We start from the raw sequence: 55,537 nt of genomic DNA, 5'->3' as shown, positions 1-55,537 counted from the left end.
CGCCTGGTCGAGGACGGACAGCCCATCATTCCGGGTCGCCGCGTCCGACAGAAGGATGTGCCCGTACGCGGTGTCCAACCGCACTCGCTGCATCGGGGAGTCGACAGTGCCGGTGGTACGCGCGATGTCGATGTAGTGCAGGGCCTGTTTCAGGTCGCCGACGCCGCGGTGGGCCAGGGCGAGTTTCTGGTGTGCCACGGACCAGTCCTCCGGCTCACCGAGTTCCTCGAACTCGCGGGTGGCAGCAGCCATGACGTCGGTGGCGTACTCGTTGTTGCCCTCCTTGCTCAGAGCCGTGCCGATCCACAACCGGGCCCGGGCTCGGTCCCGTCGGCAGAGCCGCTGGTCGGCAGCGAGTTGCTCGTACCATCGGGCGGAGGCGTCCAGCTGACCTGACATCTCCTGCACGACGGCGAGGGACAGCTCGATCTGGGCGACCCGGCGCGGGATGGCGAGTTGGGAGAACATGTCGCGCGCGGTCAGGTAGGACTGCCGGGCGGACAGCGGGCCGAGGATCGCGCCCTGGTCTCGTTGCACATCACCGAGCAGGACAAGCGAACGCCCGTACAGATAAAGGCCCTTGTCATCCAGGCCGTGCGCGTCACGGCTCGCCAACCAGCGGTTCAACAAGGTCGCGGCGAAGGGGAAGTCCTGGCGGCTGACGCAGACTACGGCGCGCTCGATGTCCTCGGTCCAGGTCTCGTAGTCCGCCGGCCGCACGCTCTTCCGATCCGGGAACAACACCGCCTCGAACCGGGCATGGGCGGCAGCGTCGGCACGAGCGAGCGCGGTGTCGAGGATCGCCTGGGTATCAGGTCGGGGCTGGGTTTCGGCTCCCAGACTCTCCCACTTGGCCACCGTACGCAGCGCGACACCCAGGTGCTCGGCGAAGGCCCGCATGCTCATTCGCAGAGCAGCGCGCAGAACGCTCGCTTCCCGGCCCGTCCACTGCCGCACGCTGACCACGGATTACCTCCCTCCGTCACGTATGGAAGCACTCTCGGTGACGACGTGGGGCGGGAAGTGCAACGGAAGTACAACAGCAGGTCATTTCAAGGCCGTTCACGCCAGCCGACGCTGTGGACATGGACGACGAACTCATCACGGAACGCCGACGCGTCGCCTTCCCTCAGGTCCTCGGCTACCTACGACACGTCACCGGCGGCCTGGTCCGCCATGCGGCGCTAGTCGACTGCCTGACCGATTACTGCCGTCGGCACGAACTGGACCTCTGCGGCGTCTTCACCGACCGCGACGCCACGCTGGCCATCCGCTCCCCCGCCTTCATCGGGCTGGTCGACACCCTCGAACTACCCGACACCTACGGCGCCGTGGTCCCCGCCCTCAGCCACCTGGGCCCCAGGAGCATCGGCAACGAACGGAAGCGACAGATAACGGCAACGGGCACCCGTCTGATCGTGGTCCGCTCCCTCAAGTCGACCACGGAGTCCGGGCCTTCCCGCAGCACGAGCCCCAACCTCCAGCCCCAGGGGGACACATGATGTCCGTGCGCGACGCGCTGCGCAGCGCACCCATGGTCAGCGACGTGCCCGGACTGCGTCTGCTGAAGGTCGGCAACGGCTGGGACCTCGTGCGCACCTCTGCCAAGACCGGTCTCCTGGCCCTGGCCCACCTGCGCGGCACCGGTGCGTCGATCGGCCCCGTGCTCTACGACGGGCCCAACGAGCGCCTCTACTACGCCATCGCGACCGGCACCGCCGACCGCTGGGACGACCTGCCGGTACGGCACCTCTCCACCAACTCCTGGCTCGTCGCACCCGGCGTGGAGCGGCTCGACGACTGGTTCGGCGGCTGGTGCGAACTACCCGACGACAACACCCTCACCGACCCAGACGCCCTCCGCACCGCACTCCAACACCCGTACGTCGCCGGTGCCCAGGATGAAGCGCGCTCTGACGCCGGTATCTAGGGCCGGGCACCTCCCACCAAGCCACGGCAACACCTACCTCCGTCCGACCTGACCGCAAGGGGACATCCGTGACGCCCCACCTCGTATCACCGAACACCGTCCTCGCCAACGCCCTTCTGCGCGCCGAGGACGTCCTGACACCACGCATCCTGGCCGCTCCGCCCGAGCGGATCGTGCTGGTCGTCGGCACCCAGATCAACGGCGCTCCGCATATCGGCACCTCGCTCGTCCAGGCACTCTCCTTCGCCATGGCCGCCCGCCTGCGAGACCGCTTCGGCATCCCCACCGAGGTCCTCTTCAGCGCCCTCGACAACGCCCCGTACGAACTGTCCACAGACCCGGCCAGCGGCCACCGCTACCAACGCGCCTACGCCCAGGCCCTCGGCAACCAGGCCCTGACCGACCTCGTCGCCGCCCTGCACCAACCCCTGTTCACGGCTCTCTCCCGGCGCCTGGGCATTCCCCACCTCGTCGAGACCTACACCCAGCAGCAAGCTGGCGAACACTTCCGCCGCACCTGGCTGCGGCTACTGCCCCGACTCGACTCCGCCCGCTGGTGGCTCGCCCCCTCCACCGGCACCCCACATCTTCGAATCCCCTGCCCGCACCCCGGCTGCGGCTGGTCCGAGAAGCACGCCGAACGCACGCGCGTGCACCTCATCGACCGAGAAGGTGCCGAGGTCGATGCCGTCTGCCTCCACCACGGCCCTTACCAGGTCACCATCACGCCTACCGCCGGCGCCTACCTCGACTTGGCCACCCTGTACCGCAACCTCGTCAAGGAACTCGCCCTCACCAGCACGGGGGCGGGTGGAACTCTGCACGTCATGGTCAAGGGCGGCGACTGGGTCTTCGGCTCCCTCCTCGTCGACGAAGCCCTCCAAGCCGTCGGCCTCACCCGTGCCCAACTCCCCGCCCGCCTGTTCTGCCCGCAAGTCGTCACCGACACCGGCGCGAAACTCTCCAAGTCCCTCATCCGCGACGGCCACGCCCCTTTGCCCGAAGGCGCCGCCGACTGGATGCTCGACACCCGACAATGGCCTGGCACTGTCACCGAGTACGCCGACCAACTGCTGGCCATAGCCGAGACGATGCTGTCCGACCCCCGCCACTTCTTCCGCTCGTACTCCGCAGCCGAGGTCGGCCGCCTGATCACCGCACCAGCACTCAGGAGCATTCCCGCCCCATGAGCAACACCACTCCGCGCGTCCGCGAACTCAATCTCTACCGCCAGTACTTCGACCTCGTCGCCACCGGCACCAAGACCATCGAGGTACGGGTCAAATACCCACACCTCGCCGACCTCGTTGCTGGTGACATCATCCGGTTCCACATCAAGGGCACGGACGAGACCTGTGAGGTCGAGGTCAAGCGCGTGACCGAGTACACCGACTTCGAGGCCCTACTCGCCGGCGAGGGGCCAGCCAACGTCAACCCCACCGCCACCCGCGACGAACAACTCGCCAACATCCGGGCCATCTACCCGCCCGAGAAGGAGGCTCTCGGTGCCCTTGCTATCCGGATAGAGCTCATCGGCTAACGCACTTCGACCAGCCCCTTGGCGGGCCACAGCCCCGCTCCTTCCGCCCAGCACCACCACCTACACAGCAGACACTCACCGTCGGTGTGGCTGCCACTGAACGAGCACTCGCATTCGGCACCTTGGACGCACTCTCGACGAGGAGTGACGTTGTGTTTACTGTGAGTTGAGGAACATGCGGGGGGTGTGCTGGCCTCGGGGGGGCAGGATGCAGCGCAAGGACCAGTTTCGGAGCATCGTCAGCGACTTCGGTGCGACGTGTAAACAGGCACTGCTGCACGGGCAGAAGCAAGCCGCGATCCGCCGGGCAGTAGAAACCCTTCTGGTCGACGCGGCAGGGGTATGGGGATTAAAGGCCGTCCTCCATGCCGAGGTGGCCATCACAGCGCACCGGATACGCCCTGACCTGGCAGTGCGGATCGGAAAGTTGCCACGCTGCATCAACAGCTGCTAGCGGAGGCAAAGTTGGAGATCGCGGCACTGATGGTATCGCTGGTTGCACTGACGGTAAGCGGAGTCGTCTCGCTTCGACAATTGCGGCTGACCGAGCATGCCAACACGCTGCCGGTTCTTGTGGATCTCTTCCGCGAGCATCGAAGTGTGCGGCTGGCGCAGGCACGGCAGGTCGTGCACGAACGGCTGCCGGCCTGTGACCTGTCAGCCGGACTGGCCGGGTTACCGGACGATGACCGGGATCTGGTCCGTGAACTGGCCTGGTTCTACGACAATCTCGGGGCTCTCGTCGCTCACGGAGTGGTGGACATCGAACCGGTCTCCGGATACCTCGGAGGTTCCGTCATCTCCGTCTGGGAGGGCATGCAACCGCTGGTGCAGGCGGAGCGTGCGAAGCGCGCCCAGAACGCCATGCCAGATCCGAACCGCTGGCAGGAGTACTTCGAGAACCTGTACCACCTCGTCCGCGAGACTCCTGCGGACCGAGCCCGGGCAGCGACGCATCTGTGGCGGCTTCCACACCCCTGACCATTTCCACCTGCATCGAAGATGACTGGCCCTCCGCCCCACCCTGCGAGGGCACATGCAGGGCACACGAGCTTGGGAAACGGCGTCGGCCAGTGAGAACTACGGAGAGGAGTTTCCTCTGGTCGGGGCGCATCCCACCAAGGGGATTCGCTTGGTGCGGGCGGGGGCTTTCGGGTCCCGCCTTTGTCATGTGTCCGGAGCGGCTCCGTTTCGGACTGCTCCTGCGCTCGCCATGAGCGCCCTCTCGCACCGATTCGCCCCCAGTGGATGAACCGGTGATCGGCGGGATACTGGCTGTGTGAGGTCACCGCACGCCGCCTCGTCGGCAGTGGGCGGCCCGGTGGACCGTGCGAGGAGGAGCCATGACCGTTTCGCGTGGTCCGGCACCGCATTCCGGACCGGAGTCGCAACCCGGCGGGGCGATCCCGGGAACGACAGGCGACGCCGCCGATGTCCTGACCGCCCTGGGACGCTCTTGGACGTGGATCCTCGGTTCCGCCGTCGCCACGCTCGTGCCCGGCATCCTGGTGCTGGTCTGGCCGGACGAGACGCTGCACGTTCTTGCGGTTCTCATCGGCCTGTATCTGCTCGTGACCGGTGTGTTCCGGTTCGTCGCCCTCTTCGCCCGCGAGGACCACGGCGAACGGCTGGCCGGGCTCTTCCTGGCGGTGCTCTACGTCCTCGCCGGGGTGCTGTGCCTGCGCAATCCGCTGCAGACGATCGCCGCGCTCTCGCTGATCGTCGGCGTGCTGTGGCTGGTGTCCGGCATCCTCATGCTCTACCCGGTCATCGCCGCCAGGGACCTGCCGCACCGCGGGTTCGTCCTCGCCGCCGCACTGCTCGGTATCGTCGCGGGAATCGTCGTGCTCGCCCTGCCCACCGAGTCGGCCCTGGCCCTGACCCGGCTGCTCGGCCTGTGGCTCGTCCTGCTGGGCCTGGCCGAGACGGCGGTCGCCTTCGCCTGGCGGGCCGCGCTGCATCGGGCGGGGGTCACGGGGCCGTGACTTCGGGTCCCCCGGCGGGATTGTTCTGGCCAGGTGGACCAGAGGCATCAGCGGTATTCTCTTTGTACAAATGACCGCGTCAGCCACGGGTGTGACAGCCCGGACGGCTGCGCGATGGGGCACTTGGTCGTATCGGCCCCAGCCTGTGGTCGCCGGCCATCTGCTGCCAGGCGGTCACCGCACCGCCGCGCTATCGCGGTTGGCACCGCGGAGCGCCCCCGGGCCCGCCCCCTTTCACATGTGAGGCGGCCTCAGATTCCTGTGCACACCGAAGACGACATGGAACGGGCGTCGCCCGGGACCGACTTCGGGTGGGGGCAGGGAACGGAGGAGAGATGAGCGGTCAGACGTATCTCGCGTACGACTATCCACTGCTGGACGTCTTCTGGACCATGCTGGTGTTCTTCCTGTGGATCATGTGGTTCGTCCTGCTGTTCCGAATCGTCGTCGACATCTTCCGCGACGACGGCCTCGGCGGCTGGGCCAAGGCGGGCTGGCTGGTGTTCTGCCTCGTTCTGCCGTTCCTGGGTGTGTTCGTCTACGTGATCGCCCGGGGGAAGAACATGGGCCGCCGGGAGACCGCGCAGGCGCGGGCACAGCAGAAACAGTTCGAGGACTACGTCCGCGAGACCGCGCAGAGTTCCGGTGGCTCCTCCAGCAGTGCGGACGAACTCCTCAGGCTGTCCGAGATCAAGGCCCACGGCGACATCACCGAGGAGGAGTTCCAGCGGGCCAAGCAGCTGGTCCTGAGCGACTACGGCCCCCCGGTCCGCCGCTGAGCCGGTTCCCCGACACCGAAGGACACCGAAGCCATGACCACGTCGCACGCTTCTCACGTACACGCTCACCCGGGTACCGCCAAGCGGCACTGGGCCGAGGGACTCACGGCCTTCGCCGCCGTCACGCTCATGATCGCCGGGGTGCTCGACATCTTCCGCGGGATCATGGGGATCGCCAAGGACGACGTCTTCCTCACGACACGCAGTTACGTCTTCGAGTTCGACCTCACCGGCTGGGGCTGGATCCACCTGGCCCTCGGCGCGGTCGCGGTCATCGTCAGCCTGGGGCTGTTCCAGTCCGCGCTCTGGGCCCGGGTCGCCGGCGTGGCCGTCGCCGGGTTCATCATCATCGCCAACTTCCTCTCCCTGCCGTACTACCCGGTGTGGTCGGTCGTGATGATCGCCTTCTCCGGGTTCATCATCTGGGCGCTGTGCGTGGCCCGGCCCACTGATCAGTGATGTCGGACGAACGGGCCAGGCGCATCGCGGAGTTCATCGAGCCACTGCGGGTGGAACCGGGGGCGAAGGTGCGGCTGCGCCGGGACTTCGACCCTCGGGACAAGGCCGGTCTGAAGAAGCGGGACGGGGCCGCGCTGCTGCGGACCGGAGTCGAACTGCTGGCGGAGTACCAGGAACGGCTCGCCGCCCAGGACACGCACGGCGTGCTGCTGTGCCTTCAGGCGCTCGACGCCGGCGGCAAGGACGGCACGATCCGGCATGTGATGAGCGGCGTCAATCCGCAGGGCGTGCGGGTGAGCAGCTTCAAGGTGCCGTCCGCCGAGGAACTGGACCACGACTACCTGTGGCGTTACGCGCAGCGGCTGCCCGAGCGCGGCGGGATCGCCATCTTCAACCGCTCGCACTACGAGGAGGTCCTCGTCGTCCGTGTGCACCCCGAACTCCTCCTGCGGCAGAAGCTGCCGGACCACGCGCGCGGACGGGGTGTGTGGAAGCGGCGCTACCGCGAGATCAACGACTGGGAGCGGTATCTCACGGACAACGGGTTCAAGGTGGTGAAGATCTTCCTGAACCTGTCGAAGGAGGAGCAGCGCACCCGCTTCCTGAAGCGGCTCGACCTGCCGGAGAAGAACTGGAAGTTCTCCGCGGCCGACGTCCGGGAGCGACGCCACTGGGACGAGTACCAGCGGGCCTTCTCCCACATGCTGTCGGCGACGAGCACGGCGTGGGCCCCCTGGTACGTGGTGCCGGCGGACCGGAAGTGGTTCGCGCGGATCTGTACGGCGGCGATCCTGGCGCACACCCTGATCGGCATCGATCCCCGGTACCCGGAGGTCGGCGACGCGGCGCGGAAGGATCTGCTCACCGCCCGGCGGGAGTTGGAGCAGGAGGCCCCCGAGGGTCTGCCCGCCGACCCCTACGCGGCCCGGCATCCTTCGGCGGCCGGCAAGAAGCGCCGTTAGGCCGGTCAGGCAGCGGGCGAGGTGCGAGGAGCGGCCAGGATCGGAGGCAGGAGCGATGACGGTGCAGCCGGATTCCGTGAGCACACAGCCGGAGGCCGCGGAGGGCGACGACTGGTACGCGCGGCCACCGGGCGAGGTCGTGACCGCCCTCGGCGTCGACCCGGCGATCGGGCTCGGCGCCGAGCGGGCCGCCGAACTGCGGGCCGCACACGGGCCGAACGCACTGCCCGAGGAGAGCCGGACTCCGGCCTGGCGCAGGTTCCTCGGTCAGTACCGCAGCTACATGCAGCTCGTCCTGGTGGCCGCGGCGGTGGTCTCGCTGCTCATCCGGGAGTGGACCACCGCGATCCTGCTGCTCGTACTGACCCTGCTCAACGCGGTGGTGGGCCTGCGTCAGGAGGGCAAGGCGGAGAGCGCGATGAACGCGCTGAAGTCGATGATGGAGGCCACGGCGCGGGTGCGCAGGGACGGTACGGAGGCCGAGATCCCCGCGGAGCAGCTCGTCGTCGGCGACATCGTGCTCGTCTCGGCCGGTGACCAGGTGCCCGCGGACGGGCGCATCATCGAGGCCAGCGCGCTGCAGATCGACGAGTCGGCGCTCACCGGTGAGAGCGTGCCCGCGGCGAAGGACACCGGCGCGCTGCCCGGCGGGCGCCGGCCGCCGCCGGGCGACCGGACCAACACGGCGTTCATGAACACGCCGGTCACCCACGGCAGCGGTGTTCTCGTGGTGACCGCCATCGGGGCGGACACCGAGCTGGGGAAGATCTCCGGGATGCTGGCGGCCACCGAGAAGGAAGTGCCGCCGCTCACGCGGGAACTCGACAGGCTGACGCTGTGGATCACGGGGGCGGCCGCCCTCACCATGATCGTGATGTTCGTCCTGGGCCGCGGCCGGGACCAGGCATGGGACGTGCTGTTCGTCAGCGCGGTCTCCCTGGCCATCGCGGCCATTCCCGAGGCCCTGCCGACCGTGACGCAGGCGATCCTCTCCGTCGGGAGCCTCAACCTGGCGAAACGGAACGCCATCGTGAAGGAACTCCCGTCGGTCGAGACCCTCGCGTTCACCTCGGCGATCAACTCGGACAAGACCGGCACGCTGACGATGAACCAGATGACGGCCGTAGAAGTGCTCACGCCCACCGACAAGTACACCGTCTCCGGCACGGGCTACGGCCTGGAGGGGAAGGTCCACCACGCGGCCGGGTCCGCCGCGGGCATCGAGGACGCGATCCTGCCGTATGTCGTGGCCTGTGACGCCAAGTTGGTGGACGGCGAGGTGGTGGGCGACCCCACGGAGGGCGCGCTGCTGGTGCTCGGCCACAAGGCGGGACTCGACACGGACGCCACCAGGGAGCGTCTCCCGCGGCTCGCGACCCTGCCGTTCGACCCGGCGTACAAGCTGATGGCCACCTTCCACTCGGCGGCCGACGCCGACGGCCGGCCGGCCGTGCGGTGTTTCGTCAAGGGCGCGGCGCCGGCGGTACTGGCGCGGGCCGCCACCGCGCTCGCGGCGGGTGCGACCGTGCCCTGGGACACCGGTCTGCGGCACCGGGCCGAGGCGGCGGCCGAGCGGATGGGCGGCGAGGGGCGCCGGGTGATGGCCGCGGCCACCCGGGACCTCGACCCGGCCGGCTTCGACGCGGACGGCGACCTGCTCGCGTACGTCACCGAGTTGCGGCTGACCAGTCTCGTCGGCATGGTCGACCCGCCCCGCGCGGAGTCGAAGGCCGCCGTGGCCGCCGCGCGGGCGGCGCACATCCGGGTCCGCCTCGTGACGGGCGACGACATCACCACCGGGGCGGCGATCGCCCGGCAGATCGGCATCCCCGGCGAGGCCGTCCTCGGCGCCGACTTCGCCGCGATGGGGGAGCCGGAGCGGCTGGCCCGCATCGACGACATCGGGGTCGTGGGACGGGTCGCGCCGGAGCACAAGGTGCTGCTGGCCGACACGCTCAAGAAGAAGGGCGACGTCGTGGCGATGACCGGGGACGGCGTCAACGACGCACCCGCCATCAAGGCCGCCGACATCGGCATCGCCATGGGCAGCGGCACGGACGTGGCGAAGAACGCCGGCCGCATGATCCTCTCCGACGACGACTTCGCCACCATCGTCTACGCCGTCGAGCAGGGGCGGACGATCTACGACAACCTCACCAAGTACATCCGGTTCGTCCTGCTTCTGCTGGTCACCTTCGTCCTGACGTTCCTCGGGGCCACCGTCCTGAACATCGCGGCGGGCGAGCCGTTCACGCCGCCGCAGGTGCTGTGGATCCACTTCGTGGTCAACGCGTCCTTCGGCTTCGCACTCGGCTTCGACCAGGAGAACCCGGGGCTCATGAGCCGCACGCCGCGTCCTCGCGGAGAATCGGTGCTCACCCGGCCCGTGCTGGTCACGGTCGGGCTCGGCGGCCTCGCGATCACCTGCGGACTGCTCGGCCTGATCAAGCTCGGCCAGGCCCACTTCGGCAGTGTCGAGACCGGTCAGTCGATCGCCTTCACCGCCTTCGCGCTCTGCCTGATCGTGGCCGCGTTCGAATGCCGCAGCGAAACGGACTCGGTGCTGGTGCTCGCCACCTTCGACAGCAGGCAGATGAACTGGGTGGCCCTGGCCCAGCTGGTCCTCGCGGTGGCGGTGACCCAACTGGACGGATTCCGCCGCATGTTGGGCACGACCGAGATCAACGCGCGGGAGTTCGGCTGGGCCCTGCTGGCCGCCGTGGCACTGCTGCTCGTCTGGGAACTGGGCAAGCTGCTGGTCCGACGGTCGCGGGCGGGTGGGGTGAGCGTGAGTGCCGGATGAGGCGCGGGGCCGGCACGCGGTGCTGTCCCGGCTCCGGGCCGTTCCGGGAATCCGCGCGCTGTCGGCCTACCGGCGCGCATGGCTGGTCAGGGATCTGACGGCAGGGGTCGTCCTGACCACCCTGCTGGTGCCCCAGGGCATGGCGTACGCCGAACTGGCGGGGCTGCCGGCCATCACCGGCCTGTACACGACGATCCTCTGTCTGCTCGGCTACGCCGTGTGCGGGCCGTCCCGCATCCTGGTGCTGGGCCCGGACTCCTCACTGGGGCCGATGATCGCCGCCACCGTGCTCCCCCTGGTCGCGTCGGGCGGGGACGCCGACCGGGCGGTCGCGCTCGCCTCGATGCTCGCGCTGATGGTGGCGGCGATCATGATCCTGGCGTCGGTGGCGAAGCTCGGCTTCATCGCCGACCTGATCTCCAAACCGACGATGATCGGCTACATGAACGGGCTGGCCCTCACCATCCTGATCGGCCAACTGCCCAAACTGCTCGGCTTCAAGGTCGACGCGGACAACCTGATCGGGGAATGCGTCGGCCTCGTGGAGAAGATCGCCGACGGGGCCGTGGTGCCGGCCGCAGCCGCGGTCGGCGTCGGCGGGATCCTGCTGGTCCTGGTGGTCCAGCGGTGGCTGCCGAAGGTCCCCGCGGTGCTCGTGATGGTGGTCCTGGCGATCACCGCGGTCGCCGTCCTCGATCTCGGCGGGCACGGCGTCGACCTGGTCGGCGAACTGCCCGAGGGCTTCCCGCCGTTCACAGTCCCCGACATCCGTGCCTCCGACCTGGTGCCGCTGTTCGGCGGTGCGCTCGGCATCGCCCTGGTGTCCCTCGCCGACACGATCTCCAACGCGTCGGCGTTCGCGGCACGTGGCGGACAGGAGGTCCAGGGCAATCAGGAGATGGCCGCGGTCGGTGCGGCGAACCTGGCGGCCGGTCTGTTCCAGGGCTTCCCGGTCAGCGCCAGTGGATCCCGTACGGCGGTGGCGGAGCGGGCCGGCGCCAGGAGCCAGCTCACCGGAGTCGTCGGGGCCGCGCTCATCGTCCTCATGCTGGTGCTGGCTCCGGGAATCTTCCGCAACCTGCCCCAGCCTGCCCTCGCCGCCGTCGTCATCACCGCCTCGCTGTCCCTGGCCGACCTGCCGGGGACGGTACGGCTCTGGCGGCAGCGCCGGACGGAGTTCCTGCTGTCGGTCGCCGCGTTCCTGGGGGTGGCCCTGCTCGGTGTCCTGGAGGGGATCGCCATCGCCGTGGCCCTGTCCGTCCTCAACGTCTTCCGGCGCGCCTGGTGGCCGTACAACACGGTGCTGGGGCGGGTGCAGGGCCTGGAGGGATACCACGACATCCGTTCCCATCCGCAGGCCGAACAGCTGCCGGGCCTGGTGATCCACCGGTTCGACGCACCCCTTTTCTTCGCCAACGCCAAGGCTTTCCGGGACGAGATCAGACGGCTGGCCCGCACCACGCCGAAGCCGCGCTGGATCGTGATAGCCGCGGAGCCGATGACCGACGTGGACACCACCGCCTCGGACGTCCTGGAGGAACTTGACCTGGAACTCAACGCCGAACACATCCACCTCGTGTTCGCCGAACTCAAGGACCCCGTGCGCCGCAAGATCGAACGGTACGAACTCACCCGCACCATCGACCCACGCCATTTCTTCCCCACCGTGGAGGCCGCCGTCGCCGCCTTCCGACGCGCGTCACCGCTCGATGATGCCTAGGCTTGACGGGTCACCACAACCGAACCGGAAGGCAGTCCTCTCATGGCTACTGCACCTGAGTTCGACACTCCCGTTCTCGACACGATCGCCGCGATGACGATCGACTCCATCGAGCATTGCCGGATGGACGAGCGCACGCTCATCCTCAGCCGCATCGCCGCACTCGTGGCCATGGACGCACCCGCGATCTCCTACCTGGCCCACATCAATCCGGCGATCAAAGCCCAGTTCACCGTCGAGCAGCTGCAGGACCTCCTCGTCGCGATCGCACCCGTGGTGGGAACGGCGCGCGTCATGTCCGCGGCCGGCCACATCGCCGAGGCCTTCGGTGTCGCGATCGCCCTGGCCGACAGCGAGGCCGAAGCCATCGCCCGAGCCGAGGCCGACAGCCGCACCACCGGCTGAACCTCCTGCTGTCGGCCCCCTCCGTGTTTCGTCACCTCCGCCGAGCGGATGACGGGCGGCTCCCGTTCGACGGGGCAGGCGAGGCCCGCGCTTGGGAGGTCGCATGGACACGGCCGCACGAACGAGGAGACGCCTCGCTCCACGCTGGGCAGCTCGGCTGGCCCTCGCCGAGGGAACGGCGGCCGCCGCGGTCCTGCTGCTGTTCGCCGGGCTCCGGAGCGTCCTGCTGTTGGGGCTGGGACTGGCAGGGACCGTGGTCACGGTCGTGGGCCTGTGGTGGGCGTTGTCGCGCAGAGGCCCGGCCCGGGCGCTGGGCGCCGTACTGGCGTGCGCCGCGCCCCTCACCGTCGTGGTGCTCTACGCACTGGCCGGACTGTTGTGGGTCGCGCTCGTCTCGCTCGCCCTGTGGGTGCTGGCCGTCAGCTGCGGCAGAGGTGCGATGGCGGCTGCCGATCGCGGACAGGCGGTGGGCGCGGAGCACACGGTCGCCCCGCCCCGACGGCCCTTCCTGATCATGAACCCGTCCTCGGGCGGCGGAAAGGTCGGTAGGTTCCACCTGGTGGAGAAGGCGACGGCGCTCGGCGCTCAGGTCGCCGTCCTGGACCCGGCCCACCGGCAGGACGTGGCCGCGCTCGCCCGGCAGGCCGCGGACGAGGGTGCCGATCTGCTCGGCGTCGCCGGGGGCGACGGGACCCAGGCCCTGGTCGCGGGAGTGGCGGCCGAGCGCGGGCTTCCGTTCATGGTCGTCTGCGCCGGGACCCGCAACCACTTCGCCCTGGACCTCGGCCTGGAGAGGGCGGACCCCTCGCGATGTCTGGACGCGCTCACCGACGGCGTCGAACTCCGCGTCGACCTGGGCCGCGTCGGCGACCGCGTCTTCGTGAACAACGCCTCTTTCGGCGCCTACGCGGCCGTCGTCCAGAGTCCCGCCTACCGCGACGACAAAGCCGGTACCGCCCTCCAGCTCCTCCCGGACCTGCTGACCCACCACACCGGTCCACGACTCCTCGTGCACACTCCGGGTGCTGCGGACATCGAGGCTCCGCAGGCCGTGCTGGTGAGCAACAACCCCTACCTGACGGGCGACCCGGCAGGGCTGGGCCGTCGTGCCCGGCTGGACTCCGGTGCCCTCGGGGTGCTCGGCATCAGGGTCGACAACGCGGCACAGGCAGCGGAGATGATCCGCGGCGGACACTCACGCGTCCTCGTCTCGCTGACCGCCCGTGACGTCGTCGTGGACGCCGATGCTCCCGCTGTCGCCGTGGGCGTCGACGGCGAGGCTCTCGTCCTGCCCACGCCCGTCCACTGCCGGAGCGAGCCGGGAGCCCTCCGCGTACGCGTGCCCCGCCACCGTCCCGGTGTCCCGCGCGAGCGCCCCATGGACTGGCGCCGGGTGGGACGGCTGGCCTGGACGAGGGGACGGAGCACGCCGGAACATCACGGGGGCTGACGGCACCGGCGACGCCGCGGGCGCTGACCGGGCAGGCGAACTCATCACCGACCACGACGCCACGGTGGCCATCCGAACAGGCAAACCATGCGTACCCGTTCCGGACTCGCACGTCGCGGGCCGGCCTCAGGAGGCGGTCTTGTCGCGTCGGCCAGAGAATCGAGTGAGAGGGCCCGCTCACGGCCCGCGACGCGAGATCGGACAGCGCGGTCTGGAGGTCGTCGGACATGGAAGGCGTGACGTCCCGGAACGGAGCAGGAGGCCCGCCCCGCACGGCGAGCCGGAAGAGCGGAGGGCAGGGAGAGCCGGGCGCTCCGGCCCGGCTGCGGCAGAGCCGCACGGCCATGACCGTCGATGAGGAGCTGCGGCCCCTCGGCGCGTCGCGTCCCGTCGAAGTCGTCCACCGCGCGCCCGGTCCCGTGGCGCGCGCGGAGCCCGAAGCGCCGCCCGATCCACCGCCCCTCAGCCTTCAGGAGGAAGTCCTGGCCGTCCGGGACATCGTGGCGCGGCTGCGGGGCGCGTGGCCCATGGTCGCCGAGCCCGTGGTCGAGGCCACGGTCAGGTCCGCGTACGAGTCGTTCCGCCGGGCCAGGGTCAGGGCCTACGTTCCGATCCTGGTCGAACGCCGGGCCCGGCGGGTGCTCGGCGCAGCCGCCCGCGACTCGTCCCCGGGGGAGACCCCGGATTCCTCCCGGCACGCGGCAGGCCACGCCACACCTGAATGACGGCTGCCGGACGATCCTGTCGAGGAAGTCCCCAACGCCCGTTGCGACAGGGCCGCGACCTATCTCTGGGCGAAGGGTGCTGCCGGGCGGGCAGCCCCCAGTTCTCGCGAGATGGCCTGAGCACAGTTCCGGACGGCCGAGACCAGCGCCCCGCACACTTCACCATCCACGCAGATGCGCTCCGCGGCCCCCGTGATGCTCACCGCGGCGACGGCCGTCCGGCTGTCATGGATCGGCGCGGCCAGGGAGAACAAGCCGGACCACGCCGGTTCCGGGGCGCAGGTCCAGGCCCGTTCCCGGGGAGCCAGGGCCGAGCCGAGCGCCGTTCCCTCCACCGGCACCACCGTGCCGGTCTGGAGCAACTGCCGTGTGTCGTCGGGGCGGAGGGCGTGGTGGACGATCAGGACCCCGGAGCTGTGCGGGACGCCCACGCGGACCGTTTCGCCCGTGGTGCGGGCCAGGTCGTCGGCCCAGGGGAGGGCGCGGGCGCGTAGCTCGTGGCGCTGGAGGTAGCTGCCTCCCAGCCTCGCCAGTTCGGCGCCCAGGCGGTACCGGCCGGATGTCGCGTCCTGCTCCACGAGGCCCTCGACCTGGAGTGTGCGCAGGATTCCGTGGACCGTGGCCTTCGGCAGGCCGAGGGACGCGGCGGTGTCGGAGAGGCCGAACTCGCAGGGGCCCGTGGCGAAGAGCCGCAGTACGGCCGCGGCTCGGGACACGGACTGGATGGGACCTGGACTTGTACCTGCACCCGGACCTGGACCTGGACCTGGCATGCGGCCACCTCCGCTGATGACTTGGCACCGACGCCCGCCCATGACACCGCGCATCTGCATGTGCCGTGCACTCAACCAGTCGAACTCGGCCAAATATCGACACCATCTGTCGCCCGCCTACCTGTTGGCCGACAGCGTCATCGTCGGCCACTACGTCGGCATCGGCGGCCTCGCCGCCGTCGGTGCCGCTCAGCCGAGCTTCTACCTGGTCAACGCCGTCTTCCTCGGGCTGGTCAGCGGCTTCGCCATCCGGTTCGCGAGGATGACCGGATCCGGCCGGGCCGAACAGCGGCAGGACGCGGTGATCGGCCTGGCCGCCTTCACCGCCACGCCTCCGTGCGCGCGATCGTCGGCTCCTACGTCCTCATGACGTACCCCTTCTTCCATCATCTGGGCGGTGCCGATCACCTGGTTCGTGGGCCTGGCCTACACCGCGTTCGCCGTGCGCCGGTACATCCGCGACGCCGGGCGGCACATCCCCGTGCGGAAGGCCCCCGAGCCGGTGACGGGCATGTCAGGATGATGATCTGACAGCCACTCACCAAGACGGAGCCCGGCCTCATGACCTCTCCCAGCGGGGACGGCAGTGGCGCCCAGCCACTGATCATCGACACCAGCAAGCCCCACCCTGCCCGGATGTACGACTACTTCCTCGGCGGCAAGGACAACTACGAGGTCGACCGGGAGGCCGGCGAGCAGTTCATCAAGGCGGCGCCGGAGGTGCGGGAGGGGGTCCGGGCCAACCGGCGCTTCATGCACCGGGCCGTCCGGCATGTCGTCGAGGAGGGCGGGGTGCGGCAGATCCTCGACATCGGCACCGGGCTGCCCACCGAGCCGAACGTGCACCAGATCGCGCACGCCATCGCCCCGGACACCCGGATCGTCTACGTCGACAACGACCCGATCGTCAGCACCCACTCGATGGCCCTCATGGAGGACACCGACACCTCCGTCATCCTGGCCGACCTGCGCGATCCCCGCGCCATCCTCGACCATCCCGAGGTCCGCAAGGCCATCGACTTCGACCGGCCGGTCGCGGTACTCCTGGTGGCCGTCGTGCACTTCCTGTCCGACGACGGGGAGCCGTACGGCATCGTCGCCACCCTGCGCGACGCGCTGCCCGCCGGTTCCTATCTCGTCCTGTCGCACGCCACGGGTGACGTCCACGAGGACCACCGCGAGGAGGCGGCGTCCGTCTACAACCGGGCCAGCGCCACCCTGAACCTCCGCACACACGCCCAAGTCCTGGACTTCTTCGGCGACTTCACCCTCGTCGACCCGGGCCTGGTCCGCGTCACCCACTGGCGCCCCGAGGAGACTCCCGACCCGGACGCCGCGCCGATCGGCATCTACGGCGGGGTGGCACGGAAGGACGGCTAGGAGTTTCGTGGTTCGTCTGGATCAGTCGGTCGTTTCGTTGGTCCGGGTTGGCCGTCAACTGATGTGCGGTGGACGCGAATTGGGCCGCACCTGGCCTGCCGGAACCTTGTCGGGCCGTCCCGCGCGCGCGTAGCGTCTGTCATGGCCTGGTGCCTGGGAGGTGTCGCCAGGGCGGCGCGGACGAAGGGGCTGGCCGGTCAGGGGGGAAGTGCCGACTGTGTGCGCGTCTGATCGCCGGGGGTTGCCGTGGTGACGTTCAGACTTCTCGGGCCCGTCGAGGTGGTGGGCCGCGGCCCGGTCGACGTGGGTCCTCCGCAGCGGCGGAGCGTGATGGCGGCGCTCGCGGTGGACGCCGGGCGGGCAGTGCCGCTCGAGACATTGATGAGCCGTGTGTGGGGCGAGGATCCACCGGAGGGCGCGCGTCAGGCGCTGTACGCGCATGTGGCCCGGATCCGGCAGGTGTTGGCAGCCGCTGGGGCGGTCCGCGGGCCGGTCCTGATTCGGCGGGACGGTGGCTACGTACTGAACGCCGACTCCGAGGACGTGGACCTCCACCGGTTTCATCGCCTGGTCGCCGACGCCCGCAGGGCCGGCCGGGGCGTCGCCGAACAGGTGACGATCCTCCGTGAGGCTCTGGACCTGTGGCGCGGCGAGCCGCTCGCCGGACTGTCCGGGGAGTGGGCGTCGCGGATGCGCGACACCTGGCAGCGGCAACGGCTGGACGCGGTCACGGCGTGGGCCGATGCGGAGACGGCGGTGGGCAACCACGCGGTGGTGATCGGCCGACTGCCCGAGCTGATCGGCGAACACCCGCTCGTCGAGCCGCTGGTGGCCGTGCTGATGCGGGCGCTGTACGAGGCGGGGCGCGGTTCCGAGGCTTTGGAGTGCTTCGCCGAGGCCCGCAAACGGCTGGCCGATGAGCTGGGCGCCGATCCGGGGGCCGAGCTCCGGCGAATCCACCAGGCGATCCTGCAAGGGACCCTGGAACCGGCCGAGGCCACGGATCCGCCGCCTGCCGCGCTTTCCATGAGGCCCCGGCCCACGCCGATGCCGGCGCGTCTGCCCCTGGACGTACCGGCTTTCACCGGCCGCGAGGAGGATCTGGCCCAGCTCGACAAGTTCCTCGCGGAGGGTATCGGCGGCCCCACGGTGGCAGTGGTCTCGACCCTCTCCGGGACCGCGGGCGTAGGGAAGACCGCTGTGGCCGTCCACTGGGCGCACCGGGTGGCCGACTGGTTCGAGGACGGCCAGATCTATCTGAACCTCCATGGGTTCGAGCCTTCGCGGCCGCCCGTGACCCCGGCGGAAGCACTGCCCCGGCTGCTGGAGGCGCTGGGCGTGCTCCCCCAGCACATGCCGGTGAGCCCGGAGGCGCAGGCCGGGCTGTACCGGGGCATGCTGGCGGGGCGGCGGATGCTGGTGGTGCTCGACAACGCCCGCGACGCCGAACAGGTGCGGGCGTTCCTGCCCGGCAGTCCAGGGTGCTTCACCCTGGTGACCAGCCGGAACCGGCTCTCCGGCCTGATCGCCCTGGAAGGCGCCCGGAGCCTTGTCCTGGATGTGCTGCCCGCGGCGGAGTGCCGGCGACTGCTCGCCCGCCGATTAGGGGCCGAGCGTGTGATGGCCGAACCGCTGGCGGTGGACGAGATCGTGAGCCGCTGCGCGCGGCTGCCGCTGGCCCTCGTGATCGTGGCGGCCCGCGCGGCGATCGAGCCACAGCTCGGCCTGGCCCGGCTCGCCGCAGAACTCCGCGACGCCCAGGACTCCCCCGACGGGCTGGACACTTTCGGCGACGAGGACACCCGGGCGGACATACGGGCCGTGTTCTCCTGGTCGTACGGCACCCTGAGCCCTCAGGCCGCCCGGATGTTCCGGCTGCTCGGCGTGCACCCCGGCCCGGACATCAGCGTGGCCGCCGCCGCGAGCCTGGCCGGGCTCCCCGTCGAGCAGGCAGGCCGGCTGCTGACGATGCTGGCCGACAGCAACCTGGTCACCGAGTACTCGCGCGGCAGATACGTGCTCCACGACCTGCTGCGGATGTACGCCGCCGAACTCGCCGGCAGTGCGGACGCCATCGACGAGTCGCGAGCGGCCGGGGACCGGGTATTCGGCCACTACCTGCACTCGGCCCACGCCGCCGACCGCATGCTGGATCCGCACCGCGACCCGATCGCACTGCCGCCCGTGGTCCCCGGCGTCTCCCCCGAGCACGCCGCGGACCACGGAGCGGCCCTTGCCTGGTGCACTGCCGAACATCCGGTACTCCTCGCGGTGGTGCACCGGTCGGGCACCGCCACGCGGGCACCGGATGCCCCGATCTGGCAGCTGACCCGCGCCCTGAGCACGTTCCTGCAGCGCCGCGGCCACTGGTCCGACTGGGCCGCGGCACAAGAGGCCGCGCTGGACGCCGCTCTGCGCTCGGCCTCCCCCGCCGGGGAAGCCGAGGCCCACAGCGGCCTGGGCCGGGCCTGCACCCGCCTGATGCGACTGGACGAGGCGCTCACCCATCTCACCCGCGCCCTGGATCTGCACAAAGCCCTCGGCGACGGTACCGAGTTGGCCCACACCCATCTCGACCTGGCCCGCCTGCACGCCCGGCGGGACGCCTACCCCGAAGCCCTGGTCTGTGCCCAGGAGGCGCTCGACCAGTACACCGCGTCAGGCCACCGGGCCGGACAGGCCCGCGCCCTGAACTCGGTCGGCTGGTATCACGCGCAGCTCGGCGACCACCGCCGGTGCGTGGCGTTGTGCGGGCAGGCGCTGGAACTCTTCACCCAACTCGGCGTCCGCGACGGGCAGGCGGACACCTGGGACAGCCTCGGCTACGCGCACCAGCACCTCGGCGACCACCGCCGGGCCGCGGACTGCTACGGCAACGCCGTCGCGCTGTTCCACGGTCTCGGGGACCGCTACTTCGAGGCCGACGTGCTGGCCCACCTCGGCGAGAGCCACCTGGCCGCCGGCGAGGCCCGAGCGGCCCGGCGGGCCGCCCGGCGCGCGGCGGACATCCTCGACGAACTCGGCGTGCCGGACACGGACGGCGTCCGCGCCCGGCTGCGCCGCCTCGGCCTGTCAGCCGCTCCGGGTCAGAAGCCGCAGTAGTAGTTGGAGCCGTTGTTGGGCAGCAGGGAATCGCTCACCCATCCGTACGTCTGGTCGGTGACGTTGTACAGGTACGTCCAGGTGGCTCCAGCGGCGTTGACGGTGTAGCAGTAGTAGTTCAGGACGTCCTGGTTGTTCGCGTAGTGGTTGTTGTAGGGGCAGGCGGTGGTGGACCCTGTACGCATGTTCGCGGAGACGCCCGCCGTCTGCCTCACAAGGGCGCTCGGGTCGAGGTTGGGGCCGGTCGTGCCGCAGGCCGCCGCCGCGGACGCGGGCGCGGCCGTTCCGAGCACGGCCGCCGGAACGGCGAGTGCGGCCACCGCGGCGGACGCGAGACCGTACCTCGCCAGCCTGGAGCTGAAGTTCCTGTTCATGTTTCCTCCCCTGTGCGCGGATGTGCTGTTCGGTCCAGACGACGATGGGCAGGGCACCTTGTTCGAACCTTGCCGGAATCTTGCCGCCCGTCCGCGACGGTGGAGCCCGCTACACCCCTGATCGGGCAGCGCACCCCCTCGTGACGGCGGGTCGCCGGCGGGATCGTTGATCTCACAAGGTCGACGATCCGCCGTCACCGACTGGCCCAAAGGAAGCGTGGGACCGACATGCAGCACAGCGCCGTCTCCCTCACCAAGGAAGCCCGTACCGCCAAGGTGTCCACTCCCGGCGCCGCCCGCCGAGCCCCGAGCACCACCCCCCGCGTCATCCCCCTCTGGCAGGCGATGGCCCACCTGTTCGCCCCGGACGAGAGCGCGGTACGGCCGTAGGGCTGTTGTGGCCTGACGACCGTACGGCCGGCCGAAAGCGTCAGTGCACCCGGTGTTCACGTCCTCCGCGAACCATGCGCCTCATGAGACGTGTCACCGCCCCCGCCCTGGTCCTCGGCATGGCCGGCCTGCTGGCCACGCCGTTCTCCGCCCAGGCCGCAGCCGGCAACAGCAGCTCCCACACCGACAGTTACGGCACGAAGGCCGTGTACCAGCCGGAGCAGAACTCCCGCTCGTACCAGAAGGCCCCAGCCGGGTTCACCCCCGTCTTCACCGAGAACGTGTCCCGGCACGGATCGCGTTCCGCGACCGACGATTCGGACGGCGACCTGATCCTCGCGCTGTGGACCAAGGCGCAGGCCGAGGGTCAACTCACCGCGAAGGGGCGGGAGTTCGGGCCAAAGGCACAGGCCCTCGAAGCCGCCATGAGCACGATCGGGTACGGCAACCTCAGCGCGCGCGGCAAGACAGAGATCCAGAGCACCGCCACCCGGATGGCGAAGCGGCTGCCCACTCTCTTCGCGTCGATCGCGAAGAACAAGGAGCCCATCGACGTCGTCAGTTCGGGTCAGGGGCGTGCCGTCGACAGCGCCAACCTCTACGGCGCCGCGCTCGCGCAGACCGACCCCGACCTCACCTCGCTGATCGGTGCGACCCGGACCGACAAGGACCTGCTCTACTTCCACAAGGCCGACGGCGGCGCCGCGTACCGCGACTACATCGCGGGCGACCAGCGGCTCGCGACGACCCTCAAGACCATCACGGACCAGCCGAGGACCCACAGCGCCGCCCGCGACGTACTGAAGAAGCTCTTCAAGCCGGCGTTCGTGGACCGGATCACGGCGGGCGAGTTCGCGTCGATCGGTACGGACGTCGAGGCCGCCACCGCCGTCTACAACCTGTACGCCATCGCCCCCGCGATGAGCGAGGAGAGCCCGGGCGGCAAGGGCTGGGGCATGGACCGGTACATCTCGGCGCGGGACGCCGACTGGTTCGGGTACCTGTCCGACGCGGAGGACTTCTACGAGAAGGGGCCGGGCTTCGCGGACAGCGACATCACGTACAAGATGGCGGACGTCCTGCTCGACGACTTCTTCAAGAAGGTCGAGGCCAAGCGGGACGGCACCAGCGACCTGGGCGCCGAACTCCGGTTCACGCACGCCGAGGAGATCATCCCGCTGGCCGCGCTGATGGGCCTGCCGGGCAGTACGCAGGGGGTCACGGTCGAGCGGCCGTACACCTACGCGAGCAACGCGTGGCGCGGCGCGGCGGTGGCGCCGCTGGGCTCCAACATCCAGTGGGACGTCTACCGCAAGGGCAGCACATACCTCGTGCGCATGCTCTACAACGAGAAGGAGACGGCGTTCAAGGCGGGCTGCCGTCCCGTCTCGAAGGGCAGCAAGTTCTACGACCTCGACGAGCTGGAGCGCTGCTTCGGCCGCACCGGCTCGAACGGCTGATCAACGCCGGGGCCCCGCGCTCCCCCAGGCGCGGGCCGCCGCCGCGAACATCCGCCCGCTCATCCCGGCCCGCCGGTACGCGCCGATCGCGGCCGTGTTGTCCGAGTCCACCATCAGCGCGGCACGCCCGTGCTCCCGCACGAGCGCGTCGACGACGAACCGTGAGACGGCCGCGCCAAGGCCCCGCCCCCGGGCCTCCGGTCGGGTCACGACCCCGGCCAGGAAGCCGCACCCGGCCCCGGACCACGCGTCCGCGGCCACCGCGAGCAGCGCGCCGCCGCCGTCCAGGCCGTAGCAACCCGCCCAGCGCCGCACTCCGGGGCGGCCGGGCCGGGCGTACGAGTCGGGAAAGCCGTCGCCGAAGAGACCGGCCGCCTCCCGCTCCCCCTCGACGTCGAGCCACACCACGCCCGGCGGGACATCGGATGGCCGTTCCATCGTCTCCATCCACAGGAATCCGGGACCGTCGGCGGCCACCAGCTCGGGGGTCCCGCGCACCAGCGCGGCGATCAACTCCGCGTCCCCGAACGGCCGGTAGCCCGGTCCGGTCTCCGCGAGAACCTCGTCCCGTACGAGAACGAGCACGTCGTCCGCCTCCCCGTGGACCGCGATCCGGTCCCGCCCGGACAGACCGGGGCTGACCACGGCGGTCGCCGAACCGTGGCGGAAGACGCGCACACCGGGCCCGAGGCGGCCGTCGGCGCGCAGCCGCGCGGCCCAGAGCAGATGCCCGACACCGCCGACGTGGAGCCGGTCAGCCTCGGCCACGCGGACCCGCCCCCGAACGCGGGTCGACCACACCCCCCACCGTGAACCCGATCACCGAACCCCCACCCTCCCGCCGTAGCGCGAAGGGTGCTCCGCCGTGGGCCAGGGAGACCTCTCGGACGATCGAGAGGCCGAGGCCCGAGCCGGGGAGGGAGCGGGCGTCCGCCGCGCGGTAGAAGCGGTCGAAGATGCGGAAGAGGTCGGTTTCGGAGACTCCGGGGCCTCGGTCGAGGACTTCTACGCGGATCGTGCCGGGGCGGGCGGGGCCGGAGACCGCGATCTCGATGGGGGTCTGGCCCGCGCGGTCGAACTTGGCCGCGTTCTCGACCAGGTTGGAGATCGCGCGCTGGAGCATGCCGGGGCGGCCGTCGGTCGTCGTGTCGCCGCTCGCGCGGACGGTGATGTCGCGTCCGGTGCGGCGGCGGGCGAGGACCGCCACGTCCTCGGCGATGTCGGCGAGGTCGACCTGCTGGGGCGGCTCGGTGTCGGACTGGCCGGCCGCCAGATCCACCAACTCGTTGACCAGGTCGGTGAGTTCGCGGGCCTCCTGGGAGAGGTCGGCGACCAGTTCCTCGCGGGTGCCGGGCGGCAGTTCGTCCATGCGGCGGAGCAGCGAGATGTTGGTGCGCAACGACGTGAGCGGGGTACGGAGTTCGTGGCCCGCGTCCTGGATCAGCCGCCGCTGGTCCTCCTCCGACTGCGCGAGCCGGCCGAGCATCCGGTCGAAGGCGCGGCCCAGCCGGCCCACCTCGTCGTAGCCGGTGACCGGGACCTCGACGCCGAGCCGGCGGGTACGGGCCACGTCCTCGGCCGCCGCCGTGAGAATGATCAGGCGCCGGGTGATCCGCCGGGCCAGCCACCAGCCGCACAGCCCGGCGAGCACCACGACCGCCGCCATCAGCACGAACGTCCGCTGCTGCAACGCCCGCAGCAGATCCTCCGTGTCGCTGAACTCCTGCGCGACCTGCACCGCGCCCCGCCCGTCGCCGAGCGAGACGGTCGCGATGCGGTACACGTCCTCGGCGACGGCGACGTCCTTGTGCTCCTCCGTCGTACCCGCCACCTTCGCGCCCGCGACCGCCCGGTCGCGGGCGGTGACGGGCAGCGCCGGGCTGCCGCTGTCGACGACACCGCCGTCCGGCCCGAGCACCTGTACGTCCGTACGGGCCGGCCGCACGATGTCGTGGCCGGGCGCGGAGGAGGAGAAGTCGTCGGGCGTCATCTGGTGCGTCCGCACCTCGTCCTGGAGATCCTGGACGACCTGGTCGAACACGGACTCCTGGTCGACGCGGACCAGCCGGGCCGCCGCGCCGTACGACAGCACACCGACGAGCAGGGTGACGACCGCGGTCACGGCCGCGAAGGACACCACGAACGTGGTGCGGAGCGAGACCAGTCTCGGCCGCCGGGCGACGACCAGCCGCCGCAGGCGGCCCACTCAGTCCTCCCGCAGCACGTAACCCACGCCACGCACCGTGTGGATCAACTGCGGTGCGCCAGGCTCGTCGAGCTTGCGGCGCAGATAGCCGACGTAGACGGCGAGGTTCTTGGAGCCCGGGCCGAAGTCGTAGCCCCAGATGCGGTCGTAGATGGTGGAGTGGTCGAGGACGATGCCCGCGTTGCGCACCAGCAGTTCGAGGAGTTCGAACTCGGTCCGGGTCAGCTCCAGTTCGCGCTCGGCGCGCCAGACGCGGCGGGCCTGGAGGTCCATGCGCAGGCCGGCCGCGGAGATCTGCTTGTCGGACGCCTGCGGCTCCTCCTTCAGTACGTCCGCGGCGGCCGGAGCGGAGCCGCCGCCGAACACCGGCACCGGGCTGGTGCGGCGGAGCAGGGCGCGCAGCCTCGCGAAGACCTCCTCGACGTCGAAGGGCTTCACCACGTAGTCGTCGGCGCCCGCGTCCAGGCCCGCGATGCGGTCGGCGGTCTCCACGAGGGCGGTCAGCATGAGGATCGGGGTGCTGTTGCCCTCGGCACGCAGCACCCGGCAGACCTGGAGGCCGTCGATGCCGGGCATCATCACGTCGAGAAGCAGCACGTCCGGTGGGGTGCGGTGGGCCTGCGCGAGCGCCTCGACACCGTCGGCGACCGCGGTCACCTGGTAGCCCTCCAGGGTCAGGGCCCGCTCCAGGGCATGACGGATGGCACGGTCGTCTTCGGCGAGCAGCACAGTCTGGGGCACGGCACCCAGTGTGCCAAGGCCTCCGGCGGTGGGGCGGTGGGGGCGGGTCTACGATCACCCTTTTTACCTGGCTCTCACCGTGGTGGGCGCAACCCGGGTGTACCTCCTACCGTCTTCTCACGGTCGGCTGCCCCTGGGGGCTGCGCCCCCAGACCCCCCTTCGGCCCTGAAGGGGCCTCGTCCTCAAACGCCGGACGGGCTGGGTGATGCCGGCCGGTGTTGGGGGGTGCGGCCTCAGACGCCGGACGGGCTGGGTGATGCCGAACGTGTGGGAGAGAGTGCCGCGAGCTGTTCCGCGAACGGTATGACCGTCTGCTTCCCCCTCGGCCGTGCTGTCGACAGGCCCTTCATCAGCGCCCCCAGCTCCCCCGCCGCCCGCTCGATCCGCTCAGGCAGCCCCTCCGCGCCCCAGTCCTCCGAAGCCGCGTAGACCCCGGTCGGGACGACCACGGCGCGCAGGTAGGAGAACAGCGGGCGCAGGGCGTGGTCCAGGACCAGTGAGTGGCGGGCGGTGCCGCCCGTCGCCGCGATCAGGACCGGCTTGCCGGCGAGGGCGTCCTTCTCCAGGACGTCGAAGAACGACTTGAAGAGTCCGCTGTACGACGCCGAGAACACCGGGGTGACGACGATCAGGCCGTCCGCCTCCGTCACCGCGTCCAGCGCGGCGGCGAGAGAACGGCCCGGGAAGCCATTGGTGAAGTTGTGCGCTATCTCGACGGCCAGGTCGCGCAGCTCTACGACCTGGATGTCGACGGGGGTGTGCCGGTCCACCGCCGCCGCCAGCCGGTCGGCCAGCAGCCTGGTGGACGAGGGCACGCTCAGCCCCGCCGAGACGACTACGAGCTTCATGCGACGGTCACCCCTTCCGATGCGGCGGCCCGCAGCGACTCGTGGGTCGGCGCCTCCGGCGCGTCCGCCGGGCGGTTGACCGCGAACTCCTTGCGCAGGACCGGTACGACCTCCTCGCCCAGCAGGTCGAGCTGCTCCAGGACGGTCTTCAGCGGCAGCCCGGCGTGGTCCAGCAGGAAGAGCTGGCGCTGGTAGTCACCGGCGTAGTCGCGGAAGGCCAGGGTCTTCTCGATGACCTCCTGCGGGGAGCCGACGGTCAGCGGGGTCTGGTCGGTGAAGTCCTCCAGGGAGGGCCCGTGGCCGTAGACCGGGGCGTTGTCGAAGTACGGGCGGAACTCGTTCACCGCGTCCTGGGAGTTGCGGCGCATGAAGACCTGGCCGCCGAGGCCGACGATCGCCTGCTCCGGCGTGCCGTGGCCGTAGTGCGCGTACCGCTCCCGGTACAGCTCGACCATCCGCTTGGTGTGGTCGGCCGGCCAGAAGATGTTGTTGTGGAAGAAGCCGTCGCCGTAGAAGGCGGCCTGTTCGGCGATCTCGGGGCTGCGGATCGAGCCGTGCCAGACGAACGGCGGTACGCCGTCCAGCGGGCGGGGCGTGGAGGTGAAGCCCTGGAGCGCGGTGCGGAACTTGCCCTCCCAGTTGACGACGTCCTCGCGCCACAGGCGGCGCAGCAGGGCGTAGTTCTCGATGGCGAGGTTGATGCCCTGGCGGATGTCCTGCCCGAACCACGGGTAGACCGGGCCGGTGTTGCCACGGCCCATCATCAGGTCGACGCGGCCGTCGGCCAGGTGCTGGAGCATCGCGAAGTCCTCGGCGATCTTCACCGGGTCGTTGGTGGTGATGAGGGTGGTGGAGGTGGAGAGGATCAGCTTCTCGGTCCGGGCCGCGATGTAGCCGAGCATCGTCGTCGGGGACGAGGGCACGAAGGGCGGGTTGTGGTGCTCGCCGGTCGCGAAGACGTCCAGGCCGACCTCCTCGGCCTTCAGCGCGATGGCGACCATGGCCTTGATGCGCTCACGCTCGGTCGGCGTCCGTCCGGTGGTCGGGTCCGGTGTGACGTCGCCGACGCTGAAGATCCCGAACTGCATGGTCGTTCACCCTCCAGGTTGTTGATGATTCAACTATACCCTCCAACGGACACCCCGCCGCACATATTCCACCGGCCCTCCCTTCCCTCCACCGGCCGATGTCAGTGGCCCGTCCTAGGCTCCTCCCATGGCCGCCGCACACCGCGACACCCGAGGAATCGTCGACCCCGCCGAGCTCCTCGCCCGCGTGCGCTTCCGCCGCCCCGGACCCGCCGCACCCCTGCGCCCGTACGTCGAGCAGTACTGGCTGATCGACTGGGACCTCACCGAGCCCTACGTCTCCCATGTCGTCCCGCACCCGGCCGTGCACATCGTCTTCCAGCGGCTGGCCGGCGAGGACGCCTTCGTCGAGGTCGCGGGCATCCCGCGCGGCCTCTTCGCGCAGAAACTGGAGGGGCGGGGGCAGGTGTGCGGGATCAAGTTCCGACCGGGCGCCTTCCGCGCCGTCGCCCCGGCCCGTCCGGTGTCGGAGTGGACGGGGCTGCGGGTCCGGCAACCCGAGGTGTTCCCGGACACCGACCCCGCGACGATCCTCGACCACGCCGACGACAGCGCCCGCGTCGCCGCCCTCGACGCCTTCCTGCTCACCCTCGACCCGCGCCCGGACCCGCAGGCCGAACTGGCGACGGCCCTGGTCGACCGCATCCGCGCCGACCGCACCATCCGCCGCGTCACCGACTTCGCCCGCACCGAGGGCCTGTCCGTACGACTGCTGCAACGCCTCTTCGCCGCGTACGTCGGCGTCGGGCCCAAGTGGGTCATCCTCCGCTACCGCATCCACGAGGCCCTGGAGCGCGCGAGCACCGAGGAGCCGGTCGACTGGGCGGCCCTCGCCGCCGACCTGGGCTATGCCGACCAGGCCCACCTGGTCCGCGACTTCACGGCGACGGTCGGGGTGACGCCGACGGCGTATGCGCAGGGGGTGCGCTGACCGCCGTCTCGCCTTAATCCGGTTGACCGGGCGGAGGGCGCTCACGGATATTCATCTGCGTGACGCAGACACTGCATGACGAAAGCAATAAGGGCGCAGCCTCTCCCCTCCCCGCCCGCACCCGCTGGGCGATCCTCGCCGTCGTCCTCGCCGCCGACGTCCTCGACCTCCTCGACTCGACGATCACCAACATCGCCGCCCCGACCATCTCCCGGGACCTCGGCGGCGGCCCCGGCCTCGTCCAGTGGCTCGGCGCCTCCTACGCCCTCGCCCTCGGTGTGCTCCTCGTCCCCGGCGGACGGCTCGGCGACCGGTACGGCCGGCGGCGGCTCTTCCTCGTCGGGCTCGCCGGGTTCGTCGCCGCCTCCCTGGCCTGCGGGCTCGCCCCCGGCCCCGCCTTCCTGGTCGTCGCCCGGCTCGCGCAGGGCGGCTTCGGGGCGCTCGTGATCCCGCAGGGCTTCGGCATCCTCGGCGCGAGCTGGCCGCGCGACCAGATCGGCAAGGCGTTCAGCCTGTTCGGGCCGGTGATGGGGCTGTCCGCGGTGGGCGGGCCGATCCTCGCCGGGTTCCTCATGGACGCCGATCTCGGCGGCCTCCGCTGGCGGACCGTGTTCCTCATCAACCTGCTGCTCGGCGGCGCCGCCCTGCTCGCCGCCCTACGGCTCCTCCCGCACGACACCGGCGATGGCACCGCCGTCGTCGACGGCCCGGGCTCGGCGCTGATCGCGGGCGCGATGCTCGGTCTGCTCGGCGGGCTCATCGACGGGTCGGCGCACGGCTGGACGGGACGCGCGCTCGCCCTCCTGCTGCTCGGTCTCGCCCTGTTCGCCGGGTTCTGCCACCGTCAGCGCACCGCCCCCGACCCACTCATCCGGCCCTCGCTCCTGCACAACCGGGGCTTCACCGCGGGCCTGCTCCTCGGAGTCGTCGCCTTCGCCGCGGTCGCCGGACTCCTCTACGTCATCTCGCTCTACTTCCAGCAAGGACTCGGCCGCTCCCCCGCGAGCACGGCGCTCGGCCTGATCCCGCTCTCCGCCGGAATCGTCGTCGCGTCGATCGCCTGCTACCGGCTCGTCCACCGCTTCGGCCGCCGGCTCGCCGCCGCGGGCCTGCTGATCATCCTGACGGGCTGCGGCTTCCTCGCCGCACTGGTCGCCAACTCCGGGACGGGGGTGGGCGGTTGGGCGCTCGTGGCGCCTCTTCTGCTGGTCGGGCTCGGTATGGGGACCTGCTTCGGCACGGTCTACGACGTCACCATCGGCGACATCGAACCGGCCGAGGCGGGCAGCGCGAGCGGCTCGCTCAACGCGGTGCAGCAACTGGCCAACGCGATCGGGGCGGCGGCCGTGACCACCGTGTATTTCCGGGTGGCCGACGGTGGCACGACCCACGCCCTGCTGGTGAGTCTCGGCGTGGTCGGCGCCGCCGTCGCCCTGTGCCTGTGTCTCGTGCGGCTGCTGCCCCGCTCGGCACCGAGTGTTGACCGGACTACTTGACGGAGCGCGGGTGCCGGCCGCAAGTGGGGGGCGTCAGAGGCTGCGTCGTAGACACGGCAGCCATCACTTACCTGGCGTCGGTCTGGGGGCCGTCGTCCTGGTCGGTCGCCAGTGCGACCGGCAGCGGCAGCCCGTACTTGTCGCACAGGAAGCGACGGGGACCATCGCCAGCAGGCCCACGGCTCCGCCTTCGAACGCGCCAGCGGTCCGCCACCTGAGGATGTTGGAGGTCAGCAGACAACTTCGTTGTGGTATCGGGGGTTTCACCAATGCTCGTAGACTCATGATGTGGCATTCATGAGCACCCCGCACTGCTGCTTCCTGTGATCGGAAGACGTTGAGGGCGATGCCGGACGGCGTCGCCCTCCTTGGTGTGCCTGCTGTGTGAACCACGCTTCCGACGCTGCCCGTTCCTTCCTGAGGCAGTGACGCTCCGAGCGCGTGCAGGCACGGTCCCTTCCCTCTCACCGATGCCCGGAGTGCCTCGTGCCTGTGTCGCTTCCCCCTGCCCTCGATCTGTCCCTGGACCTGCTGCGCTGCCCAACGTGCCGCAGGCGCCGCCTGAACCCCAGCCGCGGCACACTGCGCTGCCCGGTGGGCCACACCTTCGACATCTCCCGCCACGGCTACGCCGGCCTGCTGACCGGCACCCGCGCCACCAGCGGCGACGACGCGGCCATGGTCCAGGCCCGGAACCGGTTCCTGTCCACCGGTACCTACGCGCCCGTCCGCAAAGCCGCGGCCCACCTGGCGGCCGACGCCACCTCTGAACAGGCCGCGGTCGTGGATGTGGGATGCGGCACGGGCTACTACCTGGCCGGCGTACTCGATCACCTGCCCGGTGCCCGTGGTCTGGGGCTGGACACGTCGGTGCGCGCACTGCGCTCGGCAGCCCGAGCCCACGACCGAGCCGCCGCGGTGGCCTGGGACGTCTTCCGTCCCTTCCCTCTGGCCGACAGGGTGGCCGATGTCGTGCTGGACGTGTTCGCCCCGCGCAACCCGGCCGAGTTCCACCGCGTACTGCGCCCGACCGGCCGGTTGATCGTGGTCCGTCCCACCGGGCGGCACCTGGCAGAGCTGCGCGACCGGCTGCCTGCGATGGTCACGATCGACCCGGCCAAGGAACAGCGCCTGCACCGGGCGCTGGCCCCCTTCTTCGAGGGCACTGTCACCGAACAAGTGGAGTACACCGCACCCTTGACCAGGCTGGACGCCCTGGATCTGGTGGCCATGACGCCGAGCGCACGGCACGTGAGCCGTGCACACCTGAACAATGACGGCCTCCTGCCCGATCAGGTAACCGTCTCTGTGCTGATCACCGCGTACCAGCCTCGATGACCACGAGCAGGCGCATGCGCCTGCTGACCGACAAGCAGTGGGAACGTCTACCGGTACCGCACCGGAATCTCCTGGAGAGATCTGCCCCGCGAAGCCTTCGGACCCCGGCTCCACGGCCGGAGAAGGAGGACCCCGGTCACTGACCGCCGCCGGTCGCGCCACCCCGCTGATAGCTTTCGCAACGGCCCGACCGCAGCGGAGAGTGGGACCTGATGAACCGAACTCAGGCCGTGACCCGCTGGTTCACGGCGGACAACAACCCCGTCCAGGTCTTCGGCACCGTCGTCGCCCTCGTCGTCGCCGCGCTCACCGTGCGCCCGGTCGGGACGTCCGGTACCGGGCTCGCGGTGTTGTGTCTGCTGGTGCTGGAGTCGCTGCTGCTGTGTACGCGGCTGATTCCCGAGGGGCTGTTCTCGGCCGGCACACAGCTCGCGGTGGTGTGCGTGTGGGCGGTCGGGGCGGCTGCGCTGATGAGCCTGGAGCACTCGGGGGCGTCGGCGCTGTTCGCGTACTTCGTGACCGGGCACGCCGGTTACCGCCTCGAAGCGCGGCGCGCGCTGCCCTTCGCCGCGCTCACCAGTGCCCTGTGCGCGGGGGCGCTGCTGCTGCCGTGGGGCGGCCATGACACCTCGTGGATCGTGGGTGCCTTCACCGGTGCCAGTGTGCTGGTCGGGATCTCCAACCGCGCCCACACCGACGCGCTGCGCTCCGCGCGGGCCGCCGCCGAGCAGTCCGAGCTGGCCGCACGCGCCGAGGCCCGGGCCGAGACGCTCGCCGAGCGGGCCCGGATCGCCCGGGACGTGCACGATGTGCTGGCCCACTCGCTGGCCGGGGTGAACATGCAACTGGAGGTCACCGACGCCCTGTTGGAGGCCGGTGACGTCGACCGGGCCCGGGAGGCCGCCCAGCGGGCGCAGAGCCTGGTGCGCTCGGGGCTGACCGAGGTGCAGCGCACGGTCGGGGACCTGCGGGAGGACGCGCTTCCGCTGGTGGAGACGCTGCGGTCGCTGCTCGCCTCCGGGTCCGACGCCGGTACGCTGACCGTCGACGGGCCGCCGCGTGAACTGCCCGTCCGCCTCGCCCAGGTGATCGTGCGCTGCGCCCAGGAAGCCCTGACCAACGCGCACAAGTACGCGCCCGGCGCCCCGGTCCGTATGCGCCTGGAGCACCGGCCCCAGGAGACTGTCTTCGAGGTGGTCAACCCGGCGCCGCCGCAGGGCCCTCGGCCCCTGGCCGGTGCGGGGAGCGGGATGGGGCTTGTCGGGATGCGCGAGCGGCTCGACCTGGTGGGCGGCACGGTGACGGCCGGGCCGATCGTGGACGGCGATGATGCGGGAGGATGGCGGGTGCGCGTGGTGATCCCGGGATGAGCGACGAGCGGCAGGGCGAACAGCAGCCCGGCGTAAGGGTGGTTGTCGCCGACGATCAGACGGCGGTCCGTGAGGCGCTGGCGACCGTGCTCGATCTCCAGCCGGGTGTGGAGGTCGTCGCGACGGCCAGAGACGGCGGAGAGGCAGTGCGGGCCGCCGAGGAGCACGCGCCCGATGTGATCCTGATGGATCTCAACATGCCGCGGATGGACGGGGTGGAGGCGACTCGGCTGCTCACCGAACGCTTTCCCCAGGTCGCCGTCGTCGTGCTCACCACCTTCGCCGACGAGGAGTACATCCTCGCCGCGCTCGGCGCCGGTGCCCGCGGCTACCTCACCAAGGAGTCCGGCCGGCAGGACATCACCCGCGCGGTGCGGGCCGCGGCGGCCGGGCAGTCCGTGCTCGACCCCGCCGTACGGGACCGGCTGGTCGCCGCCGCCGCGCGGGGCGGCACCCCCGCCGAGCGGCCGGGCACCGGACTCGCCCCGGATCTCACGCCCCGGGAGGTGGAGGTGCTCACGCTGATCGGCGAGGGGCTCACCAACCGGGGGATCGCCGAGCGGCTGGTGGTCAGCGAGGCCACGGTGAAGACCCATATCAACAACCTCTTCGCCAAGGCGCATCTGCGGGACCGGGCGCAGGCCGTGAAGTACGCGTTCATCCACGGACTGGTGAAGACCCCCGGGTGAGGGCCTCGCCCGGGGTTCCGGCCGGCGCCAGCAGGCGCACGCGGGCCAGCAGCAGGAACACCCGGGTGAGGACCATGGCCAGCGCCATGATGACGAAGAACGGTGCGATGGCGTCCTGGACTATGTGGTGCTCCGCCATGAACGTGCCCAGGTGGTCGCGGAACCCGGTGTTGTGCTCGGCGAGATAGATGAAGGCGACGCGCAGCGCGACCAGCGCCGTCCAGATCGCGACGAACCCCACGCCGCAGCGGGTGTGGACCACGCCCGAGTCCGGGTCCCGCTCCACGCCGGTGGTGAGCGTGGCGACGACACCGCACGCCAACCCGATCGCGGCGCCCACCAGATAGACGACGAGGTCGGCCTGCTGGCCGGGCATCCCCCTCAGATAGAAGTAGCCGGCCACGGACACCGTGCCGATCGGCATCAGCACCTTGTGCAGGTCGTACTTCCGGCGTCCGTACTGCGTCAGCATCATCACCGCGAAGATGCCCCCGCTGATCGTCAGCGCCTGCTCCATGTCCGTCATGACGTCGCACTCCTCGGTCTTCGGCGGTCTGCCCGCCGTCCCTTGTCCTGAGTGCGACTCTCCCGCCGGGGCCGGAAAAGCTCCCGGACCCACGGGTGGAAATCCGGGTGGAGAGGCCGGGTGGAGCCTCCCCCCGGAAACGCCCGGACAGCCTCAGGGCACGAGCACCAGCCGCCCCCGCACCCCGCCCTCCGCCAGCCGGGCGTGCGCCTTGGCCGCGTCCTCCAGGGCGTACGCCTCCGCCACCCGCAGCGTCAGTACGCCCTCCTCCACCAGCGTGACCAGTTCGGCGAGCCGCGCCCCGTCCGGGCCCACCTCCACCGCCCCGGTCCGTACCCCGCGCACCGAAGCCGGCGCGGCCCGCGGGATCACCCCGGCGAACACGCCCCCGTCGCGCACCCACTCCAGGGCCCGCTCCCCGAGGACGGCCGCGTCCAGCACCGCGTCCACGCTCCCGGCCGGCACGCCCTCACTCGTGAACTCGGCGGCCCCCAGGGACCGTACGAACTCCTCGTCGTCCGCGCGCGCGAGCCCCGTCACCAACACCCCACGGCGGGAGGCGAGTTGGACGGCGAACCCGCCCACGGCCCCCGCCGCCCCCGTCACCAGCAGCGACTGACCCGGTGTCAACTCCAGTAGATCCAGGGCCTGTACGGCGGTCAGCGCGTTCAGCGGGAGGGTGGCGGCGTGGACGGTGTCGACGCCCGCCGGTGCCTTCGCCACCGCGTCCGTGTCCACGACGACGTACTCGGCGTGCGTGCCCAGCGGCCTGCCCATGGCGTGGTAGAGGGCGACCACCTCGTCGCCGACGTGCCACGCGGTGGCGGCGCCGGTCGCGTCCACCGTCCCGGCGACGTCCCAGCCGAACCCGAACTGTCCCGCGCCCCCGAACGCGCCGGCCCGCACCCCGGCGTCCACCGGGTTCAGCGTGGCCGCCGCGACCCTGATCCGTACCTGCCGGGCGCCCGGCTCGGGAATTTGCGTCTCCACGACCCGAACCGACTCGGGCCCGCCGAACGTCGTCACCACTGCAGCACGCATGACCGACAGCTCCTCTTATAAGGGTTTCGCCGGGATACCTCCTCGGCTGACCGCAACCCTAGGAAGAGCTACTATCCATCGGGAAGTAGTTACCTGAGAGTGCGTACCTATCCCGGAAGTGAGCGGAGGCCACGACCCATGGCGACCATGACGGCGGCCCAGCGGCGCGAACAGGCGCGTGTCGAGTACGACGCGTTCATCCGCAGCTGCCCCACCAACCAGCTCCTCGACCGCATCAGCGACAAGTGGGTCAGTCTCGTCGTCGCCGCCCTGGCCCCGGGCCCGATGCGCTACAGCGACCTGGGCCGCAAGATCGCCGGCGTCAGCCCCAAGATGCTGACGCAGACGCTCCGTTCACTGGAACGCGACGGCATCCTCTCCCGCACGGTCACCCCGTCCGTGCCCGTCCGCGTCGACTACGAACTCACCCCGCTCGGCAGCAGCCTGAGCATGCTGCTGCTCGCCGTGAAGGACTGGGCGGAGACCCACATCGAGGAAGTCCACGAGGCGCGGGGGCGCTACGACGGGGACGAGTGAGGAGCGGGGGCGGCCCTACACGTCCCCCGCCCGCAGCCGCGCGATCTGCCGGCCGCTGAACTCCACCGTCCGCCTCATGTGCCCGACGATCACGGCGAGTTCGGCGTCGCCCAGTTCGTCGAAGAGGGTGAACCAGCCGCCGCCGAGGCGGTTCCACATCCGGGCGAACTCGGTGATCTTCTCCGGGACGGTCGCCACCAGCACCCGCCGCCGGTCCTCCGCGTCCCGCTCCCGCACGACGTACCCCGCCCGCTCCAGCCGGTCCACGAGCCGCGTCGCCGACCCGGTGGTCAGCCCGGTCAGCTCGGCGATCCGGCCCGTGGTCACCGGCCCCGCCTCCAGCGTGAGCAGGTTCAGACACTGCAGATCGGTGGGGTGCAGCCCGAGGCTGTCGGCGACGGCCTGGTTGAACAGGGCGTACGACGCCATGTACCGGCGCGATACGGAGGACAACTCGTCCAGCAGCCGCGCCCGCGCGTTCCCGGACATGTCGCACCCCTCGTCGTCTCGTCGTCTCGTAGTCCGTGCCGTACGGAGATCGAGATCGTACGACGAGACCGGGGGCGTGACTCAGAAGTAGTACCTGTCCCCGGTGTCCAGGACGAGCACCCGCTGCTGGTCGTTGGCCCGGTTGCCGTCCACCGCGCCGCCGCCCCACACCGTGTCCAGCTCCAGCACCACCTCGGAGGACGCGTCCCGCAGCCGTACCCGCACCTCCATCCGCTCGCCGATCTCGTCCGCGGCCAGCGCCCCCGTCCGGCACACCACCGCCCGCTCCCCCGACCGGGCACACCCCTCCGGCAGCGTCTGACTCGCGGCGAGGGGCTTCGACCAGCGCAGCCGTACGGTCGCGTCGGGGACCGCCGACGGACCGTGGTTGCGCGGGGTGAACCGCACGTCGAACCGGCCCCCGGTCATGGTCGCGGAGCCGTGATAGGCGAGATCCGCCTCCGGACCCGGCACACCCGGGGCCGCCCCCAGCACCGCGAACGCGGCACCCGCCACCACGCCGGCCCGAAGCACCCGTACCACCCGCATACCGCCCATGTGCCATCCACTCCTCAGTACGCCGTCCACCGCGGTCGCAGGGATGTATCCCACGCACGGCACACGACAGGCGCCGTCCATCAGGTGACACCGCGTGTGATGGGGTGGCGGCCATGCTCGTTCTTCGCTCCGCGGCCCTCTTCGTGCTCGCCGCCGTCTTCGAGATCGGCGGCGCCTGGCTGGTCTGGCAGGGGGTCCGCGAACACCGCGGCTGGCTGTGGATCAGCGGCGGGGTCATGGCCCTCGGCGTCTACGGCTTCGTCGCCACCTTCCAGCCCGACGCCCACTTCGGCCGCATCCTCGCGGCCTACGGCGGGATCTTCGTCGCCGGTTCACTGGCCTGGGGCGCGGTCGCGGACGGCTACCGGCCCGACCGCTGGGACATCACCGGCGCCCTGATCTGCCTGGCCGGGATGGCCGTGATCATGTGGGCGCCCCGCAACGGCGGCTGACCCGGCTCTATACCCTGGCAGCAGTCAGTCGTACGTTTCGTTCCGAGGAGCAGCCCATGGCCACCGCCGCACCGTCCGCCGCCTCCCGTATCGCGATCGTCACCGGGGCCAGCGGTGGAATCGGCGCCGCCACGGCCCGGCAGCTCGCGGCGGCCGGTTACCGCGTCGTCCTCACCGCCCGCCGCAAGGACCGCATCGAGGCGCTCGCCGAGGAGATCAACAAGGCGGGCCACAAGGCGACGGCGTACGCACTCGACGTCACCGACCGGGCCGCCGTCGACGAGTTCGCCACCGCCTTCAAGACCGTCGGCGTCCTGGTCAACAACGCGGGCGGCGCACTCGGCGCCGACCCCGTCGCGACCGGCGACCCCGCCGACTGGCGCACGATGTACGAGACGAACGTCCTCGGCACCCTCAACATCACCCAGGCCCTCCTCCCCGCCCTCACCGCCAGCGGCGACGGCACGGTCGTGGTCGTCTCCTCCACCGCCGGCCACGGCACCTACGAGGGCGGCGCGGGCTATGTCGCCGCCAAGCACGGCGCCCACGTCCTCGCCGAGACGCTCCGCCTGGAGATCGTCGGCACCCCGGTCCGGGTCATCGAGGTCGCGCCCGGCATGGTCAGGACGGACGAGTTCGCGCTGACCCGCTTCGGCGGCGACGCGGAGAAGGCGGCGAAGGTCTACGCGGGCGTCGCGGAGCCCCTCACCGCCGACGACGTGGCCGACACGATCACCTGGGCGGTGACCCGCCCCAGCCACGTCAACATCGACCTCCTCGTCGTCCGCCCCCGCGCCCAGGCCTCCAACACCAAGGTGCACCGGGAGCTGTGATGTCAGAGACGCCCGACGAGGACGACCGGTCCCTGGAGAAGCGCCGGCTGGCCGAGGAGACCAGGAACGAACGCAAGGTCTGGTACTTCCTCGGCTACTTCCTCTTCGGCATCCACATCATCGCGTTCGTGATGATGTACGCGGTGACGCACGCCCCGAAGAAGTAGCACCCCGGCGGAGCAGGCCGGGGTGCCGCTCACTTCCGCTGGTCGAAGATCCACTCCCTGATGCCGTCGATGGTGTAGGCGATCGGCCAGGTCGAGTTGTGCTCAAGGGCGTTCGGGTTCTGCTTGACCTGCGCCGCCGTGAGGGTCGTGCCCTTCAGGAACGTCGAGTAGTTGACCGTCGTCCCCTTGGCCCGCATCGCCTTGACGTCGGCGGCGAACGCGGTGGCGTCGGCCCTCCCGTTCCAGGTCGCGCGGCTGACCTTCGTACCGGCCGCCTCGATGACCTTGGTGATGGCGTTCATCCCGGGATAGGCCTTGGTGTCGCCCTGCGAGACGGTGATCCAAAGGTTCTTCTTCGCCAGCGGCTTCGCCTGCGCGTCGGGCCACTGGCCGGCGACGACGAACGAGGCCGCGAACAGGTCCGGGTACTTGATGTTCAGACCGAGGGTCATCATCGCGCCCATGGACTGGCCGGTGGAGTACAGCCGGTCCTTGTCGATGCTGTACCGGGTCGTCAGGTCCTCGACCAGGTTGGCCGTCGCGTCGAAGTACGCCGTCGGCTTGTAGTCGTCGCTGACCACCACGGCCGGGTACTGCGGCGCCAGCACGAACGCCTCGCGCTTGGCCTGGTCCTCGGGACTCGCCCAGCACACGGCACCGAGCCCCTGCACGAGCGTCGCCGTCGGAGTCGTACTGACCACGCTCGCGTCGTGCATGAAGAGGACCAGCGGATACGACTTGGTCTTGTCGTAGTTCTTGGGGACGAAGAGGTTGTACGGCAGGGACTTGCCGGTCTTCGGGTCCTTGAAGGTGAACTGCTTGAAGTCGTCCACGATCGGGTTCACGGTCCCGGTGGTGGTGACCTTCGCGCTGTCGGCCGCGTAGGTGTCGCCGTCGACGGTCGTGACGGAGCCGGCCTGGGTGACCGTTCCCTTGGCCTTCTTGAGGTTGGCCGCACCGCCGGTCGCGCCGAGGGTCGGGCCGGGGACGACGCCGGGAGTGCCCGTCGCCTGGGGCGCCGCGGACGAGGGCTGGGCCGAGCTGCCGGCACTGCTCTGTCCGCCGCCGTTTCCGCCCCCGCCGCCCCCGTTGCCGTAGGGACCGGAGATCCCCCACAGCAGCGCGCTGTCGTCGTCCGGGGAGAGCTCGACGATGACGTACCTGCCGTCGGTGCCCTGGTCGGCCGTCGCGGCGCTGGTGTTGGCGTAGACCTTGGTGACGGTACGGCCCTCGGCCTTGAAGGACGACGTCGACAGCTTGGCCGTGGCGATCTCGGCGTCGTACTCGACGGCGACGGCGATGAACTTCTGGCCCTCGCCGTACACCTTGGTGATGGCGGTGGCGCTCTTGACGTGGCCGTTCCCGCTGCCGGAATCGCCGGAACCAGAGCCGGAACTGCAGGCGGTGAGGGCCGGCGCGGCAATTGCGGCCATCCCCAGAGCCCGCGCCAGGAAAACACGCCTTGTAGGCATTTTCCCCACCTCAGTTCAGCGAATTGATGATGCGTCCGATGCGCGCCTCGGCCTTCTCGGCGGTGCCCTTGATGTAGAAGCCGTCGACCGCCTCGTAGGTCACGTGGTCGAAGTTCCATTTATCGGGCATGTTCTTCGCGCCGCCCTCGAACATCGACATGACGAAAGTGCTGGAGAACGACGAGTTCTCGCGGATCGCGGTCGCGGTACTGGTGGACAGCTCCGGTTCCACGCCGGCGAAGACGCCCTTGCCGACCTGGAAGACCCAGATCGGCACCTGGGCGGTGCCGGTCGGGGTGAAGGTGACGGTCTTGGTGGGCGCGCTGGCCTGGGGGCCCGTCACCTGGGTCGTGGTGATGTCGTCGGTGACCAGCCGCACCACGACCGACTTCCCGCTCTCGTACTTGGTGATCCCCTGCGCCACCCGCACGATCTCGTTCCCGAGCCGCTCGCCCTGCGCGGTCAGCAGCGCGAAGCCGGCGTCGTGCAGATCGACGCCGTAGGTCCAGCCCTTGTCCTTGTCGATCGTGTACCGCTTCGAGCGGTACGCCGGGAACTGGTCCCCGCACGCCCCGACCAGCCAGAAGCCGACCGCGCCCGGGTACTGCGCCTCGACGTGCGCGACGGCCGCGCCGGCGAGGTCGGCGGTGATCGGCAGGGTGCCGTCGGCCATGACCGAGTCCTGCATCACGCAGGACTGCACGTTGTAGTTGGTCAGCACGGCGATCGGGTTGCCGTCGAGGTCGTTGAAGCGGGCCACGTACACGCCCTTGTCGGAAGGCAGTTGCTCGTTGACACCGAGCCAGTAGCCGTCCGCGGTGGACACATTGCGGTTGACGTTGACGTCGGACCGACCGGAGCCGTAACCGACCTCGGCGTCCTGCAGATTCTTCACCGCGTCGGCGACGGCCGACTTGGTCGCGGTCACGATGTTCTGCACATACGTCGCGGCAGCGGCCGAGGACGAACTCGCCTGCACATGCGGCGCCGAGAAGCAGTGCGTGACGGTGACCATGATGTTCGCGGCGGCCACGCCACTGGCCGCGGTGATGGCCTCGCGCATCAGCGCGATCGCCTCGGCGCTGATCGAGGTCAGGTCCAGCACGGCCAGGGCGATACGGCGGGAGCCGGACTCCACCAGCAGCACACGGACGTTGAGGTCGTCGTGCACGGCGGTGAAGTTGTCCAGCGGCAGCAACGAGGCCGCCGGCGTGAACGCGGCCTTGCCGACACCGACCTTCAGCCCGCCCGTCGCCTTGGTCGCGGCCTGCGCGGAGCCGGCCCCGCCCACCACGGTCGCGGCAAGGGCGGTGGCCGCACCGACGGCCACCACGGCCCGCCGGCTCATCTCGCTCTGGTTCTGGTGCCGCTCCATCATCTGCTGTCCTCCAAGACACTGCGGGTGGGGTCAGGCCAACACCCGCGCAGCATCACAGTGAATTTCGGAGCCAGCAATAAGGGTCGCGCGCAAACAAAGCTTTCACGAATTGCGCAGGCAATTTGACGTGCGAAGGCGACGGAAAGCCACAGGAATGGGCCCTGAATTCACAGCGCTCCCAGAGAGACCTCAGAGCGGCCGATGCCTTGACTTGTCGCTCAACCCTTCACGCACACAACCTGCTTCAACTTCGCCACGACCTCCACAAGATCCCGCTGCTGATCGATGACCTGGTCGATCGACTTGTACGCACCCGGGATCTCGTCCACGACGCCGGAGTCCTTACGGCACTCCACACCCCGCGTCTGCTCCTCCAGGTCCCTCGTCGAGAAGCGACGCTTGGCCGCGTTACGGCTCATGCGCCGACCGGCGCCGTGCGACGCGGAGTTGAAGGCCTTCTCGTTGCCGAGGCCCTTCACGATGTACGAGCCCGTGCCCATCGAGCCCGGGATGATCCCGTACTCGCCGGAGCCCGCGCGGATCGCTCCCTTACGGGTGACCAGCAGGTCCATGCCCTCGTACCGCTCCTCGCTCACGTAGTTGTGGTGGCAGGAGATCTCCGGCTCGAAGGTCGGCTTCGCCTTCTTGAACTCCTTGCGGACCACGTCCTTCAGGAGCGCCATCATGAGCGTGCGGTTGTACTTGGCGTACTCCTGAGCCCAGTAGAGATCGTTCCGGTACGCGGCCATCTGCGGGGTGTCCGCAACGAAGACAGCGAGGTCACGGTCGACCAAGCCCTGGTTGTGCGGGAGTTTCTGGGCCGTGCCGATGTGATGCTCGGCCAGTTCCTTGCCGATGTTCCGGGACCCGGAGTGCAGCATGAGCCACACCGAACCGGACATATCTACACAAACTTCGCAAAAGTGATTCCCGCCGCCAAGCGTCCCCATCTGCTTGACAGCCCGCTCCTCCCGGAACTTCACCGCATCCGCGACCCCGTCGAACCGCCCCCAGAACTCATCCCACCCACTGGTGGCCAGCCCATGGAAGTCCCCCGGCTCGACCGGACTGTCGTGCATCCCCCGCCCCACCGGAATCGCCTGCTCGATCTTCGACCGCAGCCGGGACAGGTCGCCAGGAAGATCGTTCGCCGTGAGGGACGTCTTCACCGCGGACATGCCGCAGCCGATGTCGACCCCCACCGCCGCCGGGCACACCGCGCCCTGCATCGCGATGACCGAGCCGACCGTCGCCCCCTTGCCGTAGTGCACGTCCGGCATGACCGCCAGGCCCTTGATCCACGGCAGGGTCGCGACATTGCGGAGCTGCTGGAGCGCCCCTTCCTCGACCGTCGCCGGGTCGGTCCACATGCGGATCGGGACCTTCGCGCCCGGCATCTCCACGTACGACATCTCGTCCTCATTCCCCCGAAATCACAGTAAAAGTCATACATCGCAAAACCAGCGCCAAGGTCAACGAAAGGGACAGCGGACCGGCGTCCACGGCTGTGCGTGCGATACACATTGTCTCCAGGGGGTCCCCGCCCGCGGCAAGCGATTAACCAGCGGGGACACTGGCTGTGCCTCGATCGTTCAAGGGGTCGAGGGACACGGAAGACACCTGGCACACCGTCGAGAGGAGCCCGACCGTGCAGCGGAAGGCGTACGTACCGGGCGCCGCCGCGCTCCTCGTGGCGCTGCTGGCAGCAGGCTGTACGAGCGGCTCGGCCGACAGCGGTACGACGGACGACGCGAACCCGGGCGAGGCCGGTACGGCGACGGCGGTGGCCCAGCCGGGCAAGTACCGCACGCTTCCGGAGCCCTGCGGGGCCGTCAGCCAGAGCACGCTGGACTCCCTGCTCCCCGGGATCAAGCAGATCACGGACGCGGAGCAGCGGGAGACGGCGTACGAGGGCGACGCGACGCTGACGTACGACACGGACCGCAAGGTGGGCTGCCGTTGGAAGGTGGAGTCCACGGACGCGACCGACCATCTGCTGGTCGACTTCGAGCGGGTGGTGTCGTACGACAACGCGGTGAGCGACGACAACCAGGCGCAGACGATCTTCGGGACGAAGGAGGCGGCGGCGGATCTTCCGGAGCCGTCGTCGAGCGCCACGGCATCGGACTCCGCGTCGGAGTCGGCGACACCCTCCACGTCCGCCACTCCCTCGTCGTCCGCCTCCGCCTCCGCCTCCGCGTCCGGCTCCTCCTCCGCCAGCGCCAGCGCTTCCCCCTCCGCCTCCCCCACCGGGCTCCAGCCCCGCACCCTCTCCGATCTCGGTGACGACGCGTTCCTCGACGACACGTTGAGCAGCTCGGGTTCGACGGCGAAGCAGCGGACGGTGACTGTGGTGTTTCGCACGTCCAACGTCATCGTGACCATCGAGTACGAGGAGCAGCCGGCGACGGTCGGTGTCGTGCCGGACAGCCAGAAGATGCAGGACAGGGCCCGGAAACTGGCCGCGCAGCTGGCCGATTCGCTGAACGGATAGGGCACTGTCGGGTGGCTGTCGCGGCTCCGCGCAAAGGCGGTGAACGGAGACCGCACAGCCGGCTCACCGCGTACCGTGGCCCCTCGGACCCGATCCGACGGCAGGAACCACGAGCGTCATGAGTGAAGGAACCATGCATCAACCAGCACAGCGAGACCGGCTTGACCCCCAGCGAGCGAAGCGTGTCAGTCGCGCCCTTGTCTGCGCGGCCGCCGTCCCGGTGATGCTGATCGTCGCCGGCTGCTCCTCGGACTCCGGCTCCGGCGACGGGGCGAGCAAGGAGGCGGGCCCCGGTGCCACGACCTCGGCCGCGACCGCCGCTCCCACGGTGCAGGCGGCGGCGTACAAGAAGTTGCCGGAGCCGTGTGCGGTGCTGTCGGCGAAGACGTTGACCGAGTTGGTGCCGAAGGGGGCCAAGTCGGGCAAGGAGGGTTCGTCGAGCGACACGGCGTCGCGGGGCAGTTGCTCCTGGACGAGCCTGGACAACAACGGGGTCAAGGGTTCGCAGTTCCGTTGGCTGAACGTGTCGTTGCTGCGGTTCGACTCCTCGCAGACCCAGGGCGAGGGCGACAAGCTGGCGCAGGCGTACTACACGAAGCAGGTGCGGGAGGCGCAGTCGGTCACCGGCGCGAAGAGCACCAAGTCGGAGCCGGTCGCGGGTGCGGGTGACGAGGCCACGGCGGTGCGCTACGACCTGAAGAAGAAGGAAGGCGCCTTCAAGCAGCAGACGGTGGTGGCGCGGGTCGAGAACGTGGTCGTCACGATCGACTACAACGGCGCGGGTCTGGCGGGCGACAAGGCGCCGAGCGCGGACACGCTGACGAAGGCGGCGGAGAAGGCCGTGAAGGAGGCCGTGGCCGCGGTCACGACGGCCAACGGCACCGGGAGCGGTTCGGGTGCGGGCTCGCCGTCCGCGTCCCCCACCAAGTCGGCGTCCAAGTCGCCCTCCAAGGCCGCGAGCGCCTCGCCCTCCCCCTCGGCGACAAAGAAGAGCTGACCGTCACATCGAGGCGGACTCAGGCGTCAACTCGCAGGTCAGCAGAGCTTTTTGACGGAGCCCGGTCCTCTCGCGGACCGGGCTCCTGACAGACCGGCACCCGGAGCGCCGCACACATGTGCCACCCTGTTGCGCGCAACAACATGTAAGGGGAGGGGAGTCCGGGTGTCCGCGCCCATTCAGCTCACACGTATGCACCGCGTGCTCATCGGCGTGGTCGTCACCGGTGCGATGGTCATCGCCGGTATCGGCTTCGCCGGTTCGTACGCCGCCGTACGTGAACTCGCCCTGAAGAAGGGCTTCGGGAACTTCGCGTATGTCTTCCCGATCGGTATCGACGCGGGCATCTGTGTGCTGCTCGCCCTGGACCTGCTGCTGACCTGGATCAGGATCCCCTTCCCGCTGCTGCGTCAGACGGCGTGGCTGCTGACGGTCGCGACGATCGCGTTCAACGGCGCGGCGGCCTGGCCTGATCCGCTGGGCGTGGGTATGCACGCGGTGATCCCGATCCTGTTCGTGGTCTCCGTGGAGGCGGCCCGGCACGCGATCGGCCGGATCGCCGACATCACGGCCGACAAGCACATGGAGGGCGTCCGCCTCACCCGCTGGCTGCTCTCCCCCGTGCCGACCTTCCTCCTCTGGCGGCGGATGAAGCTGTGGGAGCTGCGTTCCTACGAGCAGGTCATCAAGCTGGAGCAGGATCGTCTCGTCTACCAGGCGCGCCTCCACTCCCGCTTCGGGCGCGCATGGCGCCGCAAGGCTCCGGTGGAGTCCCTGATGCCCCTGCGACTGGCCCGCTACGGCGTCCCGCTCGCGGAGACCGCCCCCTCGGGTCTCGCGGCGGCGGGCATCGAACCCGTACTGCTGCCGCCCGTCCCGCAGTTGGAGGCGGCGCGCGAGCCGGAACCCGCGCCGCAGCAGAACACGGCGCCCGTCCGGGAACAGCTTCCCGCTCCCGAGGCGAACGAGCCCCCCGAGCAGCCCGGGCAGCCCGAGCAGCCGGACTACGCCGAGCCGCAGAGTCAGTGGCTCCAGGCGCGCGACCCTCAGTCGATCGCGTATCAGGGCGGGTACGACCCGACGTACGAGCCGGAGAGCCCGTACAACCAGTGGTACGAGGAGCAGCCGCCGGAGCAGTTCCGGGGCCAGCAGCAGTTCCGGACCCGGCGGCAGTTCGAGGAGCAGCAACAGTTCGAGGAGCAGCCGGCGTTCGAGGAGCAGGGGTTCCCGCAGCAGTACGAGGAGCCGCCGCTGCCCGCCCCGGAGCCGTCTCCGGAGGACACCGGCACCTTCCCGATCCCAGCCGGTCCCGGCCGTACCCGTGAACTGGGTGAGGGTGGCGGCACCGAGCCGACCGAGGAGGACTACTACATGGTCTTCAAGAAGTCGATAGACGGCAGCTACCCGACGGCCGGTCAGTTCAGGGGTGACGTGGAAGCCACGTTCGGCACCCCGCTCGCGCAGCGCGAGGCTGAACGGATGGTCAACCGCTTCACCAACCGCCACACGGCGGAACTCCAGGAAGACCACATCGCATAGGCCAGCCAAACAGTGGAGTTATCGACCAGGGCCGACGAACGACGATGTCATCAGGAATCGCCTCCTGCCTGCTGCACTTTGAGCGGGGTACCCAGATTGGCGCGGCAGCCTTGGCAGCCCCTCGCGCAGTACTGCCGGCCTGTCAGACCTGAGGCTGCACCGTCTTCAGCATCTTCAAGGCAATTCTGATCTCTTCCACCGCACTCGCGCGATCATCGTCGAGTTCGTGGAAGTGCATCGTCATGTTTCGGATCGTCCTCACACGGTCCATCCGTTCGGCGAAACTCTGCTGCGGGAACTGCCAGCCGGTTGCCTCCCACACATCAGAGCGCTCCAGCAACTTCACGTAGTCGATGAAGTTCATGCCTGTATCCGCGAGTTTCTGGATCTTTGTCGGGTCGCCCGGCAGACCGTATTCCCCAGTCGTCTCCTTTATGCGACGCAGCGCGGCGGCAAGGGCCCGCCGCAGCCGACGCTCCAGTTCCTCAAGGAGGGCATAGGGGCGCAGTTCCTGCTCGAACCGGTGCGCGAGGTCATGGCCCGTCACGATGCCTGACAGACTCCCGTCCGGATTCACCACGAACACGCACCCGTGGTCCGCGACGTCGGCCAGGCAGTCCACCATGGGCTCGTCAGTTCTCACTGCCCGGACTTTCAAGACGGCAGCGTCCCGGACAAGCGCATTCGCAGGACGGTTTGTCGCGCCAATCTCCCGCCAAGTGATGGAGCCGCGCAGATGCCCGTCATCGTCCAGCACAGGGAGTTGGTCGAACGAGTGCTCCGACATCAACTCCACAGCCCGAGTGAGCGGATCGGACAGGCGGACCGACTTCAGGTCACTACGCGCCGACGGCAGCCGCCCCACCGTGACAACCACAGGTGCTGCACTCGGAGCCCCCGCCTCCTCTCCGTCCTGTTCCTCCTCGCTGTCGCTCTCCGCCCCTGCCCCGTCGCCAGTTGGTACGTCTTGGATGTCAAGGATTTCCGGTCCTGGATCGTCTGGCTCTACGTTCTCCAGTTCCAGTGCGCCCGTCTCTTGTCCCAGGGACTGCCGCTCGGCTTCCGGTGCCTGTCCGATGGGGATAACGCGGATAGTGCGATCGATCGGGACCTCGGTGAACGGCGGAACCGTCGAGAGGCCGAACTCCGCGAGGTCTTTCCGGATGGCCGTGACTGCCTTGGACGAACGGCTTACGACATCCCAGACGCTCAGGAAGTCGCGCACGGCGAGTTCGACAGGTCGGTCCTTGGGGGCTTCGGCAACCTTCTCGGCCAAGGCTGCAGCACCATCCAGCAGGCGGAGGTCCTTGGGCGCATCGGGATTGCCCGGGTCAGGGTTGCCGTCAGCCAGCGCCGCGAGCCGGGACACCGCGTCGAAGCGGCGTAGTTCGCTCACGGTGAGGAGCGAACCGAGCGTGGCACGCAAATCCGCTCGGATCTCGGAGCGAGGCACGTCCTTTCGGTTCCATTTGACACTGCGGACATGACGAAGGCCCGGCGCGGCGTCCGCCCGGTAGCGGTAGTCCCCAGTGAGGTACCCGATAGCGACGTTGCCGGCCTTCAGCGGGAGGACCACGATGTCACCGGGCACGAGGACGGATCGAAAGCGCCAGAGCTGGCCCTGCCAGTTGTTGAGTACCCGAGGGCTCTCGCGGGGGTATGCCTTGGCTATCTCGGCCCGGAGACCATCCCAAGACGAACACTGCGTAAGATCACCGAGTTCCGGCCAGCCCGCGATGGTGAGGCCTTCGCCGAGCGAAGCGTCCTCCCTTTCACCGTCAGAGCCGGCACGAACCATCCAGGCCCTCGCCACGTCATCCCCCATTGATCTGTTGATGCCAGTCAGTACCCGTGCGATTATCGGCGAGCCCTGATGGGTGATCAAAGGGGGGTGGAGCGAGACTCTGTCCTGCATGTCGGGGGCGGCCTTGCCTAACCGGCATGACGATCAACAACGTTTCTCTGACGCATCACGACGGTGCGGCCCGGCTTTGCCCTGGTGACGGCACGGGACGGGGGACGGTTGGTCGGCTTCGTCTTCGGCTACGCCCTCCCGGCCGGGGCCCACACTGGTGGGGTGCAGCCTGAGCCGACACCGGAGTTTGGTGGGGACTGGGCTGCCTACGCCGCTGATGTCAGCCGCCGAGTTGAGCAGCGAACAAGGTACATGCCCCGCTCAGTCCAGCTGCAGGCCACGGAGTGGCTTCGAGGCCAGGCCTACGATCCCGGCGCCGCAGACCGCCACCGCACACACTGCCGCGGCGATTGTGGCCGTCTCGGCATCAGCGAGTAGGCCGAGGACGTTGTTGGCCACCAGCAGGGCCAGGCTCTGAACGAGCGTGAGCAGTGCCTGCATCCTGGACAGGTGCGTCTCCGGGATGCTCGTCAGCACCAATGGCCCGATATGGCAGGCAAACATTCCCGAGCCCGCTCCAACCACAGTCCCTCCGGCCACTGCCACGCCGGTGGCCGGAGCTATGGCCACCGCTGCAATCCCCAGTGCCGCGCCACACAGACCCAGCGCCGCCCCGACGCCGATCCGCCGCATGGCACCCCGCCGCGTTACCAGGAGCGACACGACGACCATGCCAACAGCCTGGCCACCGGTCACCAGACCGGCCGCCCCAGCACCCCAGCCGTGCTCCCTGGCCAGCAGCGGGTTCAGCAGCGACACCACCGGCAGGAGAAAACCCGCAGCAGCACCCGTCAGCAGCAATGCCGGCCGCAGCACCGGATCCTTCACGGCGAGCCGCACCCCACCCACCGCCCCCGCCAGAAGACTCTCTTGATGCGAGGACCGCTCGACATCGAAGGTCGGCCTGACTCGGAGGAGTACCACCAGGACGACCGCAAAGGTGACCGCGTCAACAGCGGCAGTGAAGGACAGTCCACCCGTTGCGACGAGTACGCCGCCAAGCGGCGCCCCGAGCAACGAGGCTATCTGCCCCCCGGCCTGCCGCATGGCGAGAGCCCGGGGGAGCTGTTCCTTGCCCACCAACCGGCGGGGCATGGACCCCGTCGCGGGCAGATAAAACGCGTCAACCGTGCCGATCACCGACGCAACCACCACAAGGAGCCAAGACGATGTCCCCAAGCGAAGGCTCACTACGGCGAGCAGAAGCGCGGCCGCGAACATCACGGAATCCCCGACGATCATCACCCGACGGGCGCCGAACCGATCACCGACGGCACCACCCAGCAGCAACAGAACCGTGCGCGGAAGCGTGATGGCGGTGAGGACCAAGGCGGCCATCGCACCACCATGAGCAGTGGCCGCCCAACCGAGGGCGAAGTACATGGCCGCATCACCCACGAGCGACGCACGGGTTCCCGCGAGCCAAAGCAGATACGTTCGCGGAAGTGCTGGCCGCCGGACAGGGGCTGGCATACCGGTATCGAGTTGTGAAGCCATGGACGCTGACCATAGGCGCTGCCTCTGACATCGCCCCCGCGGAAGACTCCGAACGCCACACTCACGAGACAGCACCCAGAGAGCGACCTGGGCCCAGCAAGCCTCGCGGAGAGCCCGCTATGCGACAGGTATTCAGACAGTTCCAATACCCGACTACACCGTTAGGCACCTCCGCCTCCGGCTTCCGCCAGGAGGCCGAGTCCGAACAGGCAATCGCCCGCGGCGAGAAGTACTTCCTTTGAGGAACGCAGCAGTAGGTAGACGTCGGATGAAGGTGTCACCGGTAGGGGATGAGCCGCTGCTACACCAGACAGGCCGCTTTACAGCTCAGCTGTCGGCGTGGTTTTGATTGACCCAGTGACTCAAGATGGCTTGCGTTGCGACCGTGCGAGGATGATCTGCACCAAGTATCTGTACTTGATCGCGGAGCAATTCCTCCAGAGTTTGCACGGCCCCGTCCAGATCCCCTGCCATGCCGCGCCAATGCGCGACATTTGCCCTGTTGGACAGCGGGAAGGGGTGATCTACTCCCAATACCCGCTCTTGGTCGGCTACGAGTTCGGCAAATGCACCGGCAGCAGCTTCGGCATCGCCGGCCTCTCCGATCCACCGCGCAAGGCTGAAACGAGTAGTCAGGGTGTACAGGTGATCCGCTCCCAAGACGTGCTCCTGATCCCGGCACAATGACCGCAGTGAATCGACAGCAGTTGCTGGGTCGCCTGCTTCTCCACGCCAGCGGGCCAGATTTCCGCGTGTCGACAGTGTACGGTAGTGATCAGGCCCAAGGACTCTTAGGCAGTCGACCAGAAGTCCCGAAAAGAGTTCTGCGGCTTGGTGCGCATCTCCCGTTTCCCCGATCCTTCGGGCGAGATTATGTCGAGTGTCCAGCGTGTCCGGGTGACAGAAACCCATTATTCTTTTGCGATCCTCAAGAAGTCCGGTCAGCATGGCCTTCGATACTTCTATGTTCCCTTCCTCGCCGAGCCAGTATCCCCAGTGATGGCGGGTCGTTAGGGTGCCAGGATGATCGGAGCCGAGATAAGTCGCCGAAAGTTGCGCCATATTCTCCCAGTAGGTCACAGCAGCACGGACGTGCCCCGCCTCGCCCAAGCTATTCCCGGCACGATACAACACGACGTATCCACCATCGCGCCAAAGGGCCTCCCCTGCCTTTTCTTCGAGAGCCGCCGCGTTGACTCGGAGTGAGGCACCGGTGGAGCGGTCGGGCTCCACTCTTGGCCAAGCAGAGAGTAGAGCTTCAGCGGCGGTGGATGCGATTTGGTCTCGCTCTGCCAGGGATAGCTTGTCTAGAACGGCGCGCTGGATGAGATTATGGACGCGGATTCCTGCCTGCGGGTTTTCGCCATAGTATTCGATGAGACTGAGGCGATACAGGCAACTTATAGCGGCTCGAACACATTCAGCTTCGCGAACCGATTGCATTGTATCTTCCGCCGAACCCGGCGTGTCCCCGGCAACGCGAGACCGGCGTCGGATAACAAAGTCAATTGCCGGAGGGCTTGTCAGTATCGACAGCGGAACGCCATTCGGATCGAACATGCTGGCGAGTTGAAGTTCAGGCAAAGCCATGCCTTGCGGGCGCAGGCGCTGAGCGCGCTCGATAGACAGGTCCCATACCGCCCATACCGTATGAGATTGATCATCAGGGAGCCCGCTTATGTCCACCGCCACGTCATGAAGCGTTCTGGCCCTATCTCCGAGGCGATTATTATATTCCCCGCAATCGATATTGAGGTCGATCACATACGCTGCCGCCTGGGATAAGGCGAGGGGCAAATATCCAAGATTCTTTGCGAGTTCTCCGATCTGCGCCCAGCTGTCCTCGCGCCCGTGAATCGCCAGCTGGCTGGTCAGATATTCAATGGCTTCATCCCGCGTGAACGGCTCCACATCTATCCTCTTGCGGTAATCGCCGCTCAAAGCGGCATCGCGGCGTCGAGTGGTGACCAGCGTGACCCCTCCACCATTCACAGGAGGCCAGAGGCCGTGCATATCTCGTGGATCACTTAGATCATCCAGAACAATTAGCCAGCGTCTGTCGCTACTCTCGAGTTCCGCAAGCAGCGAAGTGGCAGCAAATTCTGAATCCGCGGGATCGGCCTTGATCAATTTAACTGCGGCGCGAGCGTAGGCGGAGACGATAGCCTCTCTGGTGGTTGCAGTAACCCACAAAAGAAGATCAAGGTTTCCTTGTTGCCATGACCGACGAGCCAGATAGGCGGCAAGTTGTGTTTTACCGACCCCGCCAGTTCCGGAAATTATATGGCATCGTATTTTCGAATTGCGATCGGTCATCGACAACCACAAATTGACTGCGTAATGGCGCACCTGAAAACAGTCTGCCTGCCGCGGCACGAAGCCAATTTGATGATGCCATCGGCCCTCAAGGCGCGATGGGCCAATGTAAATTACTTGAGCGCCGGGTGCCATATGGCCGACGCTTAAACTTTGCTCGCTGGCTTTACTGCTGAAGATGCCAGGCGTGTGATGTCGCTCGCCCGTCGGTGCAAAAAGGGGATTCCCACCGGCTGCCGATCCGATCATCCCCTCTACGGATTCGGCGGAGGAGGGCTTCCAATTCGCGCGCCACCTTCGATTACCGTGGCGGCAATGGATCCGCCGTCAGCGCGGTTGATGATATCGCCCGCCGAAGCCACACCACCCAGCGTCGCTGAAACTCCTCCAGGACTCACCGGAGTCTCGGCAATAAGTTTGCGCAGAAGATGGCACATCTGAGTTTGCTCGGACTCGCTCAGATTGTCCAGCATAATCTCAAATCGCGTTTGCCAGGACGACTCCTGGCGAGTCCGAATCAGTTCTGCGTCTTGAGGTGTTGCTGACTCCAGAGCATTTGCCGTCTGATCCAGACGCTCAAGCTCGGCTCTCTCTCGGATTGGATCTCCACGGCCGAGGAGACGGGCTACCTGCTCCTTGAACCCTGCCCAAGCGTCTGTGCCAGCGGCTCCCACCACGGCGGTCCCACCTGCAGCTGCTAACGCAGCCACGGCTTCGGTGATCACTTTCAGTACCCCCTGACCCCAGCCTGGCGGCTTCCAGGAAAGACCGTACTGCTCAAAACTTCAAGGGGCAGTACCGCCTTCAGTGCTACTGAAGGCGGACGGATCGCCATGTCAAAACCTGATCCCGAGGACATACCTGCCTCCGATCCGGTGGAGTCCCTGATGCCCCTGCGACTGGCCCGCTACGGCGTCCCGCTCGCGGAGACCGCCCCCTCGGGTCTCGCGGCGGCGGGCATCGAACCCGTACTGCTGCCGCCCGTCCCGCAGTTGGAGGCGGCGCGCGAGCCGGAACCCGCGCCGCAGCAGAACACGGCGCCCGTCCAGGAACAGCTTCGGGCCCCTGAGCCCGTCGAGCCGCCGGAGCCGGACTACGGCCAGCAGCAGAGTCAGTGGCTCCAGGCACGCGACCCCCAAGCCGTCGAGTACCAGGGCGGCTACGACCCGACGTACGACCCGGATGCCGCCTACCGGCAGTGGTACGCCGAGCAGCAGCAGGCCGATCAGTACGAGGAGCAGCAGCGGTACGAGCAGCAGCCCGCTCCTGAGCCCGAGCCCGAACCCTCGCCGGAGGACACCGGTACCTTCCCGATCCCGTCCGGTCCGGGACGTACCCGTGAGCTGGGTGCGGGCGGTGGCACGGAGCCGACCGAGGACGACTACTACCAGATCTTCAAGAAGTCGATAGACGGTGGCTATCCGAGCGCCGGTCAGTTCCGGGGCGACGTGGAGGCCACCTTCGGCACCATGCTCCCGGCCCGCGAGGCCGACCGCATGGTCAACCGCTTCACGGCCCGCCACACCGAAGAGCTGCAGGAGTACCACAGCGCATAGCGTCACGACATGGGAAAGGGGCCCTCACGCGGAGGGCCCCTTTTTTCGTGCCGCCTACTCCCCGAGCAGGGCCCTGACCCGCTCCTGCCCGACCGCGAGCAGCAGCGTGGGCAGGCGCGGGCCGGTGTCGCGTCCCACCAGCAGGTGGTAGAGGAGCGCGAAGAAGGTCCGCTGAGAGGCCTTGATCTCGGGCGGGAGTTCCTTGGGGGTGGCGTCGGCGGGGAAGCCGGCCTGGACCTTCGGGACGCCGTAGACGAGGTGGGTGAGGCCGTCCAGGGACCAGTGGTCGGCGAGTCCGTCGGTCAGCAGTCGTAGGGACTGCTGGGCGGGCTCGTCGAGGGACTTGAGGAGTTCGGCGTCGGGTTCGTCGCGCACGACGGTCCGCTGGTCGGCGGGGACGTGCGTGTTGATCCAGGCCTCGGCCTTGTCGAGCCGGGGCCGTACGTCGTCGAGGGTGGACAGGGGGTTCGCCGGGTCGAGTTCGCTGAGGATGCGCAGCGTCTGGTCCTCGGCTCCGGCGGTGATGTCGGCGACGGACGCGAGGGTCCGGTACGGCATCGGGCGGGGTGTGCGGGGCAGCTCGCCGTCGGCGGTGCGCACCGCGCGGGAGTGCGCGGCGATGTCGGCCGGGAGGGCGGACCCGTCGGCGACCTTCCCATCCAGCTTGTCCCACTCGTCGTAGAGGCGCTGGATCTCCTGGTCGAAGGCGATCTTGAAGGACTGGTTGGGGCGGCGGCGGGCGTAGAGCCAGCGGAGGATCTGCGGTTCCATGATCTGGAGCGCGTCGGCCGGGGTGGGGACCCCGCCCTTGCTGCTGGACATCTTGGCCATGCCGCTGATGCCGACGAAGGCGTACATGGGGCCGATGGGACGCTCGCCGCCGAAGATCCCGACGATCTGCCCGCCGACCTGGAAGGACGATCCCGGGGACGAGTGGTCGACACCGCTCGGCTCGAAGACGACGCCCTCGTAGGCCCAGCGCATCGGCCAGTCGACCTTCCAGACCAGCTTGCCGCGGTTGAACTCGCTCAGCCGGACGGTCTCGGTGAAGCCGCAGGCGTCGCAGGTGTACGACAGCTCGGTGGTGTCGTCGTCGTACGCGGTGACTGTGGTGAGGTCCTTGCCGCAGTCGCCGCAGTAGGGCTTGTACGGGAAGTAGCCGGCAGTGCCGGAGCTGCCGTCGTCCTCCTCGGCCGCGCCGGACCCTTCCTCGGCCTCCAGCTCGGCCGCGTCGAGGGGCTTCTGCTGCTGCTTCTTTGCCGGGGCCTTCTTGGTGCGGTACTGGTCGAGGATCGCGTCGATGTCGCCGCGGTGCTTCATGGCGTGCAGGATCTGCTCGCGGTACACCCCGGAGGTGTACTGCGCGGTCTGGCTGATCCCGTCGAACTCCACGCCCAGCTCGGCGAGCGAGGCGATCATCGCGGCCTTGAAGTGCTCCGCCCAGTTCGGGTACGACGATCCGGCCGGGGCCGGTACCGAGGTCAGCGGCTTGCCGATGTGCTCGGCCCAGCTCGCGTCGATGCCCTCGACGCCGTTCGGCACCTTGCGGTAGCGGTCGTAGTCGTCCCACGAGATGAGGTGCCGAACCTCGTGCCCGCGGCGGCGGATCTCGTCGGCGACGAGGTGCGGGGTCATGACCTCGCGCAGGTTGCCGAGGTGGATGGGGCCCGAGGGGGACAACCCGGACGCGACGACGACGGGTTTGCCCGGGGCTCGGCGCTCCGACTCCTCGATGACCTCATCCGCGAAACGGGAGACCCAGTCGGTGGTCTCGGTGCTCTGAGCCACGATCGGCACGTCCTCTTTTTCTGACAGTTCTGCACGGGCAGTCGGTACGGTCGCACGACTGACGTTTCATTCTCCCAGACGGCGACCGGCCGAAGAAAACCGCTTTACCCTCCGTGGGATACTGGTGGGGTATATCCATCCCCACGAGGAAACGGCTCCCACCCCATGGCCCCGGTCACGTCCCTCACCGATCTCGTCCACCAGCGCCTCTCCGACGCCCTCGCCTCCGCTCTCCCGGAGGCCGACGGAGTCGACCCGCTGCTGCGACGTAGCGACCGGGCGGACTTCCAGGCGAACGGCATCCTCGCCCTCGCGAAGAAGGCCAAGGCGAATCCGCGGGAGCTGGCGACGCAGGTCGTGGCGCAGGTGGTCGCCGGTGAGGTGATCAAGGACATCGAGGTCTCCGGGCCCGGCTTCCTGAACATCACGATCAGCGACAGGGCGATCACCGAGACCCTGGCCGCGCGCTACGCCGACGACACGGACCGCCTCGGTGTGCCGCTCGCCCCGCACCCTGGCACGACGGTCATCGACTACGCGCAGCCGAACGTGGCGAAGGAGATGCACGTCGGTCATCTGCGGTCCGCGGTGATCGGTGACGCGCTGGTCCAACTCCTGGAGTTCACCGGCGAGTCGGTGGTCCGGCGGCACCACATCGGCGACTGGGGCACCCAGTTCGGCATGCTCATCCAGTATCTGGACGAGCACCCGGGCGAGTTGGACCACGGCGACGCGGAGATCACCGGCGAGGAGGCGATGTCGAACCTCGACCGGCTCTACAAGGCGGCGCGCAAACTCTTCGACTCCGACGAGGAGTTCAAGACGCGGGCCCGGCGCCGGGTGGTCGACCTCCAGGCGGGTGAGCCGAAGACGCTGGCGGCCTGGCAGAAGTTCGTCGACGAGTCGAAGATCTACTTCTTCTCCGTGTTCGAGAAGCTGGACATGGAGATCCGGGACGCGGACATCGTCGGCGAGTCGGGTTACAACGACATGCTGGACGAGACGTGCCGGCTCCTTGAGGAGTCCGGGGTCGCGGA

53 protein-coding genes and 2 pseudogenes (2 of these 55 only partly in view) are annotated in these 55,537 nt (G+C 69.2%); 36 read left to right on the top strand and 19 right to left on the bottom strand.

The window, feature by feature from the left end:
* On the bottom strand, positions 1-966 hold the 5' portion of the coding sequence (locus tag AB0M63_RS00510) for a hypothetical protein (RefSeq protein ID WP_366017878.1). Its footprint begins 78 nt before the window's first position; the window shows 966 of its 1,044 coding nt (coding positions 1-966); its start codon is at positions 964-966; its stop codon lies off the left edge, out of view.
* Positions 967-1,085: 119 nt separating this feature from the next.
* On the opposite strand from AB0M63_RS00510, the gene AB0M63_RS00505 reads away from it, so the two are divergent.
* The 15 genes from AB0M63_RS00505 (at position 1,086) to AB0M63_RS00435 (ending at position 14,758) form a co-directional block, all read left to right on the top strand.
* Positions 1,086-1,502 (top strand): hypothetical protein, encoded by a 417-nt coding sequence (locus AB0M63_RS00505; protein ID WP_366017877.1) that lies wholly within the window; start codon positions 1,086-1,088, stop codon positions 1,500-1,502.
* A complete protein-coding gene (locus AB0M63_RS00500; RefSeq protein ID WP_366017876.1) occupies positions 1,499-1,930 on the top strand; it encodes a hypothetical protein in 432 nt (143 codons plus the stop codon). The genes AB0M63_RS00505 and AB0M63_RS00500 overlap by 4 nt, the downstream gene beginning before the upstream one ends.
* 68 nt (positions 1,931-1,998) lie before the next feature.
* Positions 1,999-3,120: a hypothetical protein gene (locus tag AB0M63_RS00495; RefSeq protein WP_366017875.1), complete on the top strand. Its 1,122-nt coding sequence runs from the start codon at positions 1,999-2,001 to the stop codon at positions 3,118-3,120.
* Positions 3,117-3,470 carry an ASCH domain-containing protein gene (locus AB0M63_RS00490; protein ID WP_366017874.1) on the top strand — a complete coding sequence of 118 codons (354 nt, stop codon included), beginning with the start codon at positions 3,117-3,119 and terminating at the stop codon, positions 3,468-3,470. Before AB0M63_RS00495 ends, AB0M63_RS00490 begins: the two co-directional genes overlap by 4 nt.
* Before the next feature lie 208 nt (positions 3,471-3,678).
* A complete protein-coding gene (locus AB0M63_RS00485; protein ID WP_366017873.1) occupies positions 3,679-3,924 on the top strand; it encodes a hypothetical protein in 246 nt (81 codons plus the stop codon).
* Positions 3,925-3,935: 11 nt separating this feature from the next.
* Positions 3,936-4,451, top strand: coding sequence for a hypothetical protein (locus AB0M63_RS00480; protein ID WP_366017872.1), 516 nt, complete (start codon positions 3,936-3,938; stop codon positions 4,449-4,451).
* Between the two features lie 362 nt (positions 4,452-4,813).
* Complete coding sequence (locus AB0M63_RS00475) at positions 4,814-5,455, top strand: DUF308 domain-containing protein (RefSeq protein ID WP_366017871.1); 642 nt, start codon at positions 4,814-4,816, stop codon at positions 5,453-5,455.
* Positions 5,456-5,790: 335 nt separating this feature from the next.
* Entirely contained in the window at positions 5,791-6,234 is a 444-nt protein-coding gene (locus AB0M63_RS00470; protein WP_355904641.1) for an SHOCT domain-containing protein, read from the top strand.
* 33 nt (positions 6,235-6,267) lie between these two features.
* Positions 6,268-6,693 carry a hypothetical protein gene (locus AB0M63_RS00465; RefSeq protein WP_366017870.1) on the top strand — a complete coding sequence of 142 codons (426 nt, stop codon included), beginning with the start codon at positions 6,268-6,270 and terminating at the stop codon, positions 6,691-6,693.
* A complete protein-coding gene (locus AB0M63_RS00460) occupies positions 6,693-7,655 on the top strand; it encodes a polyphosphate kinase 2 family protein (RefSeq protein ID WP_366017869.1) in 963 nt (320 codons plus the stop codon). Before AB0M63_RS00465 ends, AB0M63_RS00460 begins: the two co-directional genes overlap by 1 nt.
* Positions 7,656-7,710: 55 nt before the next feature.
* On the top strand, positions 7,711-10,458 hold the full coding sequence (locus AB0M63_RS00455) for an HAD-IC family P-type ATPase (RefSeq protein ID WP_366017867.1): 2,748 nt from the start codon (positions 7,711-7,713) through the stop codon (positions 10,456-10,458).
* Positions 10,448-12,178, top strand: a complete 1,731-nt coding sequence (gene sulP / locus AB0M63_RS00450) for a sulfate permease (RefSeq protein ID WP_366017866.1) — start codon at positions 10,448-10,450, stop codon at positions 12,176-12,178. Before AB0M63_RS00455 ends, sulP begins: the two co-directional genes overlap by 11 nt.
* Before the next feature lie 42 nt (positions 12,179-12,220).
* A complete protein-coding gene (locus AB0M63_RS00445) occupies positions 12,221-12,583 on the top strand; it encodes a carboxymuconolactone decarboxylase (RefSeq protein ID WP_355904630.1) in 363 nt (120 codons plus the stop codon).
* 103 nt (positions 12,584-12,686) lie between these two features.
* On the top strand, positions 12,687-14,033 hold the full coding sequence (locus tag AB0M63_RS00440) for a diacylglycerol kinase family protein (RefSeq protein ID WP_366017865.1): 1,347 nt from the start codon (positions 12,687-12,689) through the stop codon (positions 14,031-14,033).
* A 344-nt stretch (positions 14,034-14,377) separates the two neighbouring features.
* Positions 14,378-14,758 (top strand): three-helix bundle dimerization domain-containing protein, encoded by a 381-nt coding sequence (locus tag AB0M63_RS00435; protein WP_355904623.1) that lies wholly within the window; start codon positions 14,378-14,380, stop codon positions 14,756-14,758.
* 59 nt (positions 14,759-14,817) lie between these two features.
* Here AB0M63_RS00435 and AB0M63_RS00430 read toward each other — a convergent pair whose 3' ends face one another.
* Complete coding sequence (locus tag AB0M63_RS00430) at positions 14,818-15,531, bottom strand: IclR family transcriptional regulator (protein ID WP_355904620.1); 714 nt, start codon at positions 15,529-15,531, stop codon at positions 14,818-14,820.
* Positions 15,532-15,589: 58 nt separating this feature from the next.
* Here AB0M63_RS00430 and AB0M63_RS00425 point away from each other — a divergent pair, with 58 nt between their 5' ends.
* The 4 genes from AB0M63_RS00425 to AB0M63_RS00410 all read left to right on the top strand — a co-directional run bounded on the left by AB0M63_RS00425 (position 15,590) and on the right by AB0M63_RS00410 (position 20,013).
* Positions 15,590-15,901: an MATE family efflux transporter gene (locus AB0M63_RS00425; protein WP_366017864.1), complete on the top strand. Its 312-nt coding sequence runs from the start codon at positions 15,590-15,592 to the stop codon at positions 15,899-15,901.
* A 27-nt stretch (positions 15,902-15,928) separates the two neighbouring features.
* Complete coding sequence (locus AB0M63_RS00420; protein ID WP_366017863.1) at positions 15,929-16,054, top strand: hypothetical protein; 126 nt, start codon at positions 15,929-15,931, stop codon at positions 16,052-16,054.
* Positions 16,055-16,092: 38 nt separating this feature from the next.
* Entirely contained in the window at positions 16,093-16,911 is an 819-nt protein-coding gene (locus AB0M63_RS00415) for an SAM-dependent methyltransferase (protein ID WP_366017861.1), read from the top strand.
* 249 nt (positions 16,912-17,160) lie between these two features.
* Positions 17,161-20,013: a BTAD domain-containing putative transcriptional regulator gene (locus tag AB0M63_RS00410; RefSeq protein WP_366017860.1), complete on the top strand. Its 2,853-nt coding sequence runs from the start codon at positions 17,161-17,163 to the stop codon at positions 20,011-20,013.
* Here AB0M63_RS00410 and AB0M63_RS00405 read toward each other — a convergent pair.
* On the bottom strand, positions 19,998-20,387 hold the full coding sequence (locus AB0M63_RS00405; RefSeq protein ID WP_355904608.1) for an SH3 domain-containing protein: 390 nt from the start codon (positions 20,385-20,387) through the stop codon (positions 19,998-20,000). The two genes, AB0M63_RS00410 and AB0M63_RS00405, sit on opposite strands and share 16 nt — an antisense overlap.
* A 228-nt stretch (positions 20,388-20,615) precedes the next feature.
* On the opposite strand from AB0M63_RS00405, the gene AB0M63_RS00400 reads away from it, so the two are divergent.
* Positions 20,616-20,777, top strand: a complete 162-nt coding sequence (locus tag AB0M63_RS00400; protein WP_355904605.1) for a hypothetical protein — start codon at positions 20,616-20,618, stop codon at positions 20,775-20,777.
* An 83-nt stretch (positions 20,778-20,860) separates the two neighbouring features.
* The gene (locus AB0M63_RS00395; protein WP_366017859.1) at positions 20,861-22,237 is read left to right on the top strand and encodes a histidine-type phosphatase; all 1,377 of its coding nucleotides are present in this window, start codon (positions 20,861-20,863) and stop codon (positions 22,235-22,237) included.
* On the opposite strand, the gene AB0M63_RS00390 is transcribed toward AB0M63_RS00395, so the two are convergent.
* The 5 genes from AB0M63_RS00390 to AB0M63_RS00370 form a co-directional block, all read right to left on the bottom strand.
* Positions 22,238-23,005: a GNAT family N-acetyltransferase gene (locus AB0M63_RS00390; RefSeq protein ID WP_366017858.1), complete on the bottom strand. Its 768-nt coding sequence runs from the start codon at positions 23,003-23,005 to the stop codon at positions 22,238-22,240. It abuts the gene before it with no gap.
* A complete protein-coding gene (locus AB0M63_RS00385; protein WP_355904596.1) occupies positions 22,992-24,443 on the bottom strand; it encodes a HAMP domain-containing sensor histidine kinase in 1,452 nt (483 codons plus the stop codon). The genes AB0M63_RS00390 and AB0M63_RS00385 overlap by 14 nt, the downstream gene beginning before the upstream one ends.
* The gene (locus AB0M63_RS00380) at positions 24,444-25,184 is read right to left on the bottom strand and encodes a response regulator transcription factor (protein WP_355904593.1); all 741 of its coding nucleotides are present in this window, start codon (positions 25,182-25,184) and stop codon (positions 24,444-24,446) included. It lies immediately after the preceding gene.
* A gap of 234 nt (positions 25,185-25,418) precedes the next feature.
* Entirely contained in the window at positions 25,419-26,033 is a 615-nt protein-coding gene (locus AB0M63_RS00375; RefSeq protein WP_355904590.1) for an FMN reductase, read from the bottom strand.
* Positions 26,030-27,121 carry an LLM class flavin-dependent oxidoreductase gene (locus AB0M63_RS00370; RefSeq protein ID WP_366017857.1) on the bottom strand — a complete coding sequence of 364 codons (1,092 nt, stop codon included), beginning with the start codon at positions 27,119-27,121 and terminating at the stop codon, positions 26,030-26,032. The genes AB0M63_RS00375 and AB0M63_RS00370 overlap by 4 nt, the downstream gene beginning before the upstream one ends.
* A gap of 127 nt (positions 27,122-27,248) precedes the next feature.
* Between AB0M63_RS00370 and AB0M63_RS00365 the strand changes: the two genes are divergently transcribed.
* The 6 genes and pseudogenes from AB0M63_RS00365 (at position 27,249) to AB0M63_RS00340 (ending at position 32,945) form a co-directional block, all read left to right on the top strand.
* Positions 27,249-28,052 carry a helix-turn-helix transcriptional regulator gene (locus AB0M63_RS00365; protein ID WP_366017856.1) on the top strand — a complete coding sequence of 268 codons (804 nt, stop codon included), beginning with the start codon at positions 27,249-27,251 and terminating at the stop codon, positions 28,050-28,052.
* 59 nt (positions 28,053-28,111) lie between these two features.
* Positions 28,112-29,548 (top strand): MFS transporter, encoded by a 1,437-nt coding sequence (locus AB0M63_RS00360; protein ID WP_366017854.1) that lies wholly within the window; start codon positions 28,112-28,114, stop codon positions 29,546-29,548.
* A 486-nt stretch (positions 29,549-30,034) separates the two neighbouring features.
* A complete protein-coding gene (locus AB0M63_RS00355; RefSeq protein ID WP_366017853.1) occupies positions 30,035-30,886 on the top strand; it encodes a methyltransferase domain-containing protein in 852 nt (283 codons plus the stop codon).
* A pseudogene (locus AB0M63_RS00350) lies at positions 30,883-30,991 on the top strand (IS5/IS1182 family transposase); the annotation flags it as partial. The gene AB0M63_RS00355 and the pseudogene AB0M63_RS00350, both read left to right, overlap by 4 nt.
* A 107-nt stretch (positions 30,992-31,098) precedes the next feature.
* On the top strand, positions 31,099-32,256 hold the full coding sequence (locus tag AB0M63_RS00345) for a histidine kinase (RefSeq protein WP_366017852.1): 1,158 nt from the start codon (positions 31,099-31,101) through the stop codon (positions 32,254-32,256).
* Positions 32,253-32,945 carry a response regulator transcription factor gene (locus AB0M63_RS00340; protein ID WP_355904572.1) on the top strand — a complete coding sequence of 231 codons (693 nt, stop codon included), beginning with the start codon at positions 32,253-32,255 and terminating at the stop codon, positions 32,943-32,945. The genes AB0M63_RS00345 and AB0M63_RS00340 overlap by 4 nt, the downstream gene beginning before the upstream one ends.
* Here the strand turns inward: AB0M63_RS00340 and AB0M63_RS00335 are convergent.
* Together AB0M63_RS00335 and AB0M63_RS00330 are read right to left on the bottom strand one after the other, a co-directional pair.
* Positions 32,914-33,471, bottom strand: a complete 558-nt coding sequence (locus AB0M63_RS00335; RefSeq protein ID WP_366017851.1) for a hypothetical protein — start codon at positions 33,469-33,471, stop codon at positions 32,914-32,916. The two genes, AB0M63_RS00340 and AB0M63_RS00335, sit on opposite strands and share 32 nt — an antisense overlap.
* Positions 33,472-33,624: 153 nt before the next feature.
* Positions 33,625-34,512 carry an NADP-dependent oxidoreductase gene (locus AB0M63_RS00330; RefSeq protein ID WP_366017849.1) on the bottom strand — a complete coding sequence of 296 codons (888 nt, stop codon included), beginning with the start codon at positions 34,510-34,512 and terminating at the stop codon, positions 33,625-33,627.
* A 138-nt stretch (positions 34,513-34,650) separates the two neighbouring features.
* Here AB0M63_RS00330 and AB0M63_RS00325 point away from each other — a divergent pair, with 138 nt between their 5' ends.
* A complete protein-coding gene (locus AB0M63_RS00325) occupies positions 34,651-35,049 on the top strand; it encodes a helix-turn-helix domain-containing protein (protein WP_355904563.1) in 399 nt (132 codons plus the stop codon).
* 15 nt (positions 35,050-35,064) lie between these two features.
* Here the strand turns inward: AB0M63_RS00325 and AB0M63_RS00320 are convergent, their stop codons facing one another.
* Positions 35,065-35,538: a MarR family winged helix-turn-helix transcriptional regulator gene (locus tag AB0M63_RS00320; protein ID WP_355904560.1), complete on the bottom strand. Its 474-nt coding sequence runs from the start codon at positions 35,536-35,538 to the stop codon at positions 35,065-35,067.
* An 81-nt stretch (positions 35,539-35,619) separates the two neighbouring features.
* Positions 35,620-36,087, bottom strand: a complete 468-nt coding sequence (locus tag AB0M63_RS00315) for a hypothetical protein (protein WP_355905272.1) — start codon at positions 36,085-36,087, stop codon at positions 35,620-35,622.
* Positions 36,088-36,209: 122 nt separating this feature from the next.
* Between AB0M63_RS00315 and AB0M63_RS00310 the strand changes: the two genes are divergently transcribed.
* From AB0M63_RS00310 to AB0M63_RS00300, 3 genes are read left to right on the top strand one after another with little or no spacing between them, the layout of a single operon-like run.
* Entirely contained in the window at positions 36,210-36,548 is a 339-nt protein-coding gene (locus tag AB0M63_RS00310) for a YnfA family protein (protein ID WP_355904557.1), read from the top strand.
* Positions 36,549-36,604: 56 nt separating this feature from the next.
* On the top strand, positions 36,605-37,381 hold the full coding sequence (locus tag AB0M63_RS00305; protein WP_355904553.1) for an SDR family NAD(P)-dependent oxidoreductase: 777 nt from the start codon (positions 36,605-36,607) through the stop codon (positions 37,379-37,381).
* On the top strand, positions 37,381-37,548 hold the full coding sequence (locus AB0M63_RS00300) for a hypothetical protein (RefSeq protein ID WP_355904550.1): 168 nt from the start codon (positions 37,381-37,383) through the stop codon (positions 37,546-37,548). The genes AB0M63_RS00305 and AB0M63_RS00300 overlap by 1 nt, the downstream gene beginning before the upstream one ends.
* Positions 37,549-37,577: 29 nt before the next feature.
* On the opposite strand, the gene AB0M63_RS00295 is transcribed toward AB0M63_RS00300, so the two are convergent.
* From AB0M63_RS00295 to AB0M63_RS00285, 3 genes are all read right to left on the bottom strand, one after another.
* The gene (locus AB0M63_RS00295) at positions 37,578-38,981 is read right to left on the bottom strand and encodes a hypothetical protein (RefSeq protein ID WP_366017845.1); all 1,404 of its coding nucleotides are present in this window, start codon (positions 38,979-38,981) and stop codon (positions 37,578-37,580) included.
* A 49-nt stretch (positions 38,982-39,030) separates the two neighbouring features.
* Complete coding sequence (locus tag AB0M63_RS00290) at positions 39,031-40,398, bottom strand: hypothetical protein (RefSeq protein ID WP_366017844.1); 1,368 nt, start codon at positions 40,396-40,398, stop codon at positions 39,031-39,033.
* A 218-nt stretch (positions 40,399-40,616) separates the two neighbouring features.
* A complete protein-coding gene (locus tag AB0M63_RS00285) occupies positions 40,617-41,810 on the bottom strand; it encodes an RtcB family protein (protein WP_355904538.1) in 1,194 nt (397 codons plus the stop codon).
* A gap of 236 nt (positions 41,811-42,046) precedes the next feature.
* Here AB0M63_RS00285 and AB0M63_RS00280 point away from each other — a divergent pair, with 236 nt between their 5' ends.
* From AB0M63_RS00280 to AB0M63_RS00270, 3 genes are all read left to right on the top strand, one after another.
* Positions 42,047-42,892 carry a DUF3558 domain-containing protein gene (locus AB0M63_RS00280; protein ID WP_366017843.1) on the top strand — a complete coding sequence of 282 codons (846 nt, stop codon included), beginning with the start codon at positions 42,047-42,049 and terminating at the stop codon, positions 42,890-42,892.
* A gap of 118 nt (positions 42,893-43,010) precedes the next feature.
* Entirely contained in the window at positions 43,011-43,889 is an 879-nt protein-coding gene (locus AB0M63_RS00275) for a DUF3558 family protein (RefSeq protein ID WP_366017842.1), read from the top strand.
* 192 nt (positions 43,890-44,081) lie between these two features.
* Positions 44,082-45,428 (top strand): DUF2637 domain-containing protein, encoded by a 1,347-nt coding sequence (locus AB0M63_RS00270; protein ID WP_366018508.1) that lies wholly within the window; start codon positions 44,082-44,084, stop codon positions 45,426-45,428.
* A gap of 142 nt (positions 45,429-45,570) precedes the next feature.
* Here AB0M63_RS00270 and AB0M63_RS00265 read toward each other — a convergent pair whose 3' ends face one another.
* The 3 genes from AB0M63_RS00265 to AB0M63_RS00255 all read right to left on the bottom strand — a co-directional run bounded on the left by AB0M63_RS00265 (position 45,571) and on the right by AB0M63_RS00255 (position 51,405).
* A complete protein-coding gene (locus AB0M63_RS00265; protein ID WP_366017841.1) occupies positions 45,571-47,253 on the bottom strand; it encodes a CBS domain-containing protein in 1,683 nt (560 codons plus the stop codon).
* Between the two features lie 351 nt (positions 47,254-47,604).
* The gene (locus AB0M63_RS00260) at positions 47,605-48,816 is read right to left on the bottom strand and encodes an MFS transporter (RefSeq protein WP_366018507.1); all 1,212 of its coding nucleotides are present in this window, start codon (positions 48,814-48,816) and stop codon (positions 47,605-47,607) included.
* 351 nt (positions 48,817-49,167) lie between these two features.
* Positions 49,168-51,405, bottom strand: a complete 2,238-nt coding sequence (locus AB0M63_RS00255; protein WP_366017840.1) for a tetratricopeptide repeat protein — start codon at positions 51,403-51,405, stop codon at positions 49,168-49,170.
* 623 nt (positions 51,406-52,028) lie between these two features.
* On the opposite strand from AB0M63_RS00255, the pseudogene AB0M63_RS00250 reads away from it, so the two are divergent.
* A pseudogene (locus tag AB0M63_RS00250) lies at positions 52,029-52,712 on the top strand (hypothetical protein); the annotation flags it as partial.
* Between the two features lie 54 nt (positions 52,713-52,766).
* Here the strand turns inward: AB0M63_RS00250 and lysS are convergent.
* Entirely contained in the window at positions 52,767-54,509 is a 1,743-nt protein-coding gene (lysS, locus tag AB0M63_RS00245) for a lysine--tRNA ligase (protein ID WP_366017839.1), read from the bottom strand.
* A gap of 156 nt (positions 54,510-54,665) precedes the next feature.
* Between lysS and argS the strand changes: the two genes are divergently transcribed.
* Positions 54,666-55,537, top strand: the 5' portion of a protein-coding gene (gene argS / locus AB0M63_RS00240; RefSeq protein WP_355904523.1) for an arginine--tRNA ligase. The gene runs 901 nt beyond the window's last position; only the first 872 of its 1,773 coding nucleotides appear in the window; it begins with the start codon at positions 54,666-54,668; the stop codon falls past the right edge of the window.

The organism is Streptomyces sp. NPDC051576, assembly GCF_040681835.1.
In the GTDB taxonomy this organism is placed as follows: domain Bacteria; phylum Actinomycetota; class Actinomycetes; order Streptomycetales; family Streptomycetaceae; genus Streptomyces.
Note: the sequence above shows the minus strand (reverse complement) of the source record. Positions and strands in the feature narration are given on the sequence as shown.

What these genes read in the sequence shown, in the direction of transcription:
- AB0M63_RS00490 (WP_366017874.1), top strand. Translation starts at nt 3,117, where the DNA reads ATGAGCAACACCACTCCGCGCGTCCGCGAACTCAATCTCTACCGCCAG.
- AB0M63_RS00435 (WP_355904623.1), top strand. Translation starts at nt 14,378, where the DNA reads ATGACCGTCGATGAGGAGCTGCGGCCCCTCGGCGCGTCGCGTCCCGTC.
- AB0M63_RS00340 (WP_355904572.1), top strand. Translation starts at nt 32,253, where the DNA reads ATGAGCGACGAGCGGCAGGGCGAACAGCAGCCCGGCGTAAGGGTGGTT.
- AB0M63_RS00405 (WP_355904608.1), bottom strand. Translation starts at nt 20,387, where the DNA reads ATGAACAGGAACTTCAGCTCCAGGCTGGCGAGGTACGGTCTCGCGTCC.
- AB0M63_RS00325 (WP_355904563.1), top strand. Translation starts at nt 34,651, where the DNA reads ATGGCGACCATGACGGCGGCCCAGCGGCGCGAACAGGCGCGTGTCGAG.
- AB0M63_RS00270 (WP_366018508.1), top strand. Translation starts at nt 44,082, where the DNA reads ATGCACCGCGTGCTCATCGGCGTGGTCGTCACCGGTGCGATGGTCATC.
- AB0M63_RS00255 (WP_366017840.1), bottom strand. Translation starts at nt 51,405, where the DNA reads ATGATCGGATCGGCAGCCGGTGGGAATCCCCTTTTTGCACCGACGGGC.
- AB0M63_RS00260 (WP_366018507.1), bottom strand. Translation starts at nt 48,816, where the DNA reads ATGCCAGCCCCTGTCCGGCGGCCAGCACTTCCGCGAACGTATCTGCTT.
- AB0M63_RS00415 (WP_366017861.1), top strand. Translation starts at nt 16,093, where the DNA reads ATGACCTCTCCCAGCGGGGACGGCAGTGGCGCCCAGCCACTGATCATC.
- AB0M63_RS00330 (WP_366017849.1), bottom strand. Translation starts at nt 34,512, where the DNA reads ATGCGTGCTGCAGTGGTGACGACGTTCGGCGGGCCCGAGTCGGTTCGG.
- AB0M63_RS00505 (WP_366017877.1), top strand. Translation starts at nt 1,086, where the DNA reads ATGGACGACGAACTCATCACGGAACGCCGACGCGTCGCCTTCCCTCAG.
- AB0M63_RS00320 (WP_355904560.1), bottom strand. Translation starts at nt 35,538, where the DNA reads ATGTCCGGGAACGCGCGGGCGCGGCTGCTGGACGAGTTGTCCTCCGTA.
- AB0M63_RS00370 (WP_366017857.1), bottom strand. Translation starts at nt 27,121, where the DNA reads ATGCAGTTCGGGATCTTCAGCGTCGGCGACGTCACACCGGACCCGACC.
- AB0M63_RS00455 (WP_366017867.1), top strand. Translation starts at nt 7,711, where the DNA reads ATGACGGTGCAGCCGGATTCCGTGAGCACACAGCCGGAGGCCGCGGAG.
- AB0M63_RS00430 (WP_355904620.1), bottom strand. Translation starts at nt 15,531, where the DNA reads ATGCCAGGTCCAGGTCCAGGTCCGGGTGCAGGTACAAGTCCAGGTCCC.
- AB0M63_RS00265 (WP_366017841.1), bottom strand. Translation starts at nt 47,253, where the DNA reads ATGGGGGATGACGTGGCGAGGGCCTGGATGGTTCGTGCCGGCTCTGAC.
- AB0M63_RS00375 (WP_355904590.1), bottom strand. Translation starts at nt 26,033, where the DNA reads ATGAAGCTCGTAGTCGTCTCGGCGGGGCTGAGCGTGCCCTCGTCCACC.
- AB0M63_RS00345 (WP_366017852.1), top strand. Translation starts at nt 31,099, where the DNA reads ATGAACCGAACTCAGGCCGTGACCCGCTGGTTCACGGCGGACAACAAC.
- AB0M63_RS00365 (WP_366017856.1), top strand. Translation starts at nt 27,249, where the DNA reads ATGGCCGCCGCACACCGCGACACCCGAGGAATCGTCGACCCCGCCGAG.
- AB0M63_RS00335 (WP_366017851.1), bottom strand. Translation starts at nt 33,471, where the DNA reads ATGACGGACATGGAGCAGGCGCTGACGATCAGCGGGGGCATCTTCGCG.
- AB0M63_RS00275 (WP_366017842.1), top strand. Translation starts at nt 43,011, where the DNA reads ATGAGTGAAGGAACCATGCATCAACCAGCACAGCGAGACCGGCTTGAC.
- AB0M63_RS00440 (WP_366017865.1), top strand. Translation starts at nt 12,687, where the DNA reads ATGGACACGGCCGCACGAACGAGGAGACGCCTCGCTCCACGCTGGGCA.
- AB0M63_RS00395 (WP_366017859.1), top strand. Translation starts at nt 20,861, where the DNA reads ATGAGACGTGTCACCGCCCCCGCCCTGGTCCTCGGCATGGCCGGCCTG.
- AB0M63_RS00475 (WP_366017871.1), top strand. Translation starts at nt 4,814, where the DNA reads ATGACCGTTTCGCGTGGTCCGGCACCGCATTCCGGACCGGAGTCGCAA.
- AB0M63_RS00295 (WP_366017845.1), bottom strand. Translation starts at nt 38,981, where the DNA reads ATGGCCGCAATTGCCGCGCCGGCCCTCACCGCCTGCAGTTCCGGCTCT.
- AB0M63_RS00500 (WP_366017876.1), top strand. Translation starts at nt 1,499, where the DNA reads ATGATGTCCGTGCGCGACGCGCTGCGCAGCGCACCCATGGTCAGCGAC.
- AB0M63_RS00485 (WP_366017873.1), top strand. Translation starts at nt 3,679, where the DNA reads ATGCAGCGCAAGGACCAGTTTCGGAGCATCGTCAGCGACTTCGGTGCG.
- AB0M63_RS00315 (WP_355905272.1), bottom strand. Translation starts at nt 36,087, where the DNA reads ATGCGGGTGGTACGGGTGCTTCGGGCCGGCGTGGTGGCGGGTGCCGCG.
- AB0M63_RS00425 (WP_366017864.1), top strand. Translation starts at nt 15,590, where the DNA reads ATGTGCCGTGCACTCAACCAGTCGAACTCGGCCAAATATCGACACCAT.
- AB0M63_RS00300 (WP_355904550.1), top strand. Translation starts at nt 37,381, where the DNA reads ATGTCAGAGACGCCCGACGAGGACGACCGGTCCCTGGAGAAGCGCCGG.
- AB0M63_RS00310 (WP_355904557.1), top strand. Translation starts at nt 36,210, where the DNA reads ATGCTCGTTCTTCGCTCCGCGGCCCTCTTCGTGCTCGCCGCCGTCTTC.
- AB0M63_RS00465 (WP_366017870.1), top strand. Translation starts at nt 6,268, where the DNA reads ATGACCACGTCGCACGCTTCTCACGTACACGCTCACCCGGGTACCGCC.
- AB0M63_RS00460 (WP_366017869.1), top strand. Translation starts at nt 6,693, where the DNA reads ATGTCGGACGAACGGGCCAGGCGCATCGCGGAGTTCATCGAGCCACTG.
- AB0M63_RS00445 (WP_355904630.1), top strand. Translation starts at nt 12,221, where the DNA reads ATGGCTACTGCACCTGAGTTCGACACTCCCGTTCTCGACACGATCGCC.
- AB0M63_RS00290 (WP_366017844.1), bottom strand. Translation starts at nt 40,398, where the DNA reads ATGATGGAGCGGCACCAGAACCAGAGCGAGATGAGCCGGCGGGCCGTG.
- AB0M63_RS00285 (WP_355904538.1), bottom strand. Translation starts at nt 41,810, where the DNA reads ATGTCGTACGTGGAGATGCCGGGCGCGAAGGTCCCGATCCGCATGTGG.
- AB0M63_RS00470 (WP_355904641.1), top strand. Translation starts at nt 5,791, where the DNA reads ATGAGCGGTCAGACGTATCTCGCGTACGACTATCCACTGCTGGACGTC.
- AB0M63_RS00400 (WP_355904605.1), top strand. Translation starts at nt 20,616, where the DNA reads ATGCAGCACAGCGCCGTCTCCCTCACCAAGGAAGCCCGTACCGCCAAG.
- AB0M63_RS00305 (WP_355904553.1), top strand. Translation starts at nt 36,605, where the DNA reads ATGGCCACCGCCGCACCGTCCGCCGCCTCCCGTATCGCGATCGTCACC.